53 protein-coding genes, 1 tRNA gene, 1 pseudogene and 1 riboswitch (1 of these 56 running past the window's edge) are annotated in these 55,535 nt (G+C 69.3%); of the genes and pseudogenes, 20 read left to right on the top strand and 35 right to left on the bottom strand.

Annotation, left to right across the window (positions count from 1 at the left end):
* Positions 1-787, bottom strand: partial view of a helix-turn-helix domain-containing protein gene (locus tag QNO09_RS28440; protein ID WP_349636991.1) — the 5' end (the start) only. The gene continues 1,358 nt to the left of window position 1, outside the view; the window shows 787 of its 2,145 coding nt (coding positions 1-787); it begins with the start codon at positions 785-787; the stop codon falls past the left edge of the window.
* 530 nt (positions 788-1,317) lie between these two features.
* Here QNO09_RS28440 and QNO09_RS28435 point away from each other — a divergent pair.
* From QNO09_RS28435 to drmB, 5 genes are all read left to right on the top strand, one after another.
* A complete protein-coding gene (locus QNO09_RS28435; protein ID WP_283973109.1) occupies positions 1,318-1,545 on the top strand; it encodes a hypothetical protein in 228 nt (75 codons plus the stop codon).
* Between the two features lie 174 nt (positions 1,546-1,719).
* Entirely contained in the window at positions 1,720-6,483 is a 4,764-nt protein-coding gene (locus QNO09_RS28430; protein ID WP_502962356.1) for a DEAD/DEAH box helicase family protein, read from the top strand.
* Positions 6,480-8,381, top strand: a complete 1,902-nt coding sequence (locus QNO09_RS28425; protein ID WP_283973108.1) for a UvrD-helicase domain-containing protein — start codon at positions 6,480-6,482, stop codon at positions 8,379-8,381. The genes QNO09_RS28430 and QNO09_RS28425 overlap by 4 nt, the downstream gene beginning before the upstream one ends.
* Entirely contained in the window at positions 8,378-11,635 is a 3,258-nt protein-coding gene (locus tag QNO09_RS28420) for a helicase-related protein (protein WP_283973107.1), read from the top strand. Before QNO09_RS28425 ends, QNO09_RS28420 begins: the two co-directional genes overlap by 4 nt.
* Positions 11,632-13,494 (top strand): DrmB family protein, encoded by a 1,863-nt coding sequence (gene drmB / locus QNO09_RS28415; RefSeq protein ID WP_283973106.1) that lies wholly within the window; start codon positions 11,632-11,634, stop codon positions 13,492-13,494. Before QNO09_RS28420 ends, drmB begins: the two co-directional genes overlap by 4 nt.
* Before the next feature lie 22 nt (positions 13,495-13,516).
* On the opposite strand, the gene QNO09_RS28410 is transcribed toward drmB, so the two are convergent.
* Positions 13,517-14,188 carry an ATP-binding protein gene (locus QNO09_RS28410; protein WP_283973105.1) on the bottom strand — a complete coding sequence of 224 codons (672 nt, stop codon included), beginning with the start codon at positions 14,186-14,188 and terminating at the stop codon, positions 13,517-13,519.
* 197 nt (positions 14,189-14,385) lie between these two features.
* On the opposite strand from QNO09_RS28410, the gene QNO09_RS28405 reads away from it, so the two are divergent.
* Both QNO09_RS28405 and QNO09_RS28400 read left to right on the top strand, forming a co-directional pair.
* On the top strand, positions 14,386-15,231 hold the full coding sequence (locus tag QNO09_RS28405; protein ID WP_283973104.1) for a helix-turn-helix domain-containing protein: 846 nt from the start codon (positions 14,386-14,388) through the stop codon (positions 15,229-15,231).
* Positions 15,231-15,446 carry a DUF397 domain-containing protein gene (locus tag QNO09_RS28400; RefSeq protein ID WP_283973103.1) on the top strand — a complete coding sequence of 72 codons (216 nt, stop codon included), beginning with the start codon at positions 15,231-15,233 and terminating at the stop codon, positions 15,444-15,446. The genes QNO09_RS28405 and QNO09_RS28400 overlap by 1 nt, the downstream gene beginning before the upstream one ends.
* 12 nt (positions 15,447-15,458) lie before the next feature.
* On the opposite strand, the gene QNO09_RS28395 is transcribed toward QNO09_RS28400, so the two are convergent.
* A complete protein-coding gene (locus tag QNO09_RS28395; protein WP_283973102.1) occupies positions 15,459-15,785 on the bottom strand; it encodes a hypothetical protein in 327 nt (108 codons plus the stop codon).
* 412 nt (positions 15,786-16,197) lie between these two features.
* On the opposite strand from QNO09_RS28395, the gene QNO09_RS28390 reads away from it, so the two are divergent.
* The gene (locus QNO09_RS28390) at positions 16,198-16,857 is read left to right on the top strand and encodes a hypothetical protein (RefSeq protein WP_283973101.1); all 660 of its coding nucleotides are present in this window, start codon (positions 16,198-16,200) and stop codon (positions 16,855-16,857) included.
* A gap of 78 nt (positions 16,858-16,935) precedes the next feature.
* Here QNO09_RS28390 and QNO09_RS28385 read toward each other — a convergent pair whose 3' ends face one another.
* From QNO09_RS28385 to QNO09_RS28370, 4 genes are all read right to left on the bottom strand, one after another.
* Complete coding sequence (locus tag QNO09_RS28385) at positions 16,936-17,421, bottom strand: winged helix DNA-binding protein (RefSeq protein ID WP_283973100.1); 486 nt, start codon at positions 17,419-17,421, stop codon at positions 16,936-16,938.
* An 18-nt stretch (positions 17,422-17,439) separates the two neighbouring features.
* Positions 17,440-18,252 carry an alpha/beta fold hydrolase gene (locus QNO09_RS28380; RefSeq protein WP_283973099.1) on the bottom strand — a complete coding sequence of 271 codons (813 nt, stop codon included), beginning with the start codon at positions 18,250-18,252 and terminating at the stop codon, positions 17,440-17,442.
* Between the two features lie 128 nt (positions 18,253-18,380).
* Complete coding sequence (locus QNO09_RS28375) at positions 18,381-18,839, bottom strand: DUF2267 domain-containing protein (protein WP_283973098.1); 459 nt, start codon at positions 18,837-18,839, stop codon at positions 18,381-18,383.
* 141 nt (positions 18,840-18,980) lie between these two features.
* Complete coding sequence (locus tag QNO09_RS28370) at positions 18,981-19,403, bottom strand: Hsp20/alpha crystallin family protein (RefSeq protein ID WP_283973097.1); 423 nt, start codon at positions 19,401-19,403, stop codon at positions 18,981-18,983.
* Between the two features lie 225 nt (positions 19,404-19,628).
* Between QNO09_RS28370 and QNO09_RS28365 the strand changes: the two genes are divergently transcribed.
* Positions 19,629-19,937: a hypothetical protein gene (locus QNO09_RS28365; protein WP_283973096.1), complete on the top strand. Its 309-nt coding sequence runs from the start codon at positions 19,629-19,631 to the stop codon at positions 19,935-19,937.
* A gap of 293 nt (positions 19,938-20,230) precedes the next feature.
* Here QNO09_RS28365 and QNO09_RS28360 read toward each other — a convergent pair whose 3' ends face one another.
* The 5 genes from QNO09_RS28360 to QNO09_RS28340 form a co-directional block, all read right to left on the bottom strand.
* On the bottom strand, positions 20,231-20,614 hold the full coding sequence (locus tag QNO09_RS28360; protein ID WP_283973095.1) for a hypothetical protein: 384 nt from the start codon (positions 20,612-20,614) through the stop codon (positions 20,231-20,233).
* Positions 20,611-21,972, bottom strand: a complete 1,362-nt coding sequence (locus tag QNO09_RS28355) for a phage exclusion protein Lit family protein (RefSeq protein ID WP_283973094.1) — start codon at positions 21,970-21,972, stop codon at positions 20,611-20,613. Before QNO09_RS28355 ends, QNO09_RS28360 begins: the two co-directional genes overlap by 4 nt.
* A gap of 193 nt (positions 21,973-22,165) precedes the next feature.
* Positions 22,166-22,945, bottom strand: a complete 780-nt coding sequence (locus QNO09_RS28350; protein WP_283973093.1) for a hypothetical protein — start codon at positions 22,943-22,945, stop codon at positions 22,166-22,168.
* A gap of 618 nt (positions 22,946-23,563) precedes the next feature.
* Positions 23,564-25,045, bottom strand: a complete 1,482-nt coding sequence (locus tag QNO09_RS28345) for an MFS transporter (protein ID WP_283973092.1) — start codon at positions 25,043-25,045, stop codon at positions 23,564-23,566.
* 75 nt (positions 25,046-25,120) lie between these two features.
* A complete protein-coding gene (locus QNO09_RS28340) occupies positions 25,121-26,464 on the bottom strand; it encodes a DUF445 domain-containing protein (protein ID WP_502962355.1) in 1,344 nt (447 codons plus the stop codon).
* A gap of 193 nt (positions 26,465-26,657) precedes the next feature.
* Between QNO09_RS28340 and QNO09_RS28335 the strand changes: the two genes are divergently transcribed.
* Positions 26,658-27,992, top strand: a complete 1,335-nt coding sequence (locus tag QNO09_RS28335) for an SGNH/GDSL hydrolase family protein (protein ID WP_283973090.1) — start codon at positions 26,658-26,660, stop codon at positions 27,990-27,992.
* Positions 27,993-28,058: 66 nt separating this feature from the next.
* Here QNO09_RS28335 and QNO09_RS28330 read toward each other — a convergent pair whose 3' ends face one another.
* The 4 genes from QNO09_RS28330 to QNO09_RS28315 are packed head-to-tail and all read right to left on the bottom strand — an operon-like array spanning position 28,059 to position 31,423.
* The gene (locus QNO09_RS28330; RefSeq protein WP_283973089.1) at positions 28,059-28,787 is read right to left on the bottom strand and encodes a DUF1707 SHOCT-like domain-containing protein; all 729 of its coding nucleotides are present in this window, start codon (positions 28,785-28,787) and stop codon (positions 28,059-28,061) included.
* 33 nt (positions 28,788-28,820) lie between these two features.
* The gene (locus QNO09_RS28325; protein WP_283973088.1) at positions 28,821-29,807 is read right to left on the bottom strand and encodes an ABC transporter ATP-binding protein; all 987 of its coding nucleotides are present in this window, start codon (positions 29,805-29,807) and stop codon (positions 28,821-28,823) included.
* A gap of 1 nt (position 29,808) precedes the next feature.
* Complete coding sequence (locus tag QNO09_RS28320; RefSeq protein ID WP_283973087.1) at positions 29,809-30,630, bottom strand: ABC transporter permease; 822 nt, start codon at positions 30,628-30,630, stop codon at positions 29,809-29,811.
* Positions 30,623-31,423, bottom strand: coding sequence for an ABC transporter permease (locus QNO09_RS28315; protein ID WP_283973169.1), 801 nt, complete (start codon positions 31,421-31,423; stop codon positions 30,623-30,625). Before QNO09_RS28315 ends, QNO09_RS28320 begins: the two co-directional genes overlap by 8 nt.
* A gap of 479 nt (positions 31,424-31,902) precedes the next feature.
* Here QNO09_RS28315 and QNO09_RS28310 point away from each other — a divergent pair, with 479 nt between their 5' ends.
* Positions 31,903-34,308 (top strand): transglycosylase domain-containing protein, encoded by a 2,406-nt coding sequence (locus QNO09_RS28310; protein WP_283973086.1) that lies wholly within the window; start codon positions 31,903-31,905, stop codon positions 34,306-34,308.
* 13 nt (positions 34,309-34,321) lie between these two features.
* Here the strand turns inward: QNO09_RS28310 and QNO09_RS28305 are convergent, their stop codons facing one another.
* The 3 genes from QNO09_RS28305 to QNO09_RS28295 form a co-directional block, all read right to left on the bottom strand.
* Positions 34,322-34,642 (bottom strand): DMT family transporter, encoded by a 321-nt coding sequence (locus QNO09_RS28305; RefSeq protein ID WP_010040017.1) that lies wholly within the window; start codon positions 34,640-34,642, stop codon positions 34,322-34,324.
* A 32-nt stretch (positions 34,643-34,674) separates the two neighbouring features.
* Positions 34,675-34,743, bottom strand: a riboswitch (guanidine-III (ykkC-III) riboswitch).
* Positions 34,744-34,800: 57 nt separating this feature from the next.
* On the bottom strand, positions 34,801-35,157 hold the full coding sequence (locus QNO09_RS28300) for a GroES family chaperonin (protein WP_031140106.1): 357 nt from the start codon (positions 35,155-35,157) through the stop codon (positions 34,801-34,803).
* Between the two features lie 43 nt (positions 35,158-35,200).
* The gene (locus tag QNO09_RS28295; RefSeq protein WP_283973085.1) at positions 35,201-35,530 is read right to left on the bottom strand and encodes a DUF3618 domain-containing protein; all 330 of its coding nucleotides are present in this window, start codon (positions 35,528-35,530) and stop codon (positions 35,201-35,203) included.
* A 95-nt stretch (positions 35,531-35,625) separates the two neighbouring features.
* Between QNO09_RS28295 and bcp the strand changes: the two genes are divergently transcribed.
* From bcp to QNO09_RS28275, 4 genes and pseudogenes are all read left to right on the top strand, one after another.
* Positions 35,626-36,093, top strand: a complete 468-nt coding sequence (gene bcp, locus QNO09_RS28290; RefSeq protein ID WP_283973084.1) for a thioredoxin-dependent thiol peroxidase — start codon at positions 35,626-35,628, stop codon at positions 36,091-36,093.
* 144 nt (positions 36,094-36,237) lie between these two features.
* Positions 36,238-36,878: pseudogene (locus QNO09_RS28285) on the top strand (HNH endonuclease signature motif containing protein).
* Complete coding sequence (locus tag QNO09_RS28280; RefSeq protein ID WP_283973083.1) at positions 36,875-37,372, top strand: HNH endonuclease; 498 nt, start codon at positions 36,875-36,877, stop codon at positions 37,370-37,372. The pseudogene QNO09_RS28285 and the gene QNO09_RS28280 overlap by 4 nt, the downstream one beginning before the upstream one ends.
* Positions 37,373-37,391: 19 nt before the next feature.
* Positions 37,392-37,475, top strand: a tRNA-Leu gene (locus tag QNO09_RS28275).
* A 47-nt stretch (positions 37,476-37,522) separates the two neighbouring features.
* On the opposite strand, the gene rdgB is transcribed toward QNO09_RS28275, so the two are convergent.
* The 4 genes from rdgB to QNO09_RS28255 form a co-directional block, all read right to left on the bottom strand.
* Positions 37,523-38,125 carry an RdgB/HAM1 family non-canonical purine NTP pyrophosphatase gene (gene rdgB, locus QNO09_RS28270; protein ID WP_283973082.1) on the bottom strand — a complete coding sequence of 201 codons (603 nt, stop codon included), beginning with the start codon at positions 38,123-38,125 and terminating at the stop codon, positions 37,523-37,525.
* 129 nt (positions 38,126-38,254) lie between these two features.
* Positions 38,255-38,653 (bottom strand): hypothetical protein, encoded by a 399-nt coding sequence (locus QNO09_RS28265; RefSeq protein WP_283973081.1) that lies wholly within the window; start codon positions 38,651-38,653, stop codon positions 38,255-38,257.
* A 144-nt stretch (positions 38,654-38,797) separates the two neighbouring features.
* On the bottom strand, positions 38,798-39,535 hold the full coding sequence (rph, locus tag QNO09_RS28260) for a ribonuclease PH (protein ID WP_283973080.1): 738 nt from the start codon (positions 39,533-39,535) through the stop codon (positions 38,798-38,800).
* A gap of 105 nt (positions 39,536-39,640) precedes the next feature.
* Complete coding sequence (locus QNO09_RS28255; protein WP_086602225.1) at positions 39,641-39,874, bottom strand: PTS sugar transporter subunit IIB; 234 nt, start codon at positions 39,872-39,874, stop codon at positions 39,641-39,643.
* 511 nt (positions 39,875-40,385) lie between these two features.
* Between QNO09_RS28255 and QNO09_RS28250 the strand changes: the two genes are divergently transcribed.
* Positions 40,386-41,648 (top strand): PTS transporter subunit EIIC, encoded by a 1,263-nt coding sequence (locus tag QNO09_RS28250; protein ID WP_283973079.1) that lies wholly within the window; start codon positions 40,386-40,388, stop codon positions 41,646-41,648.
* A gap of 87 nt (positions 41,649-41,735) precedes the next feature.
* On the opposite strand, the gene QNO09_RS28245 is transcribed toward QNO09_RS28250, so the two are convergent.
* Positions 41,736-42,488 carry an MBL fold metallo-hydrolase gene (locus QNO09_RS28245; protein WP_283973078.1) on the bottom strand — a complete coding sequence of 251 codons (753 nt, stop codon included), beginning with the start codon at positions 42,486-42,488 and terminating at the stop codon, positions 41,736-41,738.
* 212 nt (positions 42,489-42,700) lie between these two features.
* Between QNO09_RS28245 and QNO09_RS28240 the strand changes: the two genes are divergently transcribed.
* Complete coding sequence (locus QNO09_RS28240) at positions 42,701-43,204, top strand: type II toxin-antitoxin system PemK/MazF family toxin (protein ID WP_283973077.1); 504 nt, start codon at positions 42,701-42,703, stop codon at positions 43,202-43,204.
* Between the two features lie 60 nt (positions 43,205-43,264).
* On the opposite strand, the gene QNO09_RS28235 is transcribed toward QNO09_RS28240, so the two are convergent.
* From QNO09_RS28235 to clpS, 7 genes are all read right to left on the bottom strand, one after another.
* The gene (locus QNO09_RS28235) at positions 43,265-44,215 is read right to left on the bottom strand and encodes a PLP-dependent cysteine synthase family protein (protein WP_283973076.1); all 951 of its coding nucleotides are present in this window, start codon (positions 44,213-44,215) and stop codon (positions 43,265-43,267) included.
* Between the two features lie 6 nt (positions 44,216-44,221).
* Positions 44,222-44,500 carry a MoaD/ThiS family protein gene (locus QNO09_RS28230; RefSeq protein WP_062927117.1) on the bottom strand — a complete coding sequence of 93 codons (279 nt, stop codon included), beginning with the start codon at positions 44,498-44,500 and terminating at the stop codon, positions 44,222-44,224.
* Between the two features lie 116 nt (positions 44,501-44,616).
* Complete coding sequence (locus QNO09_RS39740) at positions 44,617-44,712, bottom strand: putative leader peptide (protein WP_311688247.1); 96 nt, start codon at positions 44,710-44,712, stop codon at positions 44,617-44,619.
* Positions 44,713-44,810: 98 nt separating this feature from the next.
* Positions 44,811-45,233 carry a M67 family metallopeptidase gene (locus tag QNO09_RS28225; RefSeq protein ID WP_031140077.1) on the bottom strand — a complete coding sequence of 141 codons (423 nt, stop codon included), beginning with the start codon at positions 45,231-45,233 and terminating at the stop codon, positions 44,811-44,813.
* A gap of 133 nt (positions 45,234-45,366) precedes the next feature.
* On the bottom strand, positions 45,367-46,791 hold the full coding sequence (locus QNO09_RS28220) for an amino acid permease (protein ID WP_283973075.1): 1,425 nt from the start codon (positions 46,789-46,791) through the stop codon (positions 45,367-45,369).
* A 366-nt stretch (positions 46,792-47,157) separates the two neighbouring features.
* The gene (locus tag QNO09_RS28215) at positions 47,158-47,766 is read right to left on the bottom strand and encodes a DUF2017 domain-containing protein (RefSeq protein ID WP_283973074.1); all 609 of its coding nucleotides are present in this window, start codon (positions 47,764-47,766) and stop codon (positions 47,158-47,160) included.
* 32 nt (positions 47,767-47,798) lie between these two features.
* Complete coding sequence (gene clpS, locus QNO09_RS28210; protein ID WP_283973073.1) at positions 47,799-48,116, bottom strand: ATP-dependent Clp protease adapter ClpS; 318 nt, start codon at positions 48,114-48,116, stop codon at positions 47,799-47,801.
* Between the two features lie 98 nt (positions 48,117-48,214).
* On the opposite strand from clpS, the gene QNO09_RS28205 reads away from it, so the two are divergent.
* A complete protein-coding gene (locus QNO09_RS28205; protein ID WP_502962354.1) occupies positions 48,215-49,612 on the top strand; it encodes a nicotinate phosphoribosyltransferase in 1,398 nt (465 codons plus the stop codon).
* 115 nt (positions 49,613-49,727) lie between these two features.
* A complete protein-coding gene (locus tag QNO09_RS28200; RefSeq protein ID WP_283973072.1) occupies positions 49,728-50,318 on the top strand; it encodes an isochorismatase family protein in 591 nt (196 codons plus the stop codon).
* 27 nt (positions 50,319-50,345) lie between these two features.
* On the opposite strand, the gene QNO09_RS28195 is transcribed toward QNO09_RS28200, so the two are convergent.
* Both QNO09_RS28195 and QNO09_RS28190 read right to left on the bottom strand, forming a co-directional pair.
* The gene (locus tag QNO09_RS28195) at positions 50,346-50,690 is read right to left on the bottom strand and encodes a hypothetical protein (RefSeq protein ID WP_283973071.1); all 345 of its coding nucleotides are present in this window, start codon (positions 50,688-50,690) and stop codon (positions 50,346-50,348) included.
* 122 nt (positions 50,691-50,812) lie between these two features.
* Positions 50,813-53,161, bottom strand: coding sequence for an immune inhibitor A domain-containing protein (locus QNO09_RS28190; RefSeq protein WP_283973070.1), 2,349 nt, complete (start codon positions 53,159-53,161; stop codon positions 50,813-50,815).
* Positions 53,162-53,575: 414 nt separating this feature from the next.
* Here QNO09_RS28190 and QNO09_RS28185 point away from each other — a divergent pair, with 414 nt between their 5' ends.
* On the top strand, positions 53,576-53,854 hold the full coding sequence (locus QNO09_RS28185) for a hypothetical protein (RefSeq protein ID WP_283973167.1): 279 nt from the start codon (positions 53,576-53,578) through the stop codon (positions 53,852-53,854).
* Positions 53,855-53,898: 44 nt separating this feature from the next.
* Here the strand turns inward: QNO09_RS28185 and QNO09_RS28180 are convergent, their stop codons facing one another.
* Positions 53,899-54,618: an RDD family protein gene (locus QNO09_RS28180; RefSeq protein WP_283973069.1), complete on the bottom strand. Its 720-nt coding sequence runs from the start codon at positions 54,616-54,618 to the stop codon at positions 53,899-53,901.
* Positions 54,619-54,678: 60 nt separating this feature from the next.
* A partial coding sequence (locus tag QNO09_RS28175; RefSeq protein WP_283973068.1) for an RDD family protein occupies positions 54,679-55,535 on the bottom strand: 857 nt, incomplete at its 5' end.

Here is a 55,535-nt window from a genome sequence, read left to right as displayed (position 1 = left end):
GCTCGGTACGCCCCTCGTGAGGCTCGGACAGGGTGGAGTTGATGAGTACGAGGCCGAGGGCACTGGTGGCCCACAGCGTCGCCTTGCCCAGGCCGTACGAACCCCCCGCGGCGGGACCCGACTTGAGGCTCTCGAGCTGGCGCCTCACCACGGCGGCGAACTTGCCGTCCGCGTAGTCGTCACCGATGAGCCCGGAAGCGTTGTAGTCGTCGACCCGTAGCAGGACCAAGCGGCCCTTCTCATACATGTCGCGCACCCCGGCGTCCACGACACGACCGACCTTCTGATTGCCGGCGACCTCCGAGACAGCGGAGTAGTGCGGGAAGAGATCGTTCCAGAGAATCGCCTCCCGGAAGGCGTCCAAGGCCTCGCCGGTCAGCTCGTGCAGGGTGTAACGCACTCTGACCGGCCGGCCGTTCTCCGTCAGTCGCTCGTCGAGGCTGTTCTGGCAGGTCTCTCGCGCGAGGACCTGTACATCCGCATCGAAGGCGAAGGCCGCGGCATTACCCAGGTCACGCCCACCGTCGGGATAACCGGGGCGGTGATACCAGGTGACCGGCAGACCGGCTTGAGTGTCGGTGGTGCGGGTGTGCACCGTACCGAGATCCGTGCCGAGCGCTTGCGCGATGTCTTGCATGACGGTAGGCCGGGGAGTCGACCGTCCGGTGATCCAAGCCGAGACGGCGGCTCGAGTCAGCTTGAGCTCTTGGGCCAGTTCGGCCTGCGTCTTCCCCGCGAGCTTGAGTTGACGGGCCAGCCAGGGCCCGAACTCCTCACCTGCCTCCACGCGCCACCTGCTCTTTCGTCGGAGTGCCCTGCAGATCACATGCTCGAACGTAGGCTAATTTGACATGGGCGACCACGTCAACCAAAAGTTGATCGAACCCGCCCCCTCGATCACTTCGACACCGCCGCCCGAGTTGCACTAAATACCCGATTTCACCTGCTTTGCTCTGCGTTCACCGTGGGGGCGATGGGCAATTCCCCTTCGGGGAACGGGAGTTCGGCTTGCGCGATCGAGCGACCGTCGATACGGTATTCAACGATGGGGAATCCATCCCGCTCACGAAACTCGAAATACGAGTAGGCCGGGCGGCCGGGGCAGAAGTACGCCCAAATTCAGTGATGGCCGCATGACCTGGCTGGACCAGCTCGACCTTGCACATGAGCACCTTCTCCAAAGCGGTGGTGGCGCACAACTCCCATCCGCTATCGTAATTCCGGAGAAGCGTCTCACCTAAGAAACTCAGCGCCTTCACGGGGGAAACCTGCGCGCGACACCACCCCTGTGCGAATCGACGACCCAACATCACGGGGGTGTATCTCTTCATGGATGAAACGGACGAGCAGAGCTGCGGCGACCACGTCAACTCCGACCGCGAAATCAGCGCCTTCCGGACGGGCATTCTGCTGGCCAAGAGCAAGGCCGAAGCAGCGATGGTTCTCCTGCGGTTCGACCTTTCCGATGACGATTTCATGTCCAATTTCCCTGGATTGGCCAAGAAGGTTCAGGAGCTGCCGGACGACGCCTCCGTCTCCGACTGATGCCGTGGTGCAGCCGGGGCATTCGGCGTTTCCTCCATTCCTCGCAACTGCACCGAACCGCTCGAAGGCGCTCGCTGCGCCACATCCAGCTATGCCGTACGAAGGTGATGGTCGGCTGTGCCGAATCCACAGCCGGCTCGTCGCCCGACCCCTGACCCGAGGAGTGCAGGAGCAGTGTCGTCTTCGTCCCAACCGGTGATTCAAACCGTCCTTGAACAGTCCACCCGCGTCCTGCAGACTTACGCTGTCGACCCCGGCCTCGTAGCCGAGCACGCCAATGGTGAGCGCCGTATCACTCAGGGTGGCTACGGTGACCGTCAGCTTTTCGAACTGGTCCAGAATGCGGCCGACGAAATCGCCGACGAGCCGGGGGGAACAGTCCATGTCGTTCTCACGGACAGCCATTTGTACTGCGCAAACGAGGGCAATGCGGTAACCCCAGAAGGCGCTGAGACAATTCTTCGAATGAGTATGTCGAAGAAACGTGGAGGCCAGATCGGCCGCTTCGGGGTCGGCGTGAAATCGGTGCTCGTAGTGACCGACACTCCCGAATTCTTCAGTCGCACGGGGAGTTTTGGGTTCGACCGGGCCTGGTCGTACGAGCAGATCAGGGCCGTCCCTGGTGTGACAGCGCGCTACGGATCGGAGTTCGACGCCCCGGTCCTGCGCATGGCTCGCCCACTCGACGAGTCGGCCGAACGCGCTGCCGACCCGGTCCTGCACGAGCTGTTGACCTGGGCGACCACCGTCGTTCGCCTGCCCCTGCTTCCGAAAGCCGACGACCGCCTGGGTCGGGACATGCATGGAGGGCGGGCCAAGAACCACGGCGAGCCTCGCGAAGAATTCCCGATCGGCTTCCAACTCTTCTCCCCGCACGTCGCGAAGGTCGTCCTGGAGGACCGCCGGCCCCGGCCCATTGCCCGCCGTGTCCTGACCGCACAGCAGGCCGGAGACCTGCACACCGTGGTCGAGGAGCGGACCGGAAAGGCCGTGGCCACCGAGCGGTGGCGCGTGTTCACCACCGCCCACGAGCCCGGTCCGGCGGCCCGCGATGACGCAGGAGAGCTGCACGACCGGCTCTCGCTCGAACTCGCCTGGGCCGTACCCGCACTGGAGAAGGATCCGGAGAGCGGCTTGCACGTCAGCCCGCGCTCGCGCGGTCGCGGCAAGTTCTGGTCCTTCTTCCCGACCAAGTACGAGGTGTCGCTCAGCGGCATTCTCAACGGGGCCTGGAAGACCAACGAGGACCGTCAGAACCTGCTCGATTCCTCCCCCTTCAACCGGGAGATGATCAAGGTGTCGGCGCAGCTCGTCGTCGGCTCTCTGCCCTCCCTGGCCCCCGCCGAAGACCCGGCCGCCTATCTCCCGCTGCTGCCCGGCCGTGTCAAGGAGGCCATCAGCTGGGCCGACGAGTTCCTGACCCGGGAGATCTGGGATCGCACCGCGGACAGTCCGTCGCTGCCCGACCAGGACGGCGTCCTGCGTGTCCCGACGAAGCTGCGGGTCCACCCTCGGCTCGACAGAGATCTTAAGAAGTTGTCCGGTTGGCTCCGGATGTGGCACGAGTGCCCCGGGCGCCCCTCGAACTGGTTGCACCCGAGCGTCGAGGCGGACCCCCTGCGCTCCGGCAAGGTCGAGCACATTCTGACGGCGGCCGGACACGGGCGGACGGATGTCCGCGAATGGCTCGAGGCCTTGGTCGAGAGCGGCACCGCCGAGGCGTCGGCCGTCGCCATCCGCATTCTCGCCGACATGATCGAGGTCCGCTCTCCCTACGCCGATGAGGCGCGCAAGGCCCGCATCGTGCTGACCGAGGAGCACGGTCTGGTCGCCCCCGTGCACGGCAAGGTCTTCCGCCGTGCCGATCAAGGTGGGCTGCGCGAGTCGCTCGTGTATGTGGTCGACGAACTGGCCCAAGACCTCTCGCTCATGCACTCGCTCAATGTCCTGGGCATTCGGGAGGCCGATGTCGAAGGTCGGTTCTTCAGCGTTCTCGACCAGGGATTCGACCACTACACCGAGTCGGACTGGGAGCGGTTCTGGGAGTTGTTCCGCCAGGCCGGATCCCGTCGAGTGGCTCACAAAGTCCTGGAACGGGTACCCACGCCTCGCTCGACTCTCCGCGTGCGGACCGCCGATGGACGGTTCCGACCGGTGGAGAACTGCATGCTCCCGGGTGTCGTCGTCGACGCCAAGCGCGACCCGAGCATCGCCGTAGACATGGCCTTCCACTCCGACGACAGTCCCTTCTTCTCCCAGGTCGGCCTGCAGGAGCGGCCGACCGGTGGGGTGCAGCCCAAGGCGGACGAGGCATGGTTCGAGGAGTACCGCGCAGCCGTTCACGCCGCCTGCCTACGCGGTCTGGACACCCGCGCCCCCCGTCCGACACTGAGCCGCATGAAGGTCGAGGGCGCCGCGATCGGTGGCCCGCTCCATCTCTTCCCCGCGCTCTCCGAGGAATCACGTGCGGCTTTCCTGAAGGCGCTGCCCGATGACGCCGTGGTGGACAACTGGACCCGGCAGATCGGCGCGCAGACCAACACCCGGCAGGCGGTGGCCTCTCCGATCCGGTGGATGTTGAGGAAGTACGGCACGGTCGCCACCTCCCAGGGGATCAAGCCTCTGAGCGAAGCCGTCGGCCCTCAACTCGGCGCACATCGCGACGTGCTGCCGGTCGCCGACATCACACCGGAGAAGGCCCGCAAGCTACGGCTCCCGGCCACCGTCGATGAGGTTCCCGCCGACCGTTGGAACGCGCTCCTCGACGAGGTGTCCCGCAGCAAGGACGATTCCTTCGTCGGTGCCACCTACGTGATGCTCACCCGTTTCGGTGCCGACTTCCCCGAGGACTCCCTGACCCGTTGCCGGGTGGGTGACACATGGGACACCCGCCCCGACGAGGAGATCACCCTCGCCGTCAATGCCGCCGAGTACCGAGCGCTCCGTGCTGAACAGCTGCCCGCGCTGCTCGTGCCGACCGCCGAGGACGCTGAGCTGATGGTCGAGAAGTGGGGCATGCTCCGCTATGCCGACGTGATCAGCCGGGAGACCCGAGAGGTGGCCGAGGAGGACCCAGTGCCGCTCGTCGAGCTCTATCCGGCCCTGCGCCAGCGGTTGCACACCGGTAACCGCAACAGCCTGGTGCAGCGCTGCACCGAGTTGGAGGAGATCACTCGTACGCCCAACGGCACACAAGCTCTTCCCCTCAAGGCGATCAGTCAGAACGGCACCGTCAAAATCCGCGTCCCGCTGGACCCCGAGCCGATGCTGATCCTGATCGACCGCGAACTCGGGCTCGGTCTCGGAGCGGCCGGGTGCCGAGCCGTCCTGGAGCATCAGGAACGCATGGCCCGGGACAGCGCGATGCAGGCCGCACGGAAAGCCGTACGCGAGGCGGAGGACGTGGTCGACAAGATCGAGCTGCTGATCGGGGCAGAGGCGCTGCGCGCCGGACTCCCTGAAGGGTTGATGGACGCCGAGCTGCAGGCGGCCGACGGCGCGGAGCCGTCCGGACGGCGGATCGCGCAGATGGCGTTCAACGCGCACGGCGACGGAGTGCTTCAGCAGCATGCCCGGGACATCCAGGCGCGTTTCCCCGACGCGCCGGTCGGCTACACGGGTTCGTCGGCCGCCATCGCCTTCGTATCGGAGCTGAAGCTGCCCGTCGCGTTCGCCGGTTCGAGGACTCCGTCCCCGCCCGCGTTCGAGACGGTCGAGGGCCCTCGGGACTTCCCCAGCCTTCACGACTACCAGGAAGATCTGGTCCGGAACATCTCGACCATGCTCGACCGGCTGGCTCCGCAGCGCGGCATGCTGTCCCTGCCGACCGGCGCCGGCAAGACTCGGGTCACCGCCGAGGCCGTGATCCGCTGGGTCAAGCGGTTCGGCGATCTCAAGGGTCCGTTGCTGTGGATCGCACAGACCGAGGAATTGTGCGAACAGGCCGTGCAGAGCTGGAAGTTCGTGTGGAGCAAGGTCGGCGCGGAGCGTCCGCTCACCATCAGCCGACTGTGGAGCAGCCACGAGGTCGGCAACGTGGTCGATCACCCCCACCTGGTGGTCGCCACCGATGCCAAGCTGGAGCGGTGCCTGGGCACCGATCAGTACGCCTGGCTGCGACAGGCGGTACTGGTGATCGTGGACGAGGCACACACCGCCATCTCCAAGCGGTACACCGAGATCCTGGGACAGTTGGGACTCACCCAGTACGAGACCGGGCGGCATCTGCTCGGCCTGACGGCGACGCCGTTCCGCAACACCAACGAGGAGGAGACCCGTCGGCTGGTCAGCCGCTTCGGCAACCGCCGTCTCGACGAGGGCGTCTTCCCGTCCGGGGATCCGTACCGGGACCTGCAGGACTGGGGGATGCTCGCCCAGGTCGAACACCGCACCCTGCAGGGCGGCAAGATCGAGCTGACCCGGGACGAGAAGACACACGCCGACCGCATGGCGATGCTCTCTCGCTCCGCCGAGCAGCGGCTCGCCGATGACCACGAGCGGAGCCGTCGCATCGTGGACGAGGTGGCCGCTCTGCCGGCGGGCTGGCCGACGCTGCTCTTCGCCACCTCGGTGGATCACGCCAAGTACCTGGCGGCCATGCTCAACGACAGGGGCATCCGATCCGCGGCCGTCGACTCGACCACCAGCGCACAGGACCGTCGCACTCGTATCGAGAACTTCCGAAACGGCCGCATTCGTGTGCTCACCAACTACGGTGTTCTCACCCAGGGCTTCGACGCGCCGGCCACCCGTGCCGTCGTCGTGGCCAGGCCGGTCTACAGCGCGAACGTCTACCAGCAGATGATCGGTCGCGGCCTTCGCGGACCCCGGAACGGCGGCAAGGACAGCTGCCTGATCCTCAACGTCAGCGACAACATCGAGAACTTCGACACCCAGCTCGCCTTCACCCAGTTCGAGCACCTCTGGAGCCGTTCGTGACCGACGCCTACCTCGACAGTCCTCCGCTCACCGAGGAGCAGCGGGCCGTTGTGGAGCAGCCTTGGGACGCCCGTGTCCTGGTGACCGCCGGCGCAGGGGCCGGCAAAACCCACACGCTGGTGCGCCGGCTCGACGCACTGTGCGGGCACGAGGAACCCGAGGAGGCTCTGGAAGCCTCCGAGATTCTGGTGCTCACGTTCTCCCGGGCGGCAGCCCGAGAGCTGCGGGAGCGGATCACCCGGTACGGTGAGCGTGCGCGTCGAGTGCGGGCGCAAACCTTTGACGCCTGGGCATACAGCGTGCTCCGGCAGGCTTACCCGGACAACGACTGGGGTACTGCCTCCTTCCCGGAGCGGATCGAGGCCGCTGCCCGCGCGGTCGAGAAAGGAGCGCTGGAGGCCGGCGACACAAGGCCCCCCGCGCACGTGGTCATCGACGAGGTTCAGGACCTGCTGGGCAACCGTCGGGACCTTGTGGAGGCGCTGCTCGACCGCTATCAGGAGAGTTGCGGCTTCACCGTGGTCGGTGATGCCGCCCAGTCCGTCTACGGCTTCCAGATCGCGGACCTCTCCGAACGTGCCGACGAGACCGGCCGGTTCTTCGACTGGCTGCGCGCCTCGTATCCGGACGACCTGGTCGAACTTCGCCTCACCAAGAACTTTCGAGCGGCCACCCCGGAGGCCCGGCTGGCGCTCGCCCACGGGCAGCGCCTGCAGAACGTCACGGATGCCGACGAGGCCGCAACCCTCTACGAAGAGATGCGCGAGCTGCTCCTCGACCCGGCGAACGGCATGGGCGTCCTCACAGACCCGTTCACCCTGGACGCACTGCGCGGTTTCCCCGACACCTGTGCGATTCTCACCCGCGACAATCGGCAAGCCCTCATCGTCTCGGAACTGCTGCACGGGCACCGTGTGGACCATCGGTTGCGGCGTCCGTTGGAGGATCGCCCGGTCCCGTACTGGGTTGCTGAGCTGTTGCGCCGCACCGAGTCCACAACACTGTCCGAGGATCGGTTCCGCTCACTGCTCATCCAGATACCCCTGCCGTACGAGCCGGACCCGGAAGCGATGTGGACCGCGCTGCGCCGGGCCGCGCGAGGCCCGGGACGAGGTGTTCTCGACCTGGACCGGCTGCGTCGCCTGGTTGCCGACTGCCGCTTCCCGGACGAGCTGGCCGATCCCGAGATGGCACGCATCATCGTGTCCACGGTGCATCGGGCCAAGGGCCTGGAGTTCGACCGAGTGATCGTGCTCGCCCCGCCGACCGTCGCCGAGTTGCAACAGCAGTTCAAGGAGGAACTGGACCTCCCGGCTGAGGCTCGCGCCCTGTACGTGGCCCTGACGCGAGCCCGTCAGGACCTGTATCACGCGGATCGCCCCGAACTGCCGATCTTCAGAAGGGTTGGGGGCAGGACCAACGGCCGGAGGTTCCTCGGCGGTTGGAGACCGTACGACCGCTACGGGATCGTCGGCGAGTCCGGTGACGTGTGCGCGGACAACCCTGCCGGCCACGAGACCGACGCCGTGGCGGCCCAGTCCTACCTTCTGGAGCACGTCGCCCCCGGTGACGAGGTGGTGATACGCAGGCGCCATGACCTGCCGCTCGGCGAGTGGCAGAGCCCCCCGTACACCCTGCTGCACAACGGGAGGGAGATCGGGGAGGTCTCGGAGCGGTTCCGACAGGAGCTGTTCCAGGTGCAGAAGGTGAACCGCACATGGGACCCCTGGTGGCCCGACGAGATCCACGGGCTTCGGGTCGACACCCTGGAGTCCGTCGCGGGCAGCACTGCCGCCAGTGCCAACGCCGGCCTCGGTGACCGGGGCGTCTGGATCGCGCCCCGGATCACCGGGGCCGGAAGGTACCGACGGGCCGACGACGAGGAGCAGCGCGCATGAGCGACACGGAGAACCGGCACGCCGAGCACTACCGGGTCCGAGACGAGGAGCTGCTGGCTGGCCTCCGTCGCGAGCTTCTCGGCCCGGCTCCCGACGCGGCTCCTGAAGACCGAGCGGAAGTCCTTGCAAGGGATGCCCCCATCGACCGATACCTGACCGGTGTCCTCTACCCGAGGTCGGCGGACGACGCAGCCGAGCAAAGGATGCGCGAGGACGAGGCGGAGCACGAGGGGCTGGACATGCCCCCGGTGCGCACCCGGGACAACATGGAAGAGTCCGGGACGGCACAGGAGGTCGGCGCCGCCGGAGCGCGCCGGCCCTCCTCCATGGGGCTCACGTTCGCGATCGACCCGACCATAAGCGATTCCGTCGTGGTCCACGTACGGGCAGCCGCATACCGGCCCACGGACGCGGACGGCAACCCTGTCCCCGCCCGTCGCGCCGAGGCCCGCACCACCTCTGATCAGCAGGAGCACTGGCGGCGCGAGGAACTCCCGTTGCCCGACACAACGGTGGACGTCACCACACCTGCCCCCGACCTGCGGTTCGAGTTGGCCAACGGCGTCGCGCTGCGCGTCAACGTTCGGCGGCCCGACGCCGTGATGCGAACAGTGACCGTCACGGTGACCCTGGTCAACACACACAGGGTCGGCGAGCGGGAACTGCAGGACGCCTTCTCCCTGTTCCAGTGCGGGCTCGTCGTCCGCGCGGCCGACGGATCCAGCGCCTTTGTCGAGCGTCCAGCCCTCGACCTCGCGCACGATCCCGAAGTCGCCACCAGCCGCCTGCTGCACCGCCATGCCCCGACCTTCGCCGTCGGGCACGGCTGCGCCGCCGAATGGGACTGGACGCCGGCGCCGATCGGCATAACGGACTCGAGGCGAGCAGGTGTGCCCGAGGTGCGCAGCGAGTTCGTCCCGACCGTGGAGGTCCTGCTCACCGACTCGAACCCGGAGATCGACAGCTCCGCCCTGTCCATGCTCGGTCTGGCCGAGCGCCCGGACACGGAGGTTCTCGCCGCGCTCGAAGCGCTCGCTGCGGGCTACGAGCAGTGGATCGAGCGCAAGCAGGCCGAGGCCGATGCTCTGATCGGCAGGGCCTACGAGAATGCCGCCCGCGACCAGGTCGACGCCTGCCGCGAGGCGTTGGGCCGGATCCGCGAAGGCATCGATCTACTGCGTGGCAAGCCCGACCTGATGAGGGCATTCCGACTGGCCAATCAGGCCATGGCCGACCAGCGTGCACGCAGCGCCTGGGTGAAAGGCGGCCGCCATGGCTCCCCCGAGCCTGCCGAGGGACGCTGGCGGCCGTTCCAGATCGCCTTCGTCCTGCTCTGCCTGGCAGGCATCGACGACCCCGAGCACCGCGACCGCAAGATCTCCGACCTCCTGTGGTTCCCCACCGGTGGTGGCAAGACCGAGGCGTACCTGGGTCTCATCGCGCTCACCTCCTACCTGCGCCGCATCCGACTCGGTGCGAACGGCGGTGGCGTCACCGTCCTGATGCGGTACACCCTGCGCCTGCTCACCCTTCAGCAATTCGAGCGCGCCACGATCCTGCTCTGCGCCATGGAACGGATGCGTCGCGACAAGAGGGCGGAGCTGGGCTCCGAACCGTTCTCGCTCGGCATGTGGGTCGGTGAGTCGGCCACTCCCAACAGGCTTGAGGACGCGAGCCACCAACTTGCAGCACTGCACAAGGATCTCGACAAGCGCCTGGCAACGAAGAACCCCGTCCAGTTGCACGCCTGCCCTTGGTGCGGCACCCGTCTGGATGCCCGCGCCTACAAGGTCGACGAGGACGCCAAGCGCATGCACGTCCGCTGTCCCGGGGCAGACTGCGACTTCGGGGAGGGCCTGCCCGTCCACCTGATCGACGAGGCGGTGTACGACGCCCGACCGACGCTGGTCATCGCAACTGTCGACAAGTTCGCTTCCATGCCATGGCGTCCGGCCACGGCCGCCCTCTTCAACAGGGACGACCCGAGCGACCGCATCCCTCCGCCCGAGCTGATCGTCCAAGACGAACTCCACCTCATTTCCGGACCGTTGGGCACGCTCACCGGTCTCTACGAGACCGCTGTCGACGAGCTCGCCGGGCGGCCCAAGGTGATTGCCTCGACAGCGACCATCCGACGCGCCGCCGATCAAGGTCGCAGCCTCTTCGACCGCGAGGTCCGCCAGTTCCCGCCTGCGGGCCTGGACTCCCGAGACTCCTGGTTCGCGGTGGAGACCCCGCGCGAGGACAAGGCGAGTCGACGTTACGTGGGGCTTCTGGCGCCCGGCACCAGCCAGTCCACCCTGCTCATCCGCACCTACGCGACTCTGTTGCACCGAGCGAAACGGGCACAGTCCTCGAACGAGGTGCGCGACGCCTACTGGAGCCTGGTGGGCTACTTCAACAGCCTCCGACTGCTCTCCGCGGCCGAACTCCAAGTTCACGACGACGTGGTGGCGTATCTGGAACTGCTCGCGGCACGCGAGGGGACCACTGTGCGGAACCTCGACAACTACTCGGAACTGACCAGCCGCATCGACGCAAGCGAGATCCCGGCCCGTCTCAAGGGAATCGAGCGAAAGCATCCCGATCCTGACGCCGTGGACGTCCTCCTGGCCACCAACATGATCGCGGTCGGCGTCGACGTGGACCGGCTCGGCCTTATGGCCGTCATGGGCCAGCCGCAGACCACTGCCGAGTACATTCAGGCCACAAGCCGCGTCGGCCGCGCCCATCCAGGTCTGGTCGCCGTGATGCTGAACGCAACCCGCTCACGCGACCGCTCCCACTACGAGAACTTCCTGCACTTCCACTCCGCGCTCTACCGCGAGGTCGAATCGACCTCCGTCACGCCCTTCTCCGCCCGCGCCCGCGAACGCGGACTGCACGCGGTGATCGTCGCCCTGACCCGCATCATGATCCCGGAGGCTCGTCCCAACGAAGCCGCAGGCGGCGTCGATTCATACGCGCACCGCATTCGCGACGAGATCAAGCCTGTCCTCCTCGATCGAGTCCGGGCCGTCACTCCCGAGGAGGCCGACGCCGTCTCCCGTGCCTTCGACGAGTTCCTCGACTGGTGGTGCGACGAGGCCGACATCCACAACGGTCTGCTCTTCGAACCGAAGAGGGGAAAGCGCACACCCTCCCTTCTGCAGCCGTACGACGACGAGGCCGAGAACGCCGAGGCCTGGCCCACCCTGTGGAGCCTGCGCGATGTCGATGCCGAGTCCGTCCTGTTCATGGAGGCCACCCGATGACCCCGCCCCCCGCACGCCGGCGCCGCTCCAGCACGAACGGCTCTGCGCCCGCCCACAACCTCCCGCGTCGCGGTGCGGTCCGTCGCGCCCAGGTGATCACCACGTACGGTGTCGGTTCGCTGATCGCGGTCGACCACGAGTCCTTCGTCGTCTCCGGCCTGGACGGGGCCGATGACCACTGGAGCACGGACGAGGCACCGCGCATTTATGAGCGTCGGCTCGCTCGCATCCTGAAGGTCGAGCACTTTCGTCTGCCGCCCGCGTCCGACGAGTACAGCAAGGACGGCATTCGGGTGCGCCGCTTCCCGCTCATGCACTCCTGCCCGGAGTGCAACGAATTGCGCCGCCATCGTGACTTCAACCCGCCGCCCGGCAAGAGCCTCTGCGGCACCTGCGAGGCGGATCTGGTTCCCTCCCGCTTCGTGGTCGCCTGCGAGGCCGGCCACCTCGACGAGTTCCCGTACTGGCACTGGGTTCACCGCGCCGCGGGGCGCGGCACGAAGAACGCCGGCCAGTGCGGCGGCACCCTCGGGCTGCGCACCTCCGGACGGAGTTCCTCGCTCCGCTCGATCCTCGTCTCGTGCAGCTGCGGGGTGCCGGACGTGTCGATGGAGGGCTCCTTCCGCAAAAGTGCGCTCAAGGATCTCGGTCTCCGTTGTCGGGGCACCCGACCGTGGCTCGGCACCTCTGTTCCGGCGGAGAATTGCAGCCGCACCGCGCGCACCCTCCAGCGCGGTTCCTCAGCCGTATGGCAGCCGGTCCTGAAGTCCGCGCTGTCCATCCCGCCGTGGAGTGACGGACGGGCGGACGCGCTTGCCCCGTACTGGGACCGGCTTCGCGACCTGGACAGTCGAGCGGAGGTGGAAGATCGCCTCAAGTTCGTTTTCGGGGAGGACATTCCGGTACCCATCGACGAAGTGATGGCGCTACTCGCCGCGGAACGTGAGGAAGATCCCGCAGCCAACGAGGTGCGCTCTTTCGACCATCGCTACCGTGCTCTGCGTAACAAGGAGTACGAGCGCCTCCGCAGTGGCAACGACGAGCGTGAGCGCTCCCGCAACGAGCAGTTCATCTGCGAGACTCCGCTCACCTCTCCAGCCACTCTCGACGGCACCGGCGTCACCGGCCCCATGCTGGTCAAGAAGCTGCGCGAGGTCCGCGCGCTCAAGGCGTTCACTCGACTCGCCGATCCCAACTCTGCCACCGAGGCGTACGAGGCCGCACTCTCCGACACTCGGTTGAACTGGCTGCCGGCCATGGAGGTGCGCGGCGAAGGCGTCTTCCTGCGCCTGGCTGAGGATCGGCTCGCCGCGTGGGAGAAGCTCGCCGCTGTGATCGACCGCGCTGAGCGCGTTCGCAGTGCCCACCAGCGGCTCATGGAACAGTGGGCCTCAGATCCCACTGAGGTTCAGCCCTCCCCCGCCTCCCCCCGCATGGTGCTGTTGCACACCCTGGCACACGTGTTGATCAATGAGTGGAGCCTGGACGCCGGCTACCCGGCCGCAGCCCTCCGCGAACGCCTGTATGCGGACGCGGAAATGGCGGGCCTGCTCGTCTACACCGCCACCAGCGACTCCGCGGGAAGCCTCGGCGGCCTGGTGGCCCAGGGCGAGCCCGAAAAGCTGGCAGGTGCGATCCGGTCGGCGATCCGCCGGGCCTCCTGGTGCTCCGCCGATCCCCTGTGCGTCGAAACCGAGGCCTCCGGCACGGGCGGGACGAACCTCGCCGCCTGCCATGCCTGCGTGATGCTCCCGGAGACGAGCTGCGAGCACAACAACATCCTGCTCGACCGCGCGCTGTTGGTCGGGACCCCGGAGGATCCCGAGGTGGGCTACTTCTCAGAGGTACTGCACCACTGACCACCGGCTGCCGGGAAAAGCTTCACTCACCTCGATGCAAGGCGGCGTGCTCGGCCTCGAAGCGCATTTGTGCTCGGTCGAGCATGTCGTCCGCGTCTCGGCCGTGGGCTCGGAACCAGTGGAGGAAGTCGGTGATCGCCGCGATCACCGTCTCCTCCGCCACGGTCGAGGTCAGTCTGCTCGCACCCACTCTCCGCTGCGGCTGCGGCTGCGCAGCGGCGGCATAGTGGCGTAGAAGGCCCCCTGCCCGGATCACGCCGGCGTCTTCTACCTGATTGTCGGTGGTGGTGGGTTGTGTCGTCAGCTCGCACCACGTGACCTTCTGGTCCGGGCGTAGCAGCACGCCCCAGCGGTCGGCGACGGCGTCGACGAGCGCCATTCCTCGCCCCTCCTCCGCGTCTGTGGTCGCGTCGCGGAGGGTGGGCAAGGCACGCGTGTCAGGGTCGTGCACCTCGATGCGCAGATGCGCGCCCTTCATGGAGACAGCCAGGGTCGCGGGAGTGCCGGGTCCTACGTGGGTGATGACGTTGGACACCAGCTCGCTGACGCACAGTTGAGCTTCGCCGACAACGTGGTGTAGTCCCCATCCCTCCAGGTGCAGCCGCATGGTCCGGCGCAAAGCAGCCACTTCCGCGGGCTCGGCCATGAAGGCAATGTCCCATGGTTCGCGTGGCATGCAGACTTCTTGACTCATACAGACCCCTTTCGTCGCAGTTGGCACCGCATCCGAAGCGCAGGGTCACGGACGTTCACCGTGAGTTGCGTCGAGACCAGAGTGCGGGGAGCGCATCCCGTTCTGCAATGTGCAGCAGGGGATTCCCACTTCTGAGTGATTGGCAGCCACATCTCTTGGCGCGAGACTGAACACTCGCTATTCGAAAGAGGGTTGAGATGGCCGGATCACCCACGGCGCGCCGCCGGCGCCTCTCGATCGAGCTGAAGAAGCTCCGCGAGGAGAGCGCCCTCACCTGCGCCCAGGTCGGTGAGGCCCTGGACTGGAGCGGCTCCAAGGTCAACCGCATGGAGACGGGGAGTGGGCGTGTCCAGCCCTCGGACATCGACGCCCTGTGTCGCTTCTACGACACGAGCGACGAACTGCGCGAGTTCCTCAAGTCGCTGGCCCGGCAGGCAAAGGTGCGGGGGTGGTGGCAGATCCACGGCGCCGGTGTTCCCGAGTGGTTCAACATCTACATCGGTCTTGAACAGGACGCTTCCACCTTCCGCCAGTACCAGTGCGAGGTGGTTCCTGGGCTCATGCAGACCGAGGTGTACGCGGCCGAGCTTCACAAGGCCGGCGCACACATGTCCGCGGAGGACATCGCGAAGGCGGTACGTGTGCGCATGGAACGCCAAGCCATGCTGCGACAGCCGGATGCTCCGGACGCGTGGTTCATCGTGAACGAGGGCGCGCTTCGTTACGTCATCGGGGATCGCGCCCTGATGCGGGAGCAGTTGGAACGAGTCCTGGGCACGGCCGAACTGCCGACCGTAACCTTGCAAGTTCTTCCCTTCGACGCCGGGACCTATCCGACCACCGGTTCATTCACCATGCTGGGCTTTCCAGCCCCGGAGGATCCGGACGTCGTGTATCGGGATGGCATCACGGATGCCGTGTACTTGGAGGGCGAGCATCATGTGCGTGAGTACACGAGGGCGTTCGATGGCCTGCGAGCGGCAGCTCTCAGTCCTCAGCGCTCAGCCCTGTTGGTCGAGTCGATCTTGAAGGATTACACGTAGTGATATTGCCCGAGTCCGGCAGCAGCAGCCGTCCGGTGTGGTTCACGTCGTCCTACAGCAACGGTGCCGGAGGTGAGTGCGTCGAGTGTGCGCTCACTGGTGACGGCGCTCTTGTCCGTGACACCAAGAGCGCGGAGACGCACGTGATCGCGGTGAGCAGCATCGCGTGGCGTTCCTTCGTCCAGACCATGAAGCGCGTCAGCGTGAGGCTCTGACCCGGACGAGACTTAGCGCAGCCCCTCCTCGAACCGATACTGCTCGACCAGTTCCTCCCACTCCCCGGCCTCGCCCTCGCTCACGGTGATGAGCCGGGCCCCGACCGCGAGGGTGCGCACTCGGTTTGCCACCTGGGTGGCCTGCCCTTTGGTCGTATACACGCCCAGGACCAGGGTCGTGGAGTTGTCGTCGGTCTCGTCGGCGGCGAGGGCGAAGCTCCAGGGGACGTCGCACGGGGGCGTGTGGTCGGGGTCCGGGCAGAGAAGGTGTTCGACCGGGTCCTGGAGTGCGAGCGCCTCCTCGGTGTTGAGGCATCCGTGGATGCGAATCTCGTACACCCGTGGCTCGTCTTCCCCTTGTGGCACGTACCCCTCCCGATTCAGCTCAGCGGGTACCGACCGTAAGGGCCGCCGCGCGCCGGCGCATCGGGTTATCGGCCCACCAGCACGCCATGGCCGGCGCGACTCTCCGGACCGGGTCCGCGACCGGCTCGGGCGCGGCTCGCACGGTGGGAGGCCGCCGAAGTTCGACAGGGCCGACCACGAGCGGCCGCATGCTGCCGAGTGCGGGATCGGCCGGCTCACGCGCCACCGGGCCGTTGCCACCAGGTGCGACGAACTCGCCGTCCGGTACGGAGCGACAGGGCTGGTCGCAGGCGTCGACGCATGTCCTTGAGCAGTCCGGGCCGTGGCAGAGGCACCCCAAGAAGCAGGTTTGGGGAGGATCCGCCTCTCCTGCCACTCTGGCAAGATGCTGTTCAACCTGGCTGGCTCCAGTTGCTCGGGCAAGAGCATGCTCGCCTGGTCCGTGGGCGAACGACTTGAGAGGGTCGTCGTGCACGACTTCGACGAACTCGGCGTGCCGGAAGGCGCCGACCGTCAATGGCGCAACCGCATGACCGAGGTGTGGGTGCGTCGCGCGCTGGAGTACCAGGACCACGGACTCGATCTCCTGCTGACCGGCCAGTCCCCGCTCGGAGAGGTCCTGGCGGCGCCGTCAGCGCCACTGCTGGACGGCATCGCGGTATGCATGGTCGACGTGTCCGACGAGGTCCGGCGCCGGAGACTCACCCACCGCGATCCGGGCCGGTGGGACGCGTCGGCGGTCGACGCCTTTCTCGGTTGGGCCGACTGGCACCGCAAGCACGCCCGGGATCCCCGGTACCGGCCCGACGTCATTATCAACGACAGTTGGCCCGAGATGGCCTGGCAACACTGGAGTGAGTGGACGGCCGACGACCGGCGATGGTCCACCCATCTGATCGACACCACGGGCCCGTCCATCACGGACTCCGCGGACCAGGTCGTGCGGTGGGTCGCCGAACAGCGCGAGGCCCTTCGGTCCGGCCGCCTCGCATTGTCGCGAGGCTGGCCGGATCGGACGCATCCCGAGGCCGACCCCACCTCTTGACCCACTTCCGCCGCGGGCCCTAGCCCGGTGCGGCGGTCGCGCTCCGCAGGATGCGTGGGGAGACCGGGCCTTGTCGATCTATTTCGGTTCCTCGGGGAGGTTCCCGTTGCCGCCCAGGTTGGCGACCATGCGGCGCAGGACGTTGATCGTGGTGACGAAGTCGGCCTCGGGGATGCCCTCGTGGGTCTGGTGGTGGACGCGGAGGTTGCGTTCCCGGGCTCGGAGGCGGCCGGCCTCGCCCTCCTCGGTGAGGGTCATGCCGCCCGTCGCGTCCTCCGCGAGCCAGCCTCGGGCGATGAGGTCGTCGTAGATCGCGTCGAAGTCGGTGTTCTGGTCGTCGTAGGGGGTCAGGCGGTCGGTGAGGGTGGCGCGGGTCCAGGTGCCCGGGGCGCCGGAGGCGTGGTTCAGGGTCCACCAGTGGGGCTGGGTGAGGTTTTCCACGGCGAGTTGGTCTCGTATGGCCCCTACGACCCTGCGGTAGGCCTGGCCGGTCCATGCCCCGATGGGCTGGGCGGCCAGTTCCTGCTGGGAGTACTCCTTGAGGTTCTCGGTCGGTGCGCTCATGCCGGTCAACGTAGGACCTCAAGCGAGCTTGAGGTCAAGGAGGATGGCGCGGATCTCCGCGTGGAGGCGGATCGGCTGGTCCAGGTGGACGTCGTGGGCCGCCCCGGGGATGCGGACCGTCCTGGTGCCCGGGCGGTGAGCGAGCATCGTGGCCGGTTCGTCGGGGCGCATCGTGCCGTGTTCGCCCTGGATGAGGAGCGTGGGGCGGGTGATGCGGGACCACTCCTCCCAGTAGGCGGTGGTGGCCAGTTCGGCGATGGTGTCGATGATCGTGGTGCGGTCCCATCCCGGGTACCAGCCGTCGTCCCGCCGTTCCAGGGTTCTCGTCCATGCCTCGTGGCCCAGGAAGGCTTCCGCCTCCCCCAGGGACTCGAAGGGGGTGGGCCAGCCGTCCAGCCAGGTCGCGATCTGTGCCGGGAGGTCGGGGGCCGGGCCCGCCGGGCCGGCCTCGATCAGGATCAGGGCCTCCACCAGGTGCGGGTGGGACGCGGCCAGCAGCATCGCCGTGTGGCCGCCCAGGGACTGGCCAAGCAGGGTCACGGGAGTTGGGGCCAGTTCCTTGAGCAGGGTGACGGCGTCCCGGACGTGGGCCTCGCGGGTCGTGGTCACCGGGATGCGGGTGCTGGCACCGTGGCCCCGTGCGTCGTACGTCACCACGCGGTGGCCATCGGACTGCAGTTGCCCGGCGAGGGTGTCCCACTCGCCCTGGTGGCCCGCCAGGCCGTGCAGGAGGAGGAACGTGGTCGTGGGCTCGCCCGCGGGGTGGTGAGTCCTGTGGGCGATGTGCGTGCCGTCGGGGGTGGTGAGGGTTCCGGACGTCGTGCGGGTCAAGGGGTCCCCCGTTGTCGTCAGCTCGGCCGGCCGCGCCGACGGCCGCCCCTGTGCGTCGCGGGGCGGCCGTCGTGCGCGCTTCGGGAGCTTGGGAGCCTACGGCTTCAGGAGCCCGGGAGCCCGGGAGCCTACGGTGCCGGGGTCAGGTCGGCTCGGCCGAACAGGAGGGCGTAGCCCGGCGGGAGTTGGGTCAGGATGCGGGTGACCAGGCCGTCGCCGATGAGGGACGGCAGCACGCCGAGGACCGAGCTGACGTCCCAGCGGGCTGTGGCCGGGGTGGCTGCCGGTGTCCGGGCCGCGACCGAGTCGACGAACTCGGCGGCCGTCAGCCGGTGTGTGGCCGGGACCTGGGAGGCGATCAGCCGGGCGGCCTCCCCGGGCAGGGCGCGGGCCAGGTCGACCCGTTCGTCGCCGGTGACGTGGGTGCCGAGGGCGGCCAGGACGGTACGGGTGACCTGTTCCGCCTTCGACCGGGTGGGGTACAGGCCCGACTCGCGGACCGCTTCGATCAGCTGGGGCCAGCCGTCGCCGTCGTCGGGGTGGGCGGCGCTACTTGTCGTCACACGGGGCACCGTCGTCGTGCTCATGTGTGGGGATTTCCTCCGGGTGCGTGCGTGGGTGGGTGCGTGCGTGGTGCGAGGGTGGGTCGAGAGCGCGTGGCGCGCCGCCGGGGGGATCGTGCCGGCGGCGCGACCTGTGTACGGGCGGCTGCCGCGGTGCCGCGGGGGTCAGCCGCTGATCTGCTTGCGCGTGTCGCCGCCCGAGATCTGGATGCGGCGGGGCTTGGCCTGCTCGGCCACCGGGATGCGCAGGGTCAGGACGCCCGCCTCGTACGAGGCGTCGATGCGCTCCGTGTCGAGCGTGTCGCCGAGGAAGAGCTGGCGGGTGAAGGTGCCGGTCGGACGCTCGGCGACCAGCGGTTCCGCGCCCTCGGGGGCGGGGGACCTGCGCTCGGCTCGTACGTTGAGGACGTTGCGCTCGACGTCCAGCTCGATCGTCTCGGGGTCGATGCCGGGGAGGTCGAAGCGGACGAAGAAGTCGTCCCCGGAGCGGTAGGCGTCCATCGCCATCGCGGACGGGCGGGTGGCGGAGCCCAGAACCTGCTGGGTGAGCCGGTCGAGTTCACGGAAGGGGTCCGTGCGCATGAGCATCACCGGTCACTCCTCTCTTCGGGTGCAGTCGGTGCGATGCCCTACGGTCTGCGTCTTCTTATATAGCTCGGAGGAGGAAAGTTGACAAGCCCCCGCTCATGTTCATAGGCGTCCCCGCTGTGCCCTGGTGCGGAAGCCCCGCCGGGGAGGGGGCTAGCCTCAAGATCGAGCAGGGCCCGGAGGAGAGGGCGCGGCGCAGGGCGTAGGACGCAGGAGGAGGCAGGTATGGCGAAGGTTCGGGTTCCCAGCGCGGTCGTCGCGGCGAGCGGGCTCGTGGGCGGGTACGGCGTGGCCCGCTGGACCAGGCAGCGGCCGCTCGGCGGGGTCGTGCTCGCCGCGGCCGGGGTGACGGCCGCGCGGCAGTGGCGGCAGCAGGCCGGCGGGGTGGCCGCGGGGGCGTTGTCGGCCGCGTACGTCGCCGCCTTCGCCGGGTCTCATCCGCTGGCGAAGAAGGTGGGTGCCTGGCCCGCCGTGTTCGGGGTGGCGGGGGCCGTCGGGCTGGCGTCGTGGGTGGTGGCGGACCGGCGCGGCTGACCGGCCCGCGTTCAGCCGGCACGGCGATCCCCAACGGCCGACGCCCACGCCTGTCCGGCCGATCATGTCCGGAGCCGGAGACGACCGTCACTGAGCCCTTCCCCGTGATGAATCACGACATTGCGTTGGCCCGCTGACAGACGCCGTGGACACGGCTGCACCGACACCCTGCGACCTCAACGGCGTATGTGTGAGGTGAGGTCAGCGGGGTGTGCTCCATCGACCACGTCGCCGGCTGGGCGAAGAACCCGCACTGTTTCGGGACTGCGGGAGGGCCGTCCGCTGCCGCGCGGTCAGGCGTCGGAGGAACCGTCGGGTGATACGCCGGCGCAGAAGACGGACAGCCCCATGCGGGTGGCCAGCACGGCCACGATCGCAGCCTGGACGGAGTCGCTGAGCACCTGCTCCGCGGCGGAGTAGATGGCACCCGCGTCGATCAGGTTGTCGGAGACGCTGTTGTCCCTGAAGCCCTGCAGTCTCGGGTGCAGACACACGCTGTGCCGCAGGCGGTCGTACTGGTTGCGGAACCAGGTACGGCCGAAGTCCCGGGCTTCACGCCGGTCGTCCGGCGTCATGCCGGGCCCGGAGCCGAGCAGGTGCCGTCCCAGTTCCTCGTAGAGTTCGTTCTCGGTCATCGACTGGTACGTGTCGAGCGGGACGCGGTCGGCTGCGGTCATCGGCGGGACTCCTTCATGAGTACGTGCTGGGTCAACGTGGCGGCGTGCAGGGCCAACTCCAGTTGCTCGGCAGGAGCTGAGCCGACGACGGGCAGCGATTCCTTGATGTCCTCCAGCAGCGCCCAGAAGGACAGCGGTAGAGCGGGATCGGTGATCTCCTCGATCCGCCGGTCCGCGAGGCCCCACAGCCGGAGCCCGTCACGGGGCCGGCCCGACAGCACGGCCTCGGCCCCGGCTGGGACGGCGATGCCGTGCCGGGTGCCCAGGGCGCGGAGGGCTGAGACCAGCCGCTCCGGTGCACCGGACTGGATCTCGGCGTACCGCGCGATGCCGTCGCGGTAGTCGTCCCAGAGGGCATGGCGTACCACCCGCGGGTGGTCCAGCACCGGCTGCCACGGCACGGCCACCGCGCGGAGCGTGAAGTCGGCCGCCCGGTCCGTGAGCGCCATCAGAGTGTCGCCGTACTGCCTGACCAGCAGTGCGACATGCGGTGGCAGGGACCGGACGAGCCGCTCCTGGCGCTCGGCGGCCGGGGGGTGGGTGCTGCCGCGGTGGACGTACAGGGCCCGCTCCGCGAAGTGCACGACGACCACCGCCAGCAGGGCACCGAGCCCCGCGTGCAGCGCGGTCCCCGGTCCGTGACCGCGCTGCGCGTGCACGACCGTCCGCAGGGCCAGTTCGTCCGCCTCGGTCTCCCACCGGGGGTCGCCGGAACAGGAGGAGACACCGGCGGCGGCAGCGCTGTGGCCGAGCAGGACGTGGCCGTACTCGTGGGCCACCACGAAGCGCAGGCAGTGGGTCAGATACCAGTCGGCGTCGACCTGTTGCCGTTCCCCGAGAGTCAGAACGGGCGTCATCGCTCCCCCCAGGACCCGCTGGTGCAGCGCGCTGAACCGTAGTGACGCGGTGAGCAGGACCTCGTCCAGGCCGCTCTCGTCGCGCATGTGCCGGCGGAAAACGGCTCGTAAGGAGGCCAGGTCCGACTCCTTGACCCTGGCGTACGCCAGATGCGAGGAATACAGGTGCGCGAAGGCGAAGAGAGCATCGGAGATCCGTATCAGGGCCGAGCCGTCCCCGTAGGCCTGCCCCGCGGCGCTGATCGCCTGTCGGGCCACGGCGCAGATCTCGAAGCGGTCGAGGACCGCACGGTCGCAGCCGAGCTCCGTCAGGGCGCCGGCCACGGCCTGAGCCACGAACCGGCAGTTCTCGTCGATCGGGTCCCCGCCGTGCTCGTCCCACGCCGCGAGCGCGGACTCGACGAGCTCGGTGTCCTTCCCGTGGGACCGCAGGACGTCGAGGTACTCGGTCATGACCCGGCGCCGGTCGTAGGGGAGACGGGCGATGGCCGCCGCGCTCATCCTCCCAGGGGCGTCCTCGGGGTCTTCGGGCCTGGCCGCCGCGTCCAGTTCTTCTCCCCCCACCGGGCAATCGCCGCGAAGCCATTGCCTAGCTGACTATCAACCTCGATTTCATACCATCAGTCCTATGTCCGGAAACCTTCTGTGACTTCAGCACCTTTCCGTATGAGTAACGCCCGTGCATCACGTCGCATCAGCCGGCGCGCGGCGGAAGTCCCAGCAAGGTGTCGAACCGGCGGGTGGCCAGCATGGCCACGGCGCTGCCGCCGCGGTCCGGCGCTCCCGTGGTGGTCATCTCCGCCTCCCAGTCCCGGTCCGCGACCAGCCGCCCCAGCACGCGGGCCCCGGCCTGGGGGTGCCCGGACGGCACGGGGATACCGCCGACCTCCGCCAGCAGCCCCGGGACGTACCGTTGCCCGGCCTGCTCCGCCGCGTTCGCGGAGGCACCGCCGTCGGCGTGGGCAGCGGCGAACGCGCCGGTGGCCAGTCGGCGGTAGAGCGGCATCGTGCGGCGGTCCATGTACCTGAGGGAGTTCTCTTCGAAGACCCGCTTGAGCGCCTGGTCGTAGTCCTCGCGGGAACCGGTCGCCGGATCCACGGATCGGGCCAGGAATCGCCGGTGGGCGGCGACCGTCATCTGCCGGGCCAGCGCACCCATGCCCGACTGCACGGAGTAGTCGCTCTCATGGGCCAGTTGGAAGGCGAGTCGCAGCGAAACGCCGGCCAGATCGCACCAAGCGGCCTCCGGGCCGCCCGGTCCTGTCCCGGCCCGCCGCCAGTGGGACGCCGACCAGCGGCGCAGCTGCTCCAGCGCCCTGAGCGAGGACGCATGCCCCATGGCGAAGATCAGACCTCCGCGCACCATGCCCAACTTGCCCGGGATTCCCCCGGCGGAGAGTCCGGAATCGGCGGCGAGAGCCTCCAAGTGCTCGTGGAAACGCGCGAAGGAATCATTGCCGGGCTGCACTGCCACCCCCTCCGTCGGCACTGAAGGAACCGTCGCCCTCCTTCGCTGTGCCGAAACCCCGGCATGGCTCCCTGTTCGGATCGCAGGGGCAGACCCCGACGCGTGGACACGGCGCATCAAGACCGCCGCCGAGACGTGGGCGCAGCACCGTGGCGGCTGAGCAGAGCAGCTGCCTGTGGATGGGGAGATGCCGTCGTCGGCGGATGGCGTACGTGACCAGCGATCGGGCCGGGACCGTGTCGGTCATTGCGCCCGACGTGACCGTGACGACCGGCCGGCGGGCGGTGACGCGAAGAACCCCGGCCCTGAAACCAGGGCCGGGGTTCTTGTCAGAGCGCCGGGCAGGCCTTGCACCTGCATCTCCCCACAGGAAGTGGGGCGTCTTTCCTTGGACCACCAACGCATCGTCCGTCTGCCGGAGTCCGGCGAGCGGATGCAGATCAACTATAACGCAGTTCTGTCGTCCCCTTCGCCGTCCGGCCGCCCCCTTCGCCGTCCGGGCTTCCCCTCACCGGCCCCCGCAGGTAGGCGACTTGGCTGCGGAGGGGGGAGCCGTCGCGGGGGCGTACGCGGTTTTCCATACGCCCCCGACCCACCGGCCCGAGGTACGGATTCCCCGGCTTCCTACCTTGCGCTGACGGTGCTCGCGCTCTTCTCCGTCGCCGTCAGCGGCTTGGCGATGTCCTCCAGGGAGCGGCGTTCCGCGTTGACCGCCAGGAGTGCCGCGACCAGGCCCGCCAGGCACATCAGCGTCGCGCCGATCGAGAAGGCGAGGACCGTGTCGCCGACGACACCGGTTTCCGTGAGCTTGGCGAAGAGGAGCGGGCCGCTGATGCCGCCGGCCGCGGTGCCGATGGCGTAGAAGAAGGCGATCGACATCGCCCTGGTCTCCATCGGGAAGACCTCGGAGACCGTCAGGTAGGCGCTGGAGGCGCCCGCCGAGGCGAAGAAGAGGACCGCGCACCAGCAGGCCGTCATCGTGGCCGCGCTCAGCGAGCCCTGGTCGAAGAGCCAGGCCGTGCCGAAGAGGAGGAGGCCGGACAGGATGTACGTGCCGGAGATCATGATGCGGCGGCCGACCGTGTCGAAGAGCTTGCCCAGGAGCAGCGGGCCGCAGAAGTTGCCGATGGCGATGACGGCGAAGTAGTAGCCGGTGTTGCCGCTCGGGACGTCGAAGAACTGCGTGAGGATCGCGCCGAAGCCGAAGGTGATCGCGTTGTAGAGGAACGCCTGGCCGATGAAGAGGGAGAAGCCGAGGACGGCGCGCTTGCGGTAGTCGGAGAAGACCGTGCGGCCGATCTCCAGGAAGGAGACGCTGCGGCGCTGGTGGATGGTGATCTCGCCCTCGGGGCGCGGCAGGGGTTCGTTCCGCTCTTCCTCGATCTTGCGCTCGATGGAGGAGACGACGCGTTCCGCCTCGTCGTCGCGGCCGTGGATGAGCATCCAGCGCGGGCTTTCCGGGACGTGCCGGCGCACGAGGAGGATCACCAGGGCGAGGACCGCGCCGAGTGCGAAGGTGAGGCGCCAGCCGACGTTCGCCGCGAAGATGTCCGTGTCCAGCGCGACGATCGACAGCAGCGAGCCGAAGACCGCGCCGAGCCAGAAGCTGCCGTTGATCATCAGGTCGACGCGGCCGCGGTACTCCTTGGGGATCAGCTCGTCGATCGCGGAGTTGATCGCCGCGTACTCGCCGCCGATGCCGAAGCCGGTGAGGAAGCGGAAGAGGAAGAACCACCAGGTGTCGAAGGCGACGGCGGTGAAGGCGGTGGCCGCCAGATACACCGCCAGGGTGATCATGAAGAGTTTTTTGCGCCCCCATGTGTCGGTCAGGCGGCCCCAGAACAGGGCGCCCAGGCAGGCTCCCGCCACGTACAGGGCAGCCGCGATGCCGGTGACCTCACCGGACGTGATGGGCAGGCCGCTGCCCGGTTCCGACAGGCGGCTGGCGATGTTGCCCACGACGGTGACTTCGAGTCCGTCGAGAATCCACACGGTGCCGAGGCCGATCACGATCGTCCAGTGCCAGCGCGACCACGGGAGGCGGTCGAGGCGGGCGGGGATGTCGGTGGTGATGGTCCGGCCTCTTTCGGCCTGCGCGGTGCCCATGGGCTCCCTCCCTCATCGAGCGGAACCCGGTTCTAGTGCCCTGAGCGGTTTTCCTTACGCCCTGAGTTGCTTTCGTCACGCCCCGAGAGCGTGGGACACCGTGTAGATGAGCAGGCCGGCCAGTGAGCCGACCACCGTGCCGTTGATGCGGATGAACTGCAGGTCGCGGCCGATGTTGGCCTCGATCTTCCGTGTGGTGTGCTCGGCGTCCCAGCTCGCCACGGTGTCGGTGATCAGGGAGGTGATCTCCTTGCGGTAGGCGGTGACGACGTAGACGGCCGCGTCCTCCACCCACTGGTCGACCTTGTCCTGCACCTTGCGCTCGGCCGCCATCCGGGAGCCGAGCGACAGCAGGGACGCGCGGACCCGCAGCCGCAGTTCGCTGCGCTCGTCCTCCGCCGCCGCGACGATCATGGATCGTACGGCCGTCCAGGCGCTGGCGATGAGGTCCTGGACCTCGTCGCGGCCCAGCACCTCGCCCTTGAGCCGCTCGACGCGGGCGCGGGTGTCGGTGTCGGACTGGAGGTCGGAGGCGAAGTCGGTGAGGAAGCGGTCGAGGGCGCCGCGCGCGGGGTGGGCGGGCATGTCGCGCATCTCGGTGGTGAAGCGCAGCAGTTCCCGGTAGACCCGTTCGCCGACCTTGCGGTCGACGAATTTCGGCGTCCAGCCGGGGGCGCCGCCCTCCACGGCGTCCATGACCTCGTCGCGGTGCAGCACCAGCCAGTCGTGGGCGCGGTTGACGACGAGGTCGACGACCCGTTTGTGACCGCCGTCGGCGACGACCTTCTCCAGCATCTTGCCGATGCCGGGCCCGATCTCCTGGGCGGCCGCCCGGCGGGTGATGGCCTCGCCGACCACGGCCTGGACGTCGGAGTCGCGCAGGACCGTCAGGGCGCCGCGCAGGGCGGTGGACAGCTCGGCGGTGACCCGGTCGGCGTGTTCGGGGACCGCGAGCCAGGCGCCGAGGCGGCTGCCGATGCCGACGGCGCGCAGCCGCTGTCGTACGACGTCCTCGGAGAGGAAGTTCTCGCCGACGAACTCGCCCAGGGATACGCCGAGCTGGTCCTTCTTGGTGGGGATGATCGCGGTGTGCGGGATGGGGATGCCGAGGGGGTGCCGGAAGAGGGCGGTGACGGCGAACCAGTCGGCGAGCGCGCCGACCATGCCCGCCTCGGAGGCCGCGGCGACATAGCCCGCCCAGGGGCCGGCGCCGGAGTTCTGCGCCCACTTGGCGAGGACGTAGACCACGGCCACGAACAGCAGCAGCCCGGTGGCGGTGAGCTTCATCTGCCGCACGCCGCGCTGTTTCTCCTCGTCCGCCGGGCTGAAGGTCGTCATCGCACGGTTCACGACGGCACCGGGCCGGGCATGCTGCCCTCCGACGTCAGTACCGCTTTGTTCTGTTTTCGTCCGGTTCATCCGCTCCACCCGCTTGGTGATCCCGCACACATTGTCCCTTGCTGACCGACTCCTGGAACGGGACAGGAGTTCCCGGCGTCTGTCAGGGGGGGTATTGCCACGGGGTCCTGTGAGCTTCCCCCGGTCCATGACGCATCATGGGCACATCAGATCGGAGCCTTGGGCTCCCATCGCCCGAGGAGAACAACACAGCATGACCCGAGGACGTGGTTACGCCCTCCTGGGCATGGTCGTCGCAGCGATCATGGCCCTTTCCACCGCCCTGTACGTCGGAGTGGCGTCCGACAACGGCACACCCGACGGGAACGCGGTCGGCCAGGGCCGCGTCCCGCGCAACTCGGCCGCCCCGGCCTCCACCGGCACCTGGGTCGGCACCTGGTCCACGTCCCCGGCCGCGGCCGAGCCCGGCACCGAGACGACGGGCATGGCGGACCGATCGGTGCGCAACGTCGTCCACACCAGCGTCGGCGGTACGAGTGCCCGCGTGACGCTGTCCAATCTCTACGGCCAGTCCCCGCTGAACATCACGCGGGCGACCATCGCCGTCTCCGCGGGCAGCGGTACGGCCGCGGCGCTCGCGGACACCATGCGGCAGCTGACCTTCGGCGGCGGCCCCACGGTGGTCATCCCGCCCGGCCGGCAGGTGATGAGCGACGCGGTCCGGGTCGTCGTCCCACCCGACTCCGACGTCCTGGTCACCACGTACACGCCGACCGGCTCCGGCCCCGTGACGTACCACCCGCACGCCCGCCAGACCTCCTACGTCGCCCAGGGCGACCACGCGCGGGACGCGACGGGCACGCCCTACACCGAGCAGAGCGTCTCCTGGCGCTACCTGACCGCGCTGGACGTGCTGAGCAACGAGTCCGACGGCACCATCGTGGCCCTCGGCGACTCGCTGACCGACGGCATCACCTCCACCCCGGGCGCCAACAACCGGTGGCCCGACGTGCTCTCCGACCGGCTGCGCGCCCAGATCGCGGCCGGGCGGGACCTGCCCCGCTACAGCGTCGTCAACCAGGGCATCAGCGGCAACCGTGTCCTCACCGACGGCCTCGGCCGCCCCGCGGACAACCCCAGCGCCCTGAACCGCTTCCAGCGGGACGTGCTGGAGCGCACGAACGTGAAGGTCGTCGTCATCGACCTCGGCGTCAACGACATCCTGCGCAACCCGCGCCTGGCCGACCCGAACGCGATCCTCGACGGGTTGCGCACCCTGGTGGGGCAGGCACACGCACGCGGAGTGAAGGTGGTCGGGGCGACCCTGATGCCGTTCCACGGGCACCGCGGATACACCGACGCGCGTGAGGCGGTACGCCAGACGATCAACGCGGAGATCCGCGCCGGGCGGGTGTACGACGCCGTGGCCGACTTCGACCGGGCGCTGCGCGATCCGTACGATCCTCGGCGGCTGCGGTCCGACTACGACTCGGGGGACCATCTGCACCCCAGCGACAAGGGGTACGCACGGATGGCGGAGTCCTTCGACCTGGAGATGCTGAAGGGGTCGGCGCCGGCGGAGCTGTAGCCCCGCCCCCGTCCCGCCCTGTGCCCGTCGCCCGTCCGCGGGCGGCGGGCACACCGCTGCCGGCGCTCAGTGCTCCCCGTGCCCTCTCCGCCGGCGCGGCTCGTCCAACTCCTCCCGCCGCCCCGCCCGCCGCTCCAGCTTCTCCTGGCGCCGCTCCTCCCGGATCCGCAGCTTCTCCGCCCGGGTCAGCTTCCGCTGGACCCCGACGCCGCCCCACAGCGCGAACCCGGTCACGATCACCCGCGGCGCGCCCGGCTCCCCCGGCACGCCCTCCTCGCGGTGGTCGAAGCCGCCCATGATGCCGATGCCGCGGACGACGACCTCGACCCCGGGCGGCACGATCACATCCACCCCGCCCATGACCGCGATCGCGTTGATCTCGACCTCGCGGTCCGCGAAGTTCGCCTCGCGCAGATCGATCTCCCCGCCGCCGCACAGGGCGAAGCAGGTGAACCGCCGGGGCATCGTCCAGCGCCCCTTGCGCTGGAAACCGGACATCACGGCGACGGCCCAGTTCGAGGACCCCTCGCCACCGACGATCCGCCCCGACCACTCCGGGCCTGCCGCCGGGTCCTTCGTCAGGGACACCACCGGCACCGTGACGCCCTCGGCCGGCAGATCCCGGGTGAGGGGCGCCAGCTCCCCGTACGTCCGCGCCTTGTACGTGGCCTCCAGCCGCTCCCCGAACTCCTCCATGTCGAGGCGTCCCTCCGCGACGGCGTCCCGCAGGATGCCGGCGACCCGGTCACGGTCGGCGTCGGAGGCGCGGAGGTCCGGGACTGCGTCGTCGGTCATACACAGCAGATTACGAGTTCGCCCCGCCGAGGGCTACGAGATCGCCCGCTCGGCCCGGTCCGCGTACATCTTCGCGATCACCGCCTCGATGTCCGGCTCCCGCACCGACAGGTCCACCAGCGGGTGGTCGGCCGCGATCCGCGCCACGAGCGGCGCCGCCGACTGCCCCGCCGGGAACGCCAGCCACTGCCGCGGCCCGTCCACACGGACCACCCGCGCGGGCGCCGGTGCCTCGATCGGCGGCAGTTCCCGCTCCAGGTCCACCACCAGGATCCGCTCGCTCTCCCCCGCCTCGTGCAGCCCGGCGAGCGGACCGTCGTACATCAGGCGCCCGTGGTCGATGACCATCACCCGCTTGCACAACTGCTCGATGTCCTGGAGGTCGTGCGTGGTCAGCAGCACCGTCGTACCGCGCTCGGCGTTCAACTCCCGCAGGAACTCCCGCACCTTGGACTTGGACACGACGTCCAGCCCGATGGTCGGCTCGTCCAGGTACAGGACCTCCGGGTCGTGCAGCAGCGCCGCCACGACGTCCCCGCGCATCCGCTGCCCCAGGGAGAGCTGGCGCACCGGCACGTCCAGCAGGTCGCCCAGATCGAGGAGTTCGACCAGGCGGCCGAGGTTCTCCCGGTAACGGGCGTCCGGGATCCGGTACATGCGGTGCATCAGCCGGTAGGAGTCGATCAGCGGCAGGTCCCACCACAGCGTCGTACGCTGCCCGAACACCACGCCGATACGGTGCGCGAGCCGCGTCCGCTCCTCGGAGGGGTTGATCCCGGCCACCCGGAGCCGGCCCGCGCTCGGGGTGAGGATGCCGGTCAGCATCTTGATCGTGGTGGACTTGCCGGCGCCGTTCGGCCCGATGTACCCGACCATCTCGCCGCGCGCCACGCGGAAGGAGATCGAGTCGACCGCCCGCACCCGCCGCCGCTCCCGCTTCATGAAGCCGGTCTTCTTGCGCACCTCGAAGACCTTCTCCACACCGTCGAGTTCGATGAACCCGCTTTCCGACCCGGTCACGTCAACTCCCTGTACTCCGGTACGAACGAAGCCCCGTACGCCACGCCACCCCGGCCAGTCCGCAGCAGACCACCGCCACCAGCGGCGAGGCGAAGACTGCCCACCCCGGCAGCCCGACCGGATACGGCCGCCCCAGCACATGCGTGGCGGGCACCCAGTTGACGAAGGCCAGCGGCACCATGAAGGTCACGCCCCGCACCAGGTCCTTGCCGAACACCGTCGGCGGATACTGCAACAGCGTCGTCCCGCCGTAGGTGAACGCGTTCTGCACCTCGGCGGCGTCCTGCGCGTAGATCTGGAAGGCCGCACCCGCCACGAACACCGCCGAGAAGATCGCCGCGCCGCTGACCACCATCACCGGCACCAGCAGCACCCTGGCCGCGTTCCAGTCGACGTCCACCGACACCAGCGCCCAGCCCAGCACCACCGTGCCCTGGACGATCCGGCCCAGCCGGCGCAGCGCGAACCGGTCGGCCCCGACCTGGGCGAGCACCGGCGCCGGCCGCACCAGCAGCGTGTCGAACGAGCCGTCACGCATCCGGGCACCCAGCACGTCCATCGAACCGAGCGCCAGATCGGCGATCCCGAACGACGTCACCGACAGCCCGTACAGGAACGCCACTTCGGGCAGTGACCAGCCGCCCAGCGAGTCGACCTGCGAGAACATCAGCAGGATCCCCACGAAGTCCAGGCCGGTCACCGCCAGGTTCCCGATCACCGTGACGACGAAGGAGGTCCGGTACGTCATGCTGGACCGCACCCACATCCCGGCGATCAGCCGATAGGCCCGCACCCCCTCGGCCAGGGCAGCGCGCTCACCCACCCTGCACCACCACCCGCCGCGTCGCGGCCGACTGCACCAGCCGCCCCGCCCCCAGCAGCGCCACCGCCCACGCCGCCTGGAAGGCGAACGCCCGCAGCGGGTCGGTCTCCCCCATCAGCACGTCCGCCGGCATCTGGATCTGCGCCGCCCACGGCAGCACCCGCACCACCTCGCCGAGCACACCCGGGAACGCGTTCAACGGCAGCACCATGCCCGAGAAGAAGACCCCCGTGACCATCAGAACCTGGCTGACGCCCATGCCGTCCATCAGCCAGAACACGCTCAGGGCCGCCAGATAGCGGATCGCGAAGCTCACGACCGTCGCCAGCAGCAGCGTCACCGCGAAAGCCGCCCACCGGGTGACGTCCGCGGGCAGTGCCATCGGGAAGAAGACCGCGCCGAACACGAACGGGACCACCCCCCGCCCCAGCATCTGGAACAGCGCCCGCCCCACGTCGCCCGCCAGCCACCACAACTGCAGATCCGCCGGCCGGTACAGGTCGACCGCGATCTCACCGGTGCGGATGCGCTCCATCAGGTCCTTCTCCGCGCCCCCGCCCTGGATCGCCAGCGTCGCGAAGAGGCACTGCCCCAGCCACACATAGGTCACGGCCTGCGCCTGGTCGTACCCGCCGAGATGAGGCCTCTCCTCCCACAGCGCCAGATACGTGTAGACGAGGATGACGCCGAAGACCGTGTTGGTGAACACCCCGGCCACCGTGGCCGCCCGATACGTCGCGTACCGCCGGAAACCGCCCGCCGCGACGGCCGCGTACAACCGCCCCGAGCCCACATCCACCGCCCTCCTCGCCACCCGGCACCGAAGCGCAGGAGCCTAGTGGCCCCCTGATGGGGCATGCCACGCGTTTTCGGGCAGCGGCCGAGGTGGCGCGAGGCGAGCGCGCACCGGCCCAGACGGTACGATCCGTTGCGTCCGCACGGGCCCGGGCGCCCGTGCCCAGGGCGAGCAGCGTGGCGGCGGTGCCGGCCGGACGGAGCGTACGAGCCGTCACGATCCACGGTCGGATCCCCCTTCGGGCGAATGTCGCACAGGCGAGATCGCGATGCGGGCCGGCGTGCGGAACAGCGCGGTTCACCCCGTGCCCACCCGCGCGCTCACCCGCACCCGGCCCGCCTCACCGGACGGCTCACAGCCCGGCCCTCGATCAGGGAACTGATCAAAGGATGGGACAGTCTTCACCACAGGGGCGCAAGAGCGAGCAGAGACGTACGGGAACGACGTACGACGCGAAACAGGAGTCCGTGCACGACATGAGTGACGAGCCTCAGCCGCAGCAGCCGAATCCGGGCCGGCCACCGAGAGAGCCGCGGGCGGACGCCGACGGCACCCCGGGCACGCCCGAGGCCATGGCGGCCGGGAAACCGAAGCGGACCGGCTGGCGCCGGATCATCCCCACCTGGCGCATGACGCTCAGCGCCTTCGTCATCGTCGCGCTGCTGCTGGTCGGCGGCTTCTTCCTGGGCTACTCCCTCGTGAAGATCCCCCCGGCCAACGCGCTCGCCACCAAGCAGGCCAACGTCTACCTCTACGCGGACGGCTCCGTGATCGCCCGCGACGGCGAGGTCAACCGGGAGAACGTCACCCTCGCCCAGATCTCCAAGGACGCCCAGCACGCCATCCTGGCCGCCGAGGACCGCGACTTCTACACCGAGTCCGCCGTCGACCCCCAGGCCATGGTCCGCGCCGCCTGGAACACCGCCCTCGGCAAGGGCAAGCAGTCCGGCTCCACGATCACCCAGCAGTACGTGAAGAACTACTACCTGCGCCAGGACCAGACCGTCACGCGCAAGGCCAAGGAGTTCTTCATCGCGATCAAGCTGGACCGCGAGGTGAGCAAGGACCACATCCTCGAGGGCTACCTCAACACCAGCTACTTCGGCCGCAACGCCTACGGCATCCAGGCCGCCGCCCAGGCCTACTACGGCAAGGACGCCAAGGACCTCGACCCGGCCCGCGCCGCCTACCTCGCCGCGCTCGTCAACGCCCCCAGCCAGTACGACGTCGTCGCCCACCCCGAGAACCGCGAGGCCGCCGAGTCCCGCTGGAACTACGTGCTGGACGGCATGGTCAAGAAGGGCTGGCTCGCCGAGTCCGAGCGCACCGGCATGACGTTCCCCATGCCGAAGGAGTCCACCCTCTCCACCGGCATGTCCGGACAGCGCGGCTACATCGTCCGGATCGTCAAGGACTACCTCGTCCAGAACGAGATCGTCGACGAGAGGCGGCTCGACGCCGGCGGCTACCGCATCACGACCACCCTGCAGAAGGGCAAGCAGGACGCGTTCGTGAAGGCCGTCAACGACAAGCTGATGTCCAAGCTCGACAAGAAGAACAACAAGGTCGACACCTACGTCCGCGCGGGCGGCGCCTCCGTCGACCCCAAGACCGGCAAGGTCGTGGCGATGTACAACGGCATCGACTACGTCAAGCAGTACACCCCCAACGCCACCCGCAGGGACTTCCAGGTCGGCTCCACCTTCAAGCCGTTCGTGTTCACCTCGGCCGTCGAGAACCACTCCGAGACCCAGGACGGTCGCGTCATCACCCCGAACACCGTCTACGACGGCACCAACAAACGCCCCGTCCAGGGCTGGACCGGCCAGCCCTACGCCCCCGAGAACGAGGACCAGCGCTCCTACGGCGACATCACCGTCACCGAGGCCACCGACAGTTCCGTGAACTCGGTCTACGCGCAGATGGCCGCCGACGTCGGCCCCGCGAAGGTCAAGCAGACCGCGATCGACCTGGGCATCCCGGAGACCACCCCCGACCTCGCCGACGGCCCCGCCATCGCGCTCGGCACCGCCACCGCCAGCGTCCTCGACATGGCGGAGGCCTACGCCACCCTCGCCAACCACGGTAGGCACGGCACCTACACGATGGTCGAGAAGGTCACCAAGGAGGGCACGCCCGTCGAGCTGCCCGATCGGCGCACCCGGCAGGCCGTGAGCCGCGAGGCCGCCGACACCACCACCTCGATGCTGCGCAGCGTCGTCCAGAACGGCACCGCCTCCGCCGCCCAGGGCGCGGGCCGCCCCGTCGCCGGCAAGACCGGCACCGCCGAGGAGGACACGGCGGCCTGGTTCGCGGGCTACACCCCCGACCTCGCCACCGTCGTCGCCGTCATGGGACAGGACCCCGTCACCGCCGCCCACAAGTCGCTGTACGGCGCCATGGGCCTGCCGCGCATCAACGGCGGCGGGGCGCCCACGGAGATCTGGACGCAGTTCACCCAGGACGCCCTCAAGGGCAAGCCCGCCAAGGACTTCGACCTCAGGCTCCAGCCCGGCGCCGACGTCTCGCAGGCCCCCAGCAGCGACGCCCCGGCCGACCCCACCACCGGCGGCACCACCGACGGCGGCGGCACGACCACCGGCGGCGAGGACACCGGCACCCAGACGCCCGAACAGTCCCCCAGCGCCCCCGCGGCGCAGACCGAGGGCCAGACCGACGGGGGCGCCACCGACGGCGGCACCGGCGGCCAGTCCCCCAGCGGCGGCACCACGGACGGCGGAACCACCGACGGCGCCACGACCGACGGCGCCACCACCGACGGCGGCACGACGGAGGGCGGCGGCGACACGGGCGACGGCGGCGCGACGGGCCCGACCGGCCCCGGCTGGGGCATCGTCCCGCAGGGCGCCCGCCGCGAGTAGGCACGCGAGCGGATCAGTGACCGCTGGTCGCCTTCAGCCCCACCACGGCGACCAGCAGCAGACCCACGAAGAAGATCCGGGCGGCGGTCGCCGGCTCACCGAGCACCGCCATGCCGAACACCGCCGCCCCGGCCGCGCCGATCCCCACCCACACGCCGTAGGCGGTACCGATCGGCAGGGTCTTGGCGGCCTGCGACAGCAGCAGCATGCTGGCGACGATGCCGGCGCCCGTGAGCACACTGGGCAGCGGGCGCGTGAACCCGTCGGTGTACTTCATGCCGACGGACCACCCCACCTCCAGCAGACCGGCGACGACGAGCAGAACCCAGGCCATGACGGGCACCTCCGGGACGGACTGACGGTGTCGGTGCGTCGTCTTTGCCTGGTCCCGGTACGGCGCGTCTCGTCGGGTGCCTGCAACCGTAGCAAAACCCATGACGTGGGGGCCGGCGACAACGGTCGGTCGCCGGCCCCCATGTCATGGGCATGGATCTACAGGTACAGGCCCGTCGAGTCCTCGGCCCCCTCGAAGCGGTCCGCGGCCACGGCGTGCAGATCACGCTCGCGCATGAGCACGTACGCGATCCCCCGCACCTCCACCTCGGCCCGGTCCTCCGGGTCGAACAGAACCCGGTCACCCGCCTCCACGGTCCGCACGTTCTGACCCACCGCGACGACCTCGGCCCAGGCCAGCCGCCGGCCGACCGCCGCCGTGGCGGGGATCAGGATGCCGCCGCCGGAACGCCGCTCGCCCTCGCTGGTGTCCTGCCGCACGAGTACGCGGTCGTGCAGCATCCGGATGGGGAGCTTGTCCGGATGGGTACTGTGCTCGTTTCTCTTGGCGCTCACGCCCTGAACCTACCTGTCTTCCCCGCGAACGTACGCAGTCGGGTCAGCCCTTGCGCCGCCGTGTGCCGAGCACGAGCAGCCCGACCACGCCCACCGCGACGAGCGCGACCGGCACGACCCGCTCCAGCCGCGGCGCGCCGTCCTCGTCCACGAACCGGGCCCGCACGTCCGTGACGGCCTGGTTGACCCCCACGTAAGCCCGTCCCAGGGTGTGATCGATATTCGACGCGACCTTGGCCTTGGCATCCCCGACGATCGTCTTCGGGTGCACCCGCACCCCGATCTCGTCGAGGGTCTCGGCCAGGGTCGCGCGGCGGCGCCTGATGTCCGCCTCGATCTGCGCCGGGGTCCTGGTGTCCGCCGTGTCCGCCACCGTGTCGCCTCCGAAGTCGGTGTGAAGCCTGTGCGGGACAGTCTGTCAGCTCCACGACTCATCACACTGTCAGCACCCCCGGTTACCCTGGCCCGATGAGCGAGCGACTCCAGCCGGGGGACGTGGCCCCCGCCTTCACCCTCCCCGACGCCGACGGCACCGAGGTGTCCCTGTCCGACCACAAGGGCCGCAAGGTCATCGTGTACTTCTACCCGGCCGCCCTCACCCCCGGCTGCACCAAGCAGGCCTGCGACTTCACGGACAACCTGGAGCTGCTGGCGGGCGCGGGCTACGACGTCATCGGCATCTCGCCCGACAAGCCGGAGAAGCTGGCCAAGTTCCGCGACAAGGAGTCCCTGAAGGTCACCCTGCTCGCCGACCCGGACAAGCGGGTCCTGGAGTCCTACGGCGCCTTCGGCGAGAAGAAGCTGTACGGCAAGACGGTCGTCGGCGTCATCCGCTCCACGATCGTGGTGGACGAGGAGGGCAGGGTCGAACGCGCCCTGTACAACGTCAAGGCGACGGGTCACGTGGCGAAGATCATCAAGGACCTGGGGGTCTGAGACCCGCTGTTCTTCTTCCGCGAGCGGCTCGTACCGGGGAGATCCGGTACGAGCCGCTCCGCATTTCGGGCGTGACGGTCCGATAAGCGGTTCGTTACTCCGTACGAGATCACGAACGTGTGGTCGGGGACGGAGGAGCGATTCATGGGGGCCAGTGCGTACACCAGGGAGCGGCTGGAGGAGGCGGCTCGGGGGCGCGGACGTTGTCGGAGGCTTTGGGGAGATTGGGGGTGGACCCCCGGAGTTCAACACGGCGGTATGTGTTCGGCCGGATGAAAAAGCTCGGGGTGGACGTGTCGCACTTCGAGCGGGAGGGCGTGAAGTGGACGAGAGACGTCCTTGAACGGGCGGTTGGGGCTTCGACGAACATGTGCGAGGTGTTGCGGTGTCTCGGGTTTGAGGTGGTGGGCGGGCATCACACGCACATCAGCCGTCGAATCAAGGCATACGGAATCGATACATCGCACTTCCAGGTGCCGACGAGGCGCGGGAAGCCCTGGCGTCCTCGAACCCCGGACGCCCTCCTCGTCGAACAGCCGGTCAACCGCGCCCGGCGCATTCCGAGCGACCGCCTCAAGTGGGCGATGACCTCCCTGGGAGTGACGGAGCGGTGCGCCCTCTGCGGCACTGAGGCGGTGTGGCGGGGCCGCCCGCTCCCCCTGGAAGTCGACCACATCGACGGCAGCTGGAGGAACAACCGGCTCCAGAACCTACGATTCCTGTGCCCCAACTGCCATTCGACGACGGACAGTTACCGAGGGCGCGGCAAGAGGCGTACCTCATGAGCGGTAGGCGGGCCCGGCCCACCCCTGAGGAACTACGTGCGGCAGTCATCGAGTCTTTCTCCTTCGCCGAGGTGCTACGCCGCCTCGGGCGCGCGGACGGCGGCACTCAGCGTGCGCATCTGCGGCAGTGGATCGCCGAGGACCAGCTCACCACGGTGCACTTTCTGGGCCAGGCTCACCAGCGCGGGAAGCGCCGGCCAGCCCTCAGACGTCCTGAAGATGTCCTGGTCAAGCATGGCGGCGAGCGTCGGACCCGCACCGTTGTGTTACGTCGGATGCTCCGCGAGATGGGCGTACCCGATAAATGCGCCGACTGCGGGATCGGCCCCGAGTGGCTCGGCAAGCCCATGACGCTGGAGGTGGATCACATTAACGGGGACTGGAGCGACGACCGGCTGGAGAACCTGCGGCTGCTGTGTCCCAACTGCCATGCGGTAACGAGCACCTGGTGCAGAGGCGGCGGCAGACGTTCCTCACAGCCGCGCAGTACCTGACCGGTACGATGGCCTGGATGCGGCCGTGGCGGAATTGGCCTACGCGCAACACTTAGGATGTTGTGGGAGAAATCCCTTGAGGGTTCGAGTCCCTCCGGCCGCACGCCTTTGAATCGATGGCCCACCCGGTGTACCGGGTGGGCCTCGTCGTCAGCCCAACAGCTCCCGAACCACCGGCACCAGTGCCCGGAACGCCTTCCCCCGGTGGCTGATCGCGTTCTTCTCCTGCGGAGTCAACTCCGCGCAGGTCCGCTGTTCCCCCTCCGGCTGGAGGATCGGGTCGTAGCCGAAGCCTCCCGTGCCGGCGGGCTCGTGGCGCAGGACGCCCCGTAGCTGTCCCTCGACCACCCTCTCCGTGCCGTCCGGCAGGGCCAACGCCGCCGCGCAGGCGAAGTGTGCGCCCCGGTGTTCGTCGGCGATGTCCGAGAGCTGGGCGAGGAGGAGGTCCAGGTTGGCCTTGTCGTCGCCGTGGCGGCCGGACCAGCGGGCGGAGAAGATGCCGGGGGCGCCGTTCAACACGTCGACGCAGAGGCCCGAGTCGTCGGCGACGGCGGGCAGGCCCGTCGCCCGGGCCAGGGCGTGGGCCTTGAGGAGGGCGTTCTCGGCGAACGTCACGCCCGTTTCCTTGACGTCGGGGATGTCCGGGTAGGCGTCGGCGCCGACGAGTTCGTGGGGCAGCCCGGCTTCGGCGAGGATCGAACGAAGCTCGGTGATCTTTCCCGCGTTGCGGGTGGCGAGGATCAGGCGGGTCATGGCCACAACAGTATTGCCCCGGCGCCCCGTCAGGGGCGCGGGGAACTGCGCGAGCGACCACCACGAACCCGCTGCCCGCCACCGAGCGGAACCCGGCAGACGAGGAGGCCCGGCCCAGCGAGCGCAGCACTACGGCGTGCAGACCTTCGTCAGTTCGCCCGCCGCGTCCGTGACGGGGCTGATGTCGGGTGTCTCGTCGCCGTTCCTGATCGACGTACGAACGTTGTCCACGGCCTTGTTGAGGTCGTCGACGGCCTTGCTGACGTCCGCGTTGTCGGTCTTGTCGCCGATGTCGCCGAGGTTCTTGTCGATGGAGTCGAGGGACTCGTCGAGCTGCGTCGGGTCGTTCGCCGCGCCGTCGACGGCCTGCTGGAGTTCGGTGACGCTGTCGGCGATGGCGTCGGCGGTCTGTACGCAGTCCAGCGCCTTGTCGACGGCGGCGCAGCCGGTGGTGAGTCCGGCGGTCAGCGCGACGGCCGCCAGGGTGGCGGCGACGGCTGGGGTGCGGCGTCGGCGGCTCGCGGCCATGGAGCGGTCCCTCTCGTTCGGCGGGGCCGGTCGGGCCCGCGCGGCTGGCCGGGCGCACAGGGATGAGCCGTGCGCCCGTACTCCTTCAGACGCGCGGGCGCTCGGCGCGGTTGCCCGCACCGAGCCGCCTTCTTGGTGTGCCCTTTACTTTTCGAGGACGGTATCAAGCGCGGTGCGCTGGTGGGCGGCGAGTTCGTCGCAGCCGGCGACGGCGAGGTCGAGGAGGGCGTTCAGTTCGTCGCGGGCGAAGGGTTCGGCCTCGGCGGTGCCCTGGACTTCGACGAAGCGGCCGTCGCCGGTGCAGACGACGTTCATGTCGGTGTCGGCCTTGACGTCTTCCTCGTAGCAGAGGTCGAGGAGGGGGACGCCGTCGACGATGCCGACGGAGACGGCGGAGACGGTGCCGGTCAGGGGCTGGCGGCCGGCCTTGATGAGCTTCTTGCGCTGGGCCCAGGCGACGGCGTCGGCCAGCGCCACGTAGGCGCCGGTGATGGCGGCGGTGCGGGTGCCGCCGTCGGCCTGGAGGACGTCGCAGTCGAGGACGATGGTGTTCTCGCCGAGGGCCTTGTAGTCGATGACGGCGCGCAGGGAGCGGCCGATGAGGCGGCTGATCTCGTGGGTGCGGCCGCCGATGCGGCCCTTGACGGACTCGCGGTCGCCGCGGGTGTTGGTGGCGCGGGGCAGCATGGAGTATTCGGCGGTGACCCAGCCTTCGCCGCTGCCCTTGCGCCAGCGCGGGACGCCTTCGGTGACGGAGGCGGTGCAGAAGACCTTGGTGTCGCCGAAGGAGACGAGGACGGAGCCTTCGGCGTGCTTGCTCCAGCCGCGCTCGATGGTGATGGGGCGGAGCTGCTGGGGGGTGCGGCCGTCGATTCGAGACATGCGGCTGAGCCTATCCGTACGTGCGGAAGGGGCCCCTTCCGCGGTGGGACGGGGCCCCGGTGGGGCTGGGTGTCAGGGGGTGAAGCCCGGGACGATCCCCGCCCTTCACATCATGTCTTCGATCTCCGCTGCGATGGGGTCGGCGTCGGTGCCGATGACGACCTGGATCGCGGTGCCCATTTTGACGACGCCGTGGGCGCCGGCGGCCTTCAGGGCGGTCTCGTCGACCTTGGCGGGGTCCACGACTTCGGTCCGCAGGCGGGTGATGCAGCCTTCGACCTCTTCGATGTTGTCGATGCCGCCGAGCCCGGCAACGATCTTCTCAGCCTTGGTGGCCATGTTCGTTCTCCCTGATCCGAACCGCTTTGTCGCAGTAACCCACAGCCGGCCCCTCTGTGCGAGCGGCCAAGTCGTGTGTGCCGAGTGATGGCGTCACGTTCGTGCGACCGTCGAACGACTGGTCTACACCACGAGCGTGCCTCTCGACAAAGTCTCCCGCCGAAGTGTCTCGACCGAGGGCCCGGAATGTCTGCGGTGGCCGATCGTGATGCTGCCGGCCGCGGGGCTCCTCAGCGGCTGGGGCAGCCGGACGTGTTCGGGAATCAGGAGGTTCGATCCGGCCACCGCGGGGCGCGAGCCCGAGGGGGACGTCGAGGACAGCGCCGAGGCGTGGTCGTCACAGACGGGGGGAATTGGCGGGTTCCACTCGTTCGGCCTACCGTGCTACAACTGGTCTACACCACTCAGTGGTGGAGGTCACGCGGTGATGACCGCGTTCCCCTTTCTTTGAGACGCCGCCGGCCCCCGTCGAACTCTTTCTGGGCGGCGCCGTGCCCCCTGGAGGAAGTTCATGTCCACAGCCACGACCGCGCCCGCGAGCCCGAAGAGGGGGTCGGCGGTGATGGCGGTGATGCAGCGCATCGGCCGCAGCCTGATGCTCCCCGTCGCCGTCCTGCCCGCCGCCGCCCTGCTCGTCCGACTCGGCAACACCGACATGCTCGGGCGCGAGTCGTTCCCCGCCTTCCTCACCAAGATCGCCGGCTTCATGGCGGCCGGCGGCAACGCGATCCTCGACAACATGGCGCTGCTGTTCGCCGTGGGCATCGCGATCGGCTTCGCCAAGAAGTCGGACGGGTCCACCGCGCTGGCGGCCGTGGTCGGCTACCTCGTCTTCAAGAACGTGCTGGCCACGTTCACCGACAAGAACCTGCCGAAGGTCGCCACGGCGGTCGACGGCAAGGTCGTCATGGTCGACGCTCCCGTGGACGCCAAGGTCCTCGGCGGTGTGGTCATGGGCATCGTCGTGGCCCTGCTCTACCAGAAGTTCTACCGGACCAAGCTGCCCGACTGGGCGGGCTTCTTCGGCGGGCGCCGTCTGGTGCCGATCCTGTCCGCCTTCGCGGGCCTGGTCATCGGCATCGTCTTCGGTTACATCTGGCCGGTCCTCGGCACGGCTCTGCACAACGTCGGCGAGTGGCTGGTCGGCTCCGGGGCGGTCGGCGCGGGCATCTTCGGTGTCGCCAACCGTGCGCTGATCCCGATCGGCATGCACCACCTGCTGAACTCCTTCCCCTGGTTCCAGGCCGGCACCTACGAGGGCAAGAGCGGCGACATCGCCCGGTTCCTGGCGGGTGACCCGAGCGCCGGGCAGTTCATGACCGGCTTCTTCCCGATCATGATGTTCGCCCTGCCGGCCGCCTGCCTCGCGATCGTGCACTGCGCCCGGCCCGAGCGCCGCAAGATCGTCGGCGGCATGATGCTGTCGCTCGCGCTGACCTCGTTCGTCACGGGCGTCACCGAGCCGATCGAGTTCACCTTCATGTTCATCGCCCCGGTGCTGTACGCGATCCACGCCGTGCTCACCGGTGTCTCGATGGCGCTGACCTGGGCGCTGGGCATGAAGGACGGCTTCGGCTTCTCGGCCGGCGCGGTGGACTTCTTCCTCAACCTGGGCATCGCCACCAACCCGTGGGGCCTGGCCCTGGTCGGTCTGTGCTTCGCGGCGGTCTACTACGCGGTCTTCCGCTTCGCGATCACCAAGTTCAACCTGCCGACGCCGGGCCGCGAGTCCGACGAGGAACTCGCCGAGCTGCAGAAGGCCGAGGCGAAGTAGGGAACCCCCCTCCGCGCGAGGGCCCCGGAACCGCCAGAGCGGTTCCGGGGCCCTCGCGCGTGGTCCGGGGTCCGGATGCGGGGGACGCTAGATCTCGTACGTCTGCCGCGGCGCGGCCAGGTCCACCCGGCCGTCGTAGACCTCGCGGGCGTCGGCGAGGTTGATCTGGGGGTCCGTCCACGGCGGGATGTGGGTCAGGACCAGGCGGCGGGCACCGGCCCGGGCCGCCGTCTCACCCGCCTCGCGGCCGTTGAGGTGCAGGTCGGGGATGCTCTCCTTGCCGTGTGTGAACGCCGCCTCGCACAGGAACAGGTCGGCGTCCCGGGCGAGTTCGTCCAGCGCGGGGCTCACGCCGGTGTCTCCGGAGTACGCCAGCGTCCGGCCGCCGTGCTCGATGCGGATGCCGTACGCCTCCACGGGGTGGGCCACCCGCTCGGTGTGCACGGTGAACGGGCCGATGTCGAAGGTGGACGGCTTGACCGTGTGGAAGTCGAAGACCTCGCTCATGGAGGAGGCGGAGGGGGTGTCCGCGTAGGCGGTGGTCAGCCGGTGTTCCGTGCCTTCGGGGCCGAAGACGGGCAGGGGATCGCAGCGGCCGCCGTCGTGACGGTAGTAGCGCGCGACGAAGTACGCGCACATGTCGATGCAGTGGTCGGCGTGCAGGTGGCTGAGGAAGATCGCGTCGAGGTCGTAGAGACCGCAGTGGCGCTGCAGCTCGCCCAGGGCACCGTTGCCCAGGTCGAGAAGCAGCCGGAAGCCGTCGGCCTCGACGAGGTAGCTCGAGCAGGCCGATTCCGCGGACGGGAACGACCCCGAGCAGCCGACGACGGTGAGCTTCATGAAGCAGAAACCTCCGCTGGCGGGAATGTCTGAGAGGGGCGTCGGGGGGTCGTGCGGTCCGTCGAGCGTAAGGCGCGAAACCTCCGGTAGCTCCTCCACAAAGGCCTGTTGTGGGCGAACTCACCTGTGCTGTCACCGGTTCGGCTGGCAGGGCAGCGGGTGATCCTCGCGAGGGGGGCGCGCGGCGCGGGCGGCGCCGGTAACGTCTCAGTATGGACACGTCCTGGTGGCTGGCGCTCGCCGCGGTGGTGCTGCTCGCGCTCGTCGCCACGCTCGTCGACGGCTGGGGCCGGGGACGGCGGCCGTCGGCCCCACGGGGCCGGACGGTGGCGCCGGTGCTCGCGCCGGAGGGCCGGCCGCAGCCGGCGGAGATCTGGTGGGCGCGGGTGCCCTACGAGGACGAAGCGGAATCGGAGGGGTCCGCGCGCAGCGCGTCAGGCAGGGCGGTGACGGGCGACGGGCGGGCGAAGGACCGGCCCTGCCTGGTGCTGGCGGTGCGCGGGGAGCGGGCGACGGTCGCGAAGATCACCACCCGGGTCCGTGACGAACGCGCCGGGGTGATCCCGCTGCCCCCGGGGTCGGTCGACGACGCCCGGGGCCGCCCGAGCTTCCTGGAGACGAACGAGCTGCGCGAGGTCCCGGTGTGGGGTTTCCGGCGGCGGGTCGGCGTGGTGGATCCGGCGTTGTGGGACCAGGTGCGGTACCTGGCGGGCTGAGCGGCGCGAAGGGGCCGGAGTCGCGGACTCCAGCCCCCTCGTGTCGGTTCGTTGCGTCGGCTACGCCCAGAGCTGGCCCTGGAGCGTGTCGATGGCCTCCTCCGTGGTGGCCGCCGTGTAGACGCCCGTGGAGAGGTACTTCCAGCCGCCGTCGGCGACGACGAAGGCGATGTCGGCCGGCTCCCCGGCCTTGACGGCCTTCTTGCCGACACCGATCGCGGCGTGCAGCGCGGCGCCCGTGGAAACGCCGGCGAAGATGCCCTCCTGCTGGAGCAGCTCGCGGGTGCGGGTGACCGCGTCCGCCGAGCCGACCGAGAAGCGGGTGGTGAGGACGGAGGCGTCGTACAGCTCGGGCACGAAGCCCTCGTCCAGGTTGCGCAGGCCGTAGACCAGGTCGTCGTAGCGCGGTTCGGCCGCGACGATCTGGACGTCCGGCTTGTGCTCGCGCAGGAAGCGGCCCACGCCCATGAGGGTGCCGGTGGTGCCCAGACCGGCCACGAAGTGCGTGATCGACGGCAGGTCGGCGAGGATCTCGGGGCCGGTCGTGGCGTAGTGGGCGCCCGCGTTGTCCGGGTTGCCGTACTGGTAGAGCATCACCCAGTCCGGGTGCTCGGCCGAGAGCTCCTTGGCGACGCGCACGGCGGTGTTGGAGCCGCCCGCCGCCGGGGAGGAGATGATCTCCGCGCCCCACATGCCCAGCAGGTCCCGGCGTTCCTGCGAGGTGTTCTCCGGCATCACGCAGACGATGCGGTAGCCCTTGAGCTTCGCCGCCATGGCCAGGGAGATGCCGGTGTTGCCCGATGTCGGCTCGAGGATGGTGCAGCCCGGGGTCAGGCGGCCGTCCTTCTCCGCCTGCTCGATCATGTGCAGGGCCGGACGGTCCTTGACCGACCCCGTCGGGTTGCGGTCCTCCAGCTTCGCCCAGATGCGGACGTCGGCGGACGGCGACAGCCGCGGCAGGCACACCAGGGGGGTGTTGCCGACCGCGGCCAGGGGGGAGTCGTAGCGCATCGGTGATCAGACCATGCCGCCGGCCACGGCCGGCAGGATCGTGACGTTGTCGCCGTCCGACAGCTTGGTGTTGATGCCGTCGAGGAAGCGGACGTCCTCGTCGTTCAGGTACACGTTGACGAAGCGGCGCAGCTGACCGTCGTCCACGATGCGGGCCTGGATGCCGGCGTGCCGGGTCTCGAGGTCGGTGAACAGCTCGGCGAGGGTGTCTCCCTTGCCCTCCACCGCCTTCTGACCGTCGGTGTAGGTGCGGAGGATGGTCGGGATGCGGACCTCGATGGCCATGGCTTCAGGGCTCCTGTCGGGAGTAGTCGGTCGGGGCGCGCGGCAGCGCAGGAACAGCGGGGTGGTGCGTGTGTGCGGCGCCGCGGCTGACGGCCGTACGGCGGCAGGGTCCGGCGTCAACAGATGGCGCTGGCGAGCCTGCACAGGTCGACGTGCAGCCGCGCCACGAGCAGATCGCCCGGCGTCTTTTCGCTCACGTCGTGGAAAACCATGGGCTCATCGTATCGATTCCCGGTCCGGGTCCTGGAATGTGATCCCACATGGCGGACGTTTTCGGGCCGGGGAGTGAGACCGTGCTGTTCAGACGGTCTCAGTAGGCCTCGACGACCTGGACCTCTTCCTCCGTGACCTCGCCCTCGACGATCCGGAAGGAGCGGAACTGGAACTCACCGGCCCCGTCGGTGTCGGCGGTGGAGACGAGGACGTAGTGCGCGCCGGGCTCGTTGGCGTAGGAGATGTCGGTGCGCGAGGGGTAGGCCTCGGTCGCGGTGTGGGAGTGGTAGATGACGACCGGCTCCTCGTCGCGGTCGTCCATCTCGCGGTAGAGCTTGAGCAGGTCGCCGGAGTCGAACTCGTAGAACGTGGGCGACATGGCCGCGTTGAGCATGGGGATGAAGCGCTCGGGGCGGTCCGAGCCCGCCGGTCCTGCGACGACGCCGCACGCCTCGTCGGGGTGGTCCTTGCGCGCGTGGGCGACGATCTGGTCGACGAGGGCCTGGGTGATGGTCAGCATGCCGGCAAGGATAAGCAGAAGGGCCGTTCCGTACCGAGGACTGGTACGGAACGGCCCATATGCCGGACGCCCTGAGCGGCAGCCGCAGGGGGTGCCACGAGTACTCCCTGCGGCCGGACGTCCTGTGGGGTGGTCAGCCGACCTTCTCGAACTCCACGTCGGGGCGCTCGGTGAGCTGCGGGTTGCGGCTCTTGAGGACCGCCCAGCCGACCCCCAGGGCCACGGCCCAGCCGGCCGCGACGTACAGGCAGATCCGCGCGTCCTTGTCGTACGCGATCATGCAGGTCACGCCGATGAGGAAGAGGAGGGCGACCCAGCTGAAGAGGGCTCCGCCGGGGGCGGGGAAGGACGAGGCGCGCAGCCGGCCCGCGTCGACCGCGGCGCGGTAGCGGATGTGGCTGACGAGGATCATCATCCAGGTCCAGATGCCTGCCGCGGTGGCGACGGAGGTGACGTAGAGGAACGCCTTCTCCGGGACGACGTAGTTCAGGACGACGCCGATGCCCATGAGCGCGACGGAGACCGTGATGCCGACGGCGGGCGTCTTGCGGGCGTTGAGCTTGCCGAACGCCCGCGGCGCCTCGCTGTTGGCGGCCAGGCCGCGCAGCATCCGGCCGGTGGAGTACATGCCCGAGTTGCAGGACGACAGGGCCGCGGTGAGCACGACGAAGTTGACGATGCCCGCGGCGAGCGGGATGCCGATCTTGCCGAAGGCGTGCACGAAGGGGCTCTCGCCGGCGGAGAACTCGGTCCACTTGACGACGGAGAGGATCACCAGCAGGGCGCCGACGTAGAAGACGATGATGCGCCAGGGCAGGGTGTTGATGGCCTTGGGCAGGGTCTTCTCGGGGTTCTCGGACTCGCCCGCGGTGACGCCGACGAGCTCGACGGCGAGGTAGGCGAACATGACGCCCTGGAGGGTCATCAGGCTGGAGCCGATGCCGTTGGGGAAGAAGCCGTCGTGCGACCAGAGGTTGGAGACGGCGGCGGTGTCACCGGCGTCCGAGAAGCCGAGGGTGAGCACGCCGAGACCGATGACGATCATGCCGATGATGGCCGTGACCTTGATCATCGAGAACCAGAACTCGACCTCGCCGAAGATCTTGACGGAGATCAGGTTGACGCCGAAGAGCACCACCAGGAACACCAGGGCGCTGACCCACTGCGGGATCTCCGGGAACCAGAAGTGGATGTAGATCGCGGCGGCGGTGAGCTCGGCCATGCCGGTCACCACCCACATGAGCCAGTACGTCCAGCCCGTGACGAACCCGAAGAACGGGCCGAGGAACTCGCGGGCGTACTCGGCGAAGGAGCCGGAGACGGGCCGGTAGAGGAGCAGCTCGCCCAGGGCCCGCATGATGAAGAAGATCACGACACCCGCGAGGGCGTACATGAGGATGATGCTGGGTCCGGCCTTCGCGATGTTCGCTCCGGCGCCCATGAACAGGCCGACGCCGATGGCGCCGCCGATCGCGATCATCTGGACCTGGCGGCTGCCGAGTCCCCGCTCGTACCCCTCCTCGGGCACGTTTTCCGTGTCGACCTGCGCAGAGGTCATGTGTGGTGCGCCTTTCTCCATGCCGACCCGGGCCCTCTCGTCGGCCTCGGATCGGGTTTCGATCCCCCCGGAATGATGGAGCTGAGCGGGCCCGCAAGCCCGCTCGTGCCTGGCCGGCGGTCACCGGCTCGGTGGCGCACCCGGCCGAACATTCGGGTGGTGTTCTGACCGGGCGGACGTGAAGATCTATCACGCCGCAAGACCGGTCACAGGCATGGAAATGTGGCGCATCGCACGGGAAAAGCGGACAAAACGCTTTCGGAGAGGCCATAGGAGGCGGGTGCGGTGACGGGATCGTTATCCGGATTTGAGTGTCCTCTGAGCGAACACCGATCACCGATCCGGCGATGGCGCAACCCGCACCGATCAGGCCATAAGGGTTCCGACCAGCGTCTCCTGGAGACCGCCCAGCCACAGGTAGGCCATCACCATCGGCTTGCGCGGGTCGTCGTCCGGAAGGCGGTAGAGGAGGTCGGTGTCCTCGTCGGCGGTGATCTCCAGCCGCGAGCCGATCGCGAGCCGCAGGTCGTTCAGGGCCCCCAGCCACTGCTGCGACTCCGCCGACGACAGCTTCAGCACCGCGCCGCCTTCACCGGCCGACGCCGAGGAGAGCGCGTCGAGGGAGCGGATCACCGCGAGGGCGTTGTCCCGCTTGCCGGCCCGCAGGTCGTTCTCCGTGTAGCGGCGGAACTCCGCGGAATGCGCCCGCTGCTCCTCGGCGTCGCGCGACGAGGCGGGCTGCTCGGGGTCGCTGTAGGCGTCCGGGAAGAGCCGCCTGAGCACCGGGTCGCCGGGCGGCTCGCTCGGGCCCTCGGCGAACAACTCGGCGAGCGGGTCGCCGGAGGTGTCCTCGGCGGGGCCGGGGCCGATGAGCTCCAGGAGCTGGACGGCCAGCGACCGGATGATGGAGATCTCGACGTCGTCGAGCGCGACGGCCGCGCCGCCGCCGGGGAGCGGTTCGAAGGTTCCGGGCATGAACGCCTTTTCACTGCTGGGCGGGGAGCTGGCTACTTGCGGTCCTGCTGCAGGGTGGCCCACAGGCCGTAGCCGTGCATGGCCTGCACGTCGCGTTCCATCTCCTCGCGGCTGCCGCTGGAGACGACCGCCCGGCCCTTGTGGTGGACGTCGAGCATGAGCTTGGTGGCCTTGTCCTTGGAGTAGCCGAAGTACGACTGGAAGACGTACGTCACGTAGCTCATGAGGTTGACCGGGTCGTTGTGGACGATCGTGACCCACGGGAGGTCCGGCTCGGGTACGGCGAAGACCTCCTCCGCCGACTCGGTGCGTTCGATCTCCAGGGGCGCGGGTGACGTCACACAGCCCATGCTGCCACCCGAGGGGGGTGGACGCACAAACGGGCCTGGAATCCGGGGGTCTTGCTGGAAATCGTCAAACTGACGAAATGGGGGTACGATCGGGCGTCATGAACACAGCGGACCTTGGGCTGCCGGAAGAAGAAGGGCGCGACGCGCCGCCACGACAGGGCGGTGGCGGGCGACGGGTGGGCGTCCCCTCGACGGCGCTCTTCACGGACCAGTACGAGCTGACGATGCTGCGGGCCGCCCTCACGGCGGGCACGGCCGAGCGGCGGAGCGTGTTCGAGGTCTTCACCCGGCGGCTGCCGGACGGGCGCCGCTACGGCGTCGTGGGCGGCACCGGACGGGTGCTGGACGCGGTGGAGAACTTCCGCTTCGAACCGGCCGTGCTGAACTTCCTGCGCGAGCGGGGGATCGTCGACGAGGAGACGCTGGAGTGGCTGTCCGGCTATCGCTTCAGCGGGGACATCTGGGGTTATCCCGAGGGCGAGGTGTACTTCCCGGGCTCGCCGATCATGCGGGTCGAGGGCACCTTCGCCGAGTGCGTGCTGCTGGAGACCGTGATTCTGTCGATCCTCAACCACGACTCGGCGATCGCCGCGGCCGCCTCGCGCATGGCGGCGGCCGCGGGTGACCGGCCGCTGATCGAGATGGGCGCCCGGCGCACGCACGAGCTCGCGGCGGTGGCGGCCTCCCGGGCCGCCTACGTCGGCGGCTTCGCGACCACCTCCGACCTGGCGGCCGGCTTCCGCTACGGCATCCCCACCGTCGGCACCTCCGCGCACGCCTTCACCCTGCTGCACGACAGCGAGCGGGACGCCTTCCAGGCCCAGGTGAACACACTGGGCCGGGGCACCACGCTGCTGGTGGACACCTACGACGTCACCGAGGCGGTCCGCACGGCCGTCGAGGTCGCCGGGACCGAGCTGGGCGCGGTGCGCATCGACTCCGGCGACCTGCTGCTGGTCGCGCACCGGGTGCGCCGGCAACTGGACGAGCTGGGCGCGACCGAGACGAAGATCGTCGTCACCTCCGACCTGGACGAGTACGCGATCGCCTCGCTGGCCGCCGCGCCGGTGGACGCGTACGGCGTCGGTACGCAGTTGGTGACCGGCTCCGGGCACCCCACCTCCTCGATGGTCTACAAGCTGGTCGCGCGGGCCGAGTCCGCCGACCCGCAGGCGCCGCTGGTGCCGGTCGCGAAGAAGTCCACCGGCGGCAAGACGTCCGTCGGCGGACGCAAGTGGGCCGCGCGGCGGGTGGACGCCCACGGGGTCGCCGAGGCCGAGGTGATCGGCACCGGTCCGGTGCCGGGCGAGCTCGTGGACCGGCAGCTGCTGGGGGAGCTGGTCAAGGGCGGCGAGGTCGTGGCGCGCGAGCCGCTGGACGCGGCGCGCGAGCGGCACACGAGGGCGCGCGCGGGTCTCCCGATGTCGGCCACGCAGCTCTCGCGCGGGGAGCCCGTCCTGCCCACGGAGTACCTGCACGAGACCCCGGGTAGCTAATTGCGGTGTGCCGTGACGCGCCGACCCGTGCCCCCTCCCGTCCGCTCTCCTCTGGTCATAGGCTCGGTGGTTCACCGGCCGGGCTTGCCGACCTCATAGCCGAAGGACACCGACCATGCGCCGCGCCTTGATCGTCGTCGATGTGCAGAACGACTTCTGCGAGGGGGGCAGCCTCGCGGTGGCCGGTGGTGCCGATGTGGCCGCCGCCGTCACGGAGCTGATCGGGCAGGCGGCCGGGTCCGGCTACCAGCACGTGGTGGCCACCCGTGACCACCACATCGCCCCCGGCGGCCACTTCTCCACGAACCCGGACTACGCCCGCTCCTGGCCCGCGCACTGCGTGGCCGGCACGGAGGGCGTCGGCTTCCACCCGAACTTCGCCCCGGCCGTCGCCTCCGGCTCGGTCGACGCCGTCTTCGACAAGGGGGCGTACTCGGCGGCGTACAGCGGTTTCGAGGGCACCGACGAGAACGGCACGCCGCTGGCCGACTGGCTGCGCTCCCGCGATGTCACCGAGGTGGACGTGGTCGGCATCGCCACCGACCACTGCGTGCGCGCCACGGCCCTGGACGCCGCCCGGGAGGGCTTCCGTACGCAGGTCCTGCTGGACCTGACGGCCGGGGTGGCCCCGGAGAGCACCGAGCGGGCCCTGGAGGAGCTGCGCGAGGCGGGCGTGGAGCTGTCGGGCAAGCCGGTCGTGCAGTAGTCCCGCGGTTCGGCGGGCCCCCGTGGGTCAGGTCTGGGCCGTCGGGCGCCGCAGGAGGGCTCTGATCGGCCTCCACAGCTCCTGGACCAGGTCCGGGGTCGACGCGACACCGTTGTCGGGGGCCGTGCGCCATATGAGGCCGTCGGGGTGGTGCAGGACCGCGGTGATCTCGTCCGGGGTCGGCGGGGCGGCGTTGCCGCGCAGGTAGACCGACCGCAGACCGAGGTTGCGGAGCCTGGTCAGGGCCCGGGCGCGGTTCACGGAGTGCACGAGGACGCGGACGGCGCCGGGGCCGTCGGCGGCGGGGCTGGGCAGGTTCAGTGCCACCACCACCATGCCGTTCGGCAGCTTGCAGAAGCCTCCTGCGGCCATGCGGTCATCCCCCCGTGTCGGTCGGTGTCAATAAGAGAGCCACAGGACGCACCTAAACACGGATCGGCGGTGACCCGCCAGTGGGTCACCGCCGATCATGTTCTGACCTGCAAGGATGCGGATTACCTACCCGCGGGGCCGACCTCCAGCTCGATCGTCGAGCCGTCCTTGGCCTCCTTGAGGATCTTGATCTTCGTGTTGGTGTCAGTGATCTTGACACCCGCCGTCGGGTTCGACTCGTCGTAGTAGTCGTTCTTCCGGTCGTTGAAGACCGGGACGCCCTTCGAGCCCGGGATGTACTTCGCCACGTCCGCCTTGTGCAGCGTCATGCCGTCGGTGCGGTAGCGGCTGAACGGCGAGTCGTAGGACTGGATGCGGTTGCGCATCAGCGTGCCGTCGGCCCACTTCAGCGCGGTCGGGTGGGAGTCGATCGGCAGGACCAGACCGGTGCCCTGGTGCTGGCTGGTGTTGTTGTCCGCCTGGGAGGTGTCCCACTTCCAGATCAGCAGGCCGTTCTGGTACGCGTAGTGCTCGACCCAGTCCGGGCGCTCCGTGAAGCCGAAGTTGTACGGGCCGACCTTGAGGGTCTTGTCGTACGACACGTACTGCCGGTTCTCGGCGATGTAGTACTGCGCGTAGTCCTTGGTGAAGGACGCGCCCATGCGCGAGAAGCCGTTCGCCGTCCAGGCCGCGTCCGTCGACTCGGCGTCGTCGGAGAAGACGGTGGTGCCGTCGGCGGTCACGGCGATCCGGTCGGCCGCGAAGCCCTTCATCGCCAGACCGCCGTCGGTCTGGTAGCGGAAGCGCAGGTCGAACTTCTTACCCGCGTAGGCGTCCAGGGAGTACGCCAGCTTCTTGTAACCGTCGACCGTGCCGGTCAGGACCGGCTTGTCGCTGCCGTCACGCGGGATCGGCCTGCCGTCGACCGTGCCGTCCAGGGCCGTCCAGTTGGCGCCGCCGTCGGTCGACACCTCGGTGTAGAGGTAGTCGTAGTTGGCCTCGATCTCGTACCAGCCGTCGAGCGTGAGCGACGCCGACGTCTTCCCCGTCAGGTCGACGGAACGGGTCAGCGTGTTCTTCAGGTTGTCACCGCTGCCGCTCCACCACTGGGTCTTGCCCTCGGCGGGAGGGACGATCTCGGTGGTGACCGCCTTCTTGGGGAGGTCGACGACCAGCGCCTGCTTGTGCTTGGTGTTGTACGCGGCGACACCCAGCTTGTGCCAGGAGTTGACGCCGGCCTTGGCCTTGTCGTAGTTCAGCCAGCCCAGCTGCAGCTTGTCCCAGGCGGTCATGTCGCCGGGCAGGTCGCCGATCTCGTTCTTGCCGGTGCCGAGCCAGGAGCCGGACGACATCAGCGTCCAGAAGCCGGTGGAGTTCTCGCCGCCCGCGGTGTCGTAGTGGTCCGGCAGACCGAGGTCGTGGCCGTACTCGTGGGCGTAGACGCCGAGTCCGCCGTTCTCCGGCTGAACGGTGTAGTCGCCGACCCAGATGCCGGTGTCGCCGATCTTCGCGCCGCCGAGCTTGTTGTTCTCGGGGCCGGTGGCGCCGGCGTCGGTGCCGAAGGCGTACCAGCGGTGGGCCCAGATCGCGTCGGTGCCCTGGGCGCCGCCGCCCGCGGACTCGTCCTCACCGGCGTGCACGACCTGGAAGTGGTCGATGTAGCCGTCGGACTCGTTGAAGTCGCCGTCGCCGTCGAAGTCGTAACGGTCCCACTCGTCGAAGCGCGCGACGTCCGCCTTGATCTGCGCGTCGGTCCTCCCCGCCGCCTTCTGCTGGGAGACCCAGGCGTTCAGACCGTCGCTGACGACGTTCCACACACTCGGGCAGTTCGTGTCACCGCAGGCGTTGTTGCCGTAACGGGCCTCGTTGTAGGGGACCTTGACCCAGTCGGAGACCTCACCGTCGACCGAGTAGCGGCCCGAGGACTGCTTCTCGTAGTAGGTCTTGACGGAGTTGACGCCCTTGCCGTGGCCGAAGTACAGGTCCTGGAAGTACTCCCGGTCGTAGTCGGCCCTCCACGCCGTGGAGTTGTCCTTCTTGCGGTCGGGCTTGGGAATCGTGTTGTGCAGCGGGCCCGGGGTGCCGCCGTAGCGGCTGTCGACCTTGTCCCCGAACTCGACCAGGATCGTGAAGATCTTGTCGGTCTTCTCGCGGCCGAGCTCGACGTACTTGGCGTCGCCCTTCTTGCTCTTGAGCTGCACGACCTTCGAACCATCACGGTTCTTGACCTTGCTCTTGCCCGATATGACCTGCTTCAGGGCCTCTTGGCGCTGAGCGTCCCGCGTCTTGCTCAGCGGGCCTTCGAGGTCGTGATCGTCATGGTGACGATCCGCCGGGTCGTGCCGGTCCACGGTGGTGGACCGGGGGGCCGAGGCGTCGTCGGCCACCGCGTACGTCGATGCGGTGGCGGTGGCCGCCGCGAGCGCCACGCTGATGGCGGCCGCTCTGAACGTCCAGGGTCTACTGGTCACTTGAGATCCTCCCCCGCGTTGCGGCGCGCGGCAGGCAGGGTCCCGGTCATGGAAATCCGCGCGCGCGTGATCAACGCGTGTAGTCAAGTGACGACATTTGACTAGAGGTTTAGAAGAAAAGACAGACCTTGACTTGGACAAGTCAAGTGCACTATGCGGAGGTGGCGTTCGTTTTACGGACAACCAAACGGTTGTCCCACGGCCCCTCCACCGGCCGAGCGGGCGCGTGCATATGTCCACCAGGTGGACGTCATGACTCCGTGCGCCCCCTGTGCACCGCCGTTGTTGATTAGGTCACGCTTACCGCCGGTTCCGGTCGGGCACCCTGCCCGAGAGAATGTCGTTCGGCGGAACGCCCGGAAGCCGGCGCAAAGCCAGGCCGACACCCCCGTGGACCCCACTTTCGAGGACATGATGGCCATGCCCCGTCCGACTGCCGCACAGCTCGCCTACGGTTCCTGCACCGTGATCCTCTCGACCCTCGCCATGCTGCTGCTGTCCCGGACGAGTTCGGGCGCGGGGGTCGCGATCATCGCCGTCGCGGCGCTCACCCTCGGACTGCTGGTAGCCCTGACGGTGCCCCTGCCCGGCACACGCCCGGCCGCGGTGGAACAGCCCGCCCCCCGGGAGCCGGTACGGGCCTCCATCCCGGCGCCGGCCCAGGAGCCGGTACGGGAACGGGCGGCCTCCTGACCGCCCGTTGATCCTCCGGTGCCGCCCGCTGGTCCCCGCCTGCCTCAATTGGTGCTGACCACGACCGTTTTGGCCGCCTTGTCGTGCAGGCCCTGCTTGTAGGGCCGGTCGAAGAAGCTCCAGCCGCCCGAGATCGCCGTCCAGACGCAGGCGCAGCAGAAGGCGAACGGGATCCACAGCACCGCGGCGCGCGCCAGCGCGGTCTGCGCGGAGGGCGTCGCGCCGTTGTCCAGGTTGGCCACGCGCAGGTGCAGCAGCTTCTTGCCGAGGGTCTGACCGGTCCCGGCGGTCGTGACGGTGTCGTAGGCGATGTAGAGGACGGCGGCGACCGCCGACTGCCAGAACGACTTGCCGACCTCGATGCGGTCGCTGTCCACGTCGTACTCGTTGACGCCGAAGCCCCACGTGAGCAGCCAGACGACGACACCCACCAGGATCATGTCGATGATGCGGGCGAGCGTGCGCTTGCCGCTGTCGGCGAGCGGGGGCATACCGGCGAGGGGGTCGGCCGGAGAGGAGCCGCCGCCGTACGGATCACCGCCGTAGGGGCCGCCGCCGGGAGGAACGCCACCGCCGGGCGGGCCGCCGCCATACCCGCCACCGGAGCCTCCCGGACCGCCCGGACCACCGCCCCCGTACGGCGGGGGATCACTACCGTAGGGCGAGCCCGTGCCCTCACCGGGCGGCTCGTCCGGGGGGCGCTTCCTGAACGGGTCGTCTTCCGGGGGCCGCTGACCGGAGCCGGGGGGCGGTTCACTGCTCATGGCCCGAGTCGACCGCGAACACCCGGTCTCCGCATCCGGCAGACGGCCGTCCGAGGGAGCTCAGCCCGCCACGAAGGTGTGCGCGGCCTTGTCGTGCCAGCACTGGCGCCAGGGCCGGTCGAAGAGGCACCATGCGACGCCGACCAGCCCGACGACGAGGAGTCCGGGCACGCTGTAGACCAGCCAGCGGCGCAGGGCCGGGCCGAACTCCGGGGAGTCGTGGCCCTCGATGTCCCGGACTTCGAGCCCCATCAGCTTCTTGCCGAGGGTGCGCCCCCACTTGGCGGTGGGCAGCACCTCGCACAGGACACCGGCCAGCAGCAGCACCGCCAGGATGATGCCGAGGCAGACCGAGGTCGTGCCGTCGAGCAGCCAGACCGTGACGGTCTCTCCGGAGAGCCTGGCCGCGTCGATCTTCTCGTTGACGTGGTCGATCGCCTTGGTGCCGAGCGGTACGGCGGCCACGGCGGTGAGGGCGGCGAGGACGACGGTGTCCAGCAGCCGGGCGGCCAGCCGCTTGCCGAGACCGGCGGGGCGGGCTTCCGCCTGGCGCCGGGCGGCCGCCTGGAAGACGTCCTCGACCGGCGGCTTCCAGGGCGCGACGGGCTGTTCGTCACCACCGCCGCCCCCGGCGAGCCGGTGCACCTGCTGCGCCCAGGACGACTGGCCGCCGCCGGGGCCCGCGCTGAGGGGGACCGCGGCGGCGGCGCCGGGCTGGGCACTGCCGGGCCCGCCGGACTGCGCGGGGACGGTGGGGGGCGTCTGGGGCCCGGACAACGCCGTCGGGGCCGGCGCGGAGGCCGCCGTGGAGGCCGGTGCGGAGGCCGGCGCGGAGGCCGCCGTGGAGGCCGGCGCGGAGGCCGCCGTGGAGGCCGGTGCGGAGGCCGGTGCGGAGGCCGGTGCGCCCACGCCCGGCG

Source organism: Streptomyces sp. 378, from assembly GCF_030124145.1.
Lineage (GTDB): Bacteria > Actinomycetota > Actinomycetes > Streptomycetales > Streptomycetaceae > Streptomyces.
This window is presented reverse-complemented; position numbering and strand designations above follow the sequence as displayed.

What these genes read in the sequence shown, in the direction of transcription:
- rph (WP_283973080.1), bottom strand. Translation starts at nt 39,535, where the DNA reads ATGTCTCGAATCGACGGCCGCACCCCCCAGCAGCTCCGCCCCATCACC.
- QNO09_RS28405 (WP_283973104.1), top strand. Translation starts at nt 14,386, where the DNA reads ATGGCCGGATCACCCACGGCGCGCCGCCGGCGCCTCTCGATCGAGCTG.
- QNO09_RS28180 (WP_283973069.1), bottom strand. Translation starts at nt 54,618, where the DNA reads ATGAGCAGTGAACCGCCCCCCGGCTCCGGTCAGCGGCCCCCGGAAGAC.
- QNO09_RS28310 (WP_283973086.1), top strand. Translation starts at nt 31,903, where the DNA reads ATGAGTGACGAGCCTCAGCCGCAGCAGCCGAATCCGGGCCGGCCACCG.
- QNO09_RS28240 (WP_283973077.1), top strand. Translation starts at nt 42,701, where the DNA reads ATGGACACGTCCTGGTGGCTGGCGCTCGCCGCGGTGGTGCTGCTCGCG.
- QNO09_RS28335 (WP_283973090.1), top strand. Translation starts at nt 26,658, where the DNA reads ATGACCCGAGGACGTGGTTACGCCCTCCTGGGCATGGTCGTCGCAGCG.
- QNO09_RS28185 (WP_283973167.1), top strand. Translation starts at nt 53,576, where the DNA reads ATGGCCATGCCCCGTCCGACTGCCGCACAGCTCGCCTACGGTTCCTGC.
- QNO09_RS28355 (WP_283973094.1), bottom strand. Translation starts at nt 21,972, where the DNA reads ATGAGCGCGGCGGCCATCGCCCGTCTCCCCTACGACCGGCGCCGGGTC.
- QNO09_RS28205 (WP_502962354.1), top strand. Translation starts at nt 48,215, where the DNA reads ATGAACACAGCGGACCTTGGGCTGCCGGAAGAAGAAGGGCGCGACGCG.
- QNO09_RS28280 (WP_283973083.1), top strand. Translation starts at nt 36,875, where the DNA reads ATGAGCGGTAGGCGGGCCCGGCCCACCCCTGAGGAACTACGTGCGGCA.
- QNO09_RS28370 (WP_283973097.1), bottom strand. Translation starts at nt 19,403, where the DNA reads ATGCTCATGCGCACGGACCCCTTCCGTGAACTCGACCGGCTCACCCAG.
- QNO09_RS28245 (WP_283973078.1), bottom strand. Translation starts at nt 42,488, where the DNA reads ATGAAGCTCACCGTCGTCGGCTGCTCGGGGTCGTTCCCGTCCGCGGAA.
- QNO09_RS28420 (WP_283973107.1), top strand. Translation starts at nt 8,378, where the DNA reads ATGAGCGACACGGAGAACCGGCACGCCGAGCACTACCGGGTCCGAGAC.
- drmB (WP_283973106.1), top strand. Translation starts at nt 11,632, where the DNA reads ATGACCCCGCCCCCCGCACGCCGGCGCCGCTCCAGCACGAACGGCTCT.
- QNO09_RS28345 (WP_283973092.1), bottom strand. Translation starts at nt 25,045, where the DNA reads ATGGGCACCGCGCAGGCCGAAAGAGGCCGGACCATCACCACCGACATC.
- QNO09_RS28235 (WP_283973076.1), bottom strand. Translation starts at nt 44,215, where the DNA reads ATGCGCTACGACTCCCCCCTGGCCGCGGTCGGCAACACCCCCCTGGTG.
- QNO09_RS28230 (WP_062927117.1), bottom strand. Translation starts at nt 44,500, where the DNA reads ATGGCCATCGAGGTCCGCATCCCGACCATCCTCCGCACCTACACCGAC.
- QNO09_RS28305 (WP_010040017.1), bottom strand. Translation starts at nt 34,642, where the DNA reads ATGGCCTGGGTTCTGCTCGTCGTCGCCGGTCTGCTGGAGGTGGGGTGG.
- QNO09_RS28255 (WP_086602225.1), bottom strand. Translation starts at nt 39,874, where the DNA reads ATGGCCACCAAGGCTGAGAAGATCGTTGCCGGGCTCGGCGGCATCGAC.
- QNO09_RS28250 (WP_283973079.1), top strand. Translation starts at nt 40,386, where the DNA reads ATGTCCACAGCCACGACCGCGCCCGCGAGCCCGAAGAGGGGGTCGGCG.
- QNO09_RS28410 (WP_283973105.1), bottom strand. Translation starts at nt 14,188, where the DNA reads ATGAGTCAAGAAGTCTGCATGCCACGCGAACCATGGGACATTGCCTTC.
- QNO09_RS28215 (WP_283973074.1), bottom strand. Translation starts at nt 47,766, where the DNA reads ATGCCCGGAACCTTCGAACCGCTCCCCGGCGGCGGCGCGGCCGTCGCG.
- QNO09_RS28195 (WP_283973071.1), bottom strand. Translation starts at nt 50,690, where the DNA reads ATGGCCGCAGGAGGCTTCTGCAAGCTGCCGAACGGCATGGTGGTGGTG.
- QNO09_RS28220 (WP_283973075.1), bottom strand. Translation starts at nt 46,791, where the DNA reads ATGACCTCTGCGCAGGTCGACACGGAAAACGTGCCCGAGGAGGGGTAC.
- QNO09_RS28365 (WP_283973096.1), top strand. Translation starts at nt 19,629, where the DNA reads ATGGCGAAGGTTCGGGTTCCCAGCGCGGTCGTCGCGGCGAGCGGGCTC.
- bcp (WP_283973084.1), top strand. Translation starts at nt 35,626, where the DNA reads ATGAGCGAGCGACTCCAGCCGGGGGACGTGGCCCCCGCCTTCACCCTC.
- rdgB (WP_283973082.1), bottom strand. Translation starts at nt 38,125, where the DNA reads ATGACCCGCCTGATCCTCGCCACCCGCAACGCGGGAAAGATCACCGAG.
- QNO09_RS28385 (WP_283973100.1), bottom strand. Translation starts at nt 17,421, where the DNA reads ATGAGCGCACCGACCGAGAACCTCAAGGAGTACTCCCAGCAGGAACTG.
- QNO09_RS28200 (WP_283973072.1), top strand. Translation starts at nt 49,728, where the DNA reads ATGCGCCGCGCCTTGATCGTCGTCGATGTGCAGAACGACTTCTGCGAG.
- QNO09_RS28265 (WP_283973081.1), bottom strand. Translation starts at nt 38,653, where the DNA reads ATGGCCGCGAGCCGCCGACGCCGCACCCCAGCCGTCGCCGCCACCCTG.
- QNO09_RS28330 (WP_283973089.1), bottom strand. Translation starts at nt 28,787, where the DNA reads ATGACCGACGACGCAGTCCCGGACCTCCGCGCCTCCGACGCCGACCGT.
- QNO09_RS28340 (WP_502962355.1), bottom strand. Translation starts at nt 26,464, where the DNA reads ATGAACCGGACGAAAACAGAACAAAGCGGTACTGACGTCGGAGGGCAG.
- QNO09_RS39740 (WP_311688247.1), bottom strand. Translation starts at nt 44,712, where the DNA reads ATGGTTTTCCACGACGTGAGCGAAAAGACGCCGGGCGATCTGCTCGTG.
- QNO09_RS28375 (WP_283973098.1), bottom strand. Translation starts at nt 18,839, where the DNA reads ATGAGCACGACGACGGTGCCCCGTGTGACGACAAGTAGCGCCGCCCAC.
- clpS (WP_283973073.1), bottom strand. Translation starts at nt 48,116, where the DNA reads ATGGGCTGTGTGACGTCACCCGCGCCCCTGGAGATCGAACGCACCGAG.
- QNO09_RS28360 (WP_283973095.1), bottom strand. Translation starts at nt 20,614, where the DNA reads ATGACCGCAGCCGACCGCGTCCCGCTCGACACGTACCAGTCGATGACC.
- QNO09_RS28390 (WP_283973101.1), top strand. Translation starts at nt 16,198, where the DNA reads ATGCTGTTCAACCTGGCTGGCTCCAGTTGCTCGGGCAAGAGCATGCTC.
- QNO09_RS28225 (WP_031140077.1), bottom strand. Translation starts at nt 45,233, where the DNA reads ATGCTGACCATCACCCAGGCCCTCGTCGACCAGATCGTCGCCCACGCG.